Below are 50775 nucleotides of genomic sequence, written 5' to 3' on the forward strand. Positions count from 1 at the left end.
ATCCCGCCCCCCCGGCGGCCGGCGGCGGCGTGCCGCCGGGAGCGGCCGGTGACGGGTTCGCAGGTCACCGGCCGCTCGGCAGGGCGGGGCGGCAGGGCGGGTTGGCATGGCGGGTTGGCAGGGCGGGGCGGCAGGGCGGGCCGGTCAGTGACCGGCCGGGACCAGGGGCAGGTCCAGACGGCCCGCCAGCTCGTCGAGGGTGGCGCCGAAGGTCTCGCGGACCGCGACGCCCTCCGGGGTGATGTCGAAGACCGCTAGGTCGGTGTAGACGCGGTCGACGCAGCCCAGCCCGGTCAGCGGGTAGGTGCACCGGGGAACCAGCTTGGGCGCGCCCGTCTTGGTGAACAGCGTCATCATGACGAACACCTTCTTGGCCCCGATCGCCAGGTCCATGGCCCCGCCGACGGCGGGGATGGCGTCGGGTTCGCCGGTGTGCCAGTTGGCGAGGTCGCCGGCCGCGGACACCTGGAAGGCGCCCAGCACGCACACGTCCAGGTGGCCGCCGCGCATCATGGCGAAGGAGTCGGCGTGGTGGAAGTACGCCGCTCCGGGCAGCTCGGTGACGGGGATCTTGCCCGCGTTGGTGAGGTCGGGGTCGATCTCGTCGCCATGCGCGGCGGGCCCCATGTTGAGCATGCCGTTCTCGGTGTGGAGCACCACCCCGGAGTCGGCCGGCAGGTGGTCGGCGACGAGGGTGGGCTGGCCGATGCCGAGGTTGACGAAGGCGCCCCGGGGGATGTCGCGGGCTATGAGTGCGGCGATGTCGTGCTTGCCCAGCGGGCCGCGCACCTCAGTGGACTGTGCGTTCGTGCTCATGCGGTCGTCTCCTGCACCACGCGGTCGACATAGATGCTCGGCGTCACCACGGTCTCCGGGTCGATCGTGCCGGTCTCGACGATCTCGCGGACCTGCGCGATGACGGTGGTCGCGGCGGTCGCCATGACCGGCCCGAAGTTGCGGGCGGTCTTGCGGTAGACGAGGTTGCCCATCCGGTCGGCCCGGTGCGCGCCGATCAGCGCCACATCGCCCTTGATCGGGTACTCCAGGACGTAGGTGCGGCCGTCGATGACCCGGGTCTCCTTGCCCTCGGCCAGCAGGGTGCCGACGCCGGTGGGGCAGAAGAAGGCGCCGATGCCGGCCCCGGCGGCGCGGATCCGCTCGGCGAGGTTGCCCTGCGGCACGACCTCCAGCTCGATCTCGCCTGCCCGGTACAGGCCGTCGAAGACCCACGAGTCGGCCTGGCGCGGGAAGGAGCAGACCACCTTGCGGACCCGGCCCTTCGCCAGCAGCGCGGCGAGTCCGGTGTCGCCGTTGCCGGCGTTGTTGGACACCACGGTCAGGTCCTTGGCGCCCTGGCGGATGAGCGCGTCGATCAGTTCGACGGGCATGCCGGCCATGCCGAAGCCCCCGACGAGGACCGTGGAGCCGTCCTCGATCCCGGCCACCGCCTCGTCGGCGTGATCACACAGTTGTACGGTCATCGGTTCTGCTCCGTGACGTTCTCCAGGACGACGGCGAGTGCCTGGCCGACGCCGATGCAGATGGCCGCGACACCCCACCGCTCGCCGGACTCCCGCAGCCGGTGGGCCAGCGTGCCCAGGAGCCGGCCGCCGGAGGCGCCCAGCGGGTGGCCGAGCGCGATGGCGCCGCCCTTGGCGTTGACCGTCTCCGGGTCGATCTTCCAGGCGTCCACGCAGGCCAGCGACTGGACGGCGAACGCCTCGTTGAGCTCGACCGCGGAGACGTCGGACCAGGAGATGCCGGCGTTTTTCAGGGCCCGGTTCGCCGCCTCCACGGGTGCGAAGCCGAACTCCTGCGGGTCCAGTGCGAAGACGCCGCGGCCGGCGATGCGGGCCAGCGGGTCGGCGCCGATGCGGTCCGCGGCGGCCCCGGAGCCCAGCAGCACGGCGGATGCGCCGTCGCTCAGCGGGGAGGCGTTGCCCGCCGTGATCACGCCGTCGGTGCGGAACACCGGCTTCAGCGCGGCGAGCTTGTCGACGCCGGACCCGGGCCGGATGCCCTCGTCCCGGCTGAGCGTGCCGCCCTTGGCGTCGGTGGCGACCGGCGCCACCAGGTCGTCGTAGAAGCCGGCGTTCCAGGCGGCGTCGGCGAGGTCGTGGGACCGTGCGGCGAACTCGTCCTGGCGCTCCCGGGGGATGCCGAACCGGTCGGCCAGCTGCTCGTTGGCCTCGCCCAGCGAGACCGTCCACTCCTTCGGCATGCGCTGGTTGACCAGCCGCCAGCCCAGCGTCGTGGACACCGCGGTCACGTCCCCGGCGGGGAACGCGCGCTCGGGCTTGGGCAGCACCCACGGGGCACGGGTCATCGACTCCACGCCGCCGGTGAGGACGATGCCGGCGTCGCCGGTCTCGATGGCGCGGGAGGCGATGATCGCCGCGTCCAGGGAGGAGCCGCACAGCCGGTTGACGGTCGTGGCGGGCACGGAGGTCGGCAGCCCGGCCAGCAGGACGGCCATCCGGCCGACGTTGCGGTTGTCCTCGCCGGCGCCGTTGGCGTTGCCCCAGACGACGTCGTCGATCTCGCCCGGATCCAGCGCCGGCGTCTTGGCCAGCACCGAGGTGACGGCGTGGGCCGCGAGGTCGTCCGGCCGGATGCCGGCGAGGGCTCCCGAGAACCGTCCGAAGGGTGTTCTTGACGCTGCGTACAGGTAACTGTCGGTCACGCCTTCACGGTAGGCGCCCTCCTTCATCAGGTCCAAGACCTAGTAGTGAGTCATTGATAAGCAGGCGCTATAAAATGGCGCCATGGAACTGCGTCAGGTCCGCTACTTCCTCGCCCTCGCGGAGGAATGCCACTTCGGCCGCGCGGCGGCCCGTCTGCACGTCGCGCAGCCGGCCCTCTCCCAGCAGATCAAGCAGCTGGAGCGCGAGCTGGGGACCGCCCTGTTCACCCGGTCCACCCGGCACGTGGAGCTCACCGAGGCCGGCCGGCACCTGACCGGTTACGCGCGTACCATGGTCGCCGAGGAGGAGCGGGCGCGCGTCCACATGGCGGAGCTGGCCACCGGCCGCGCCGGGCGGGTGTCCGTCGGCTTCATCGGCACCGCCACCTACGACGTGCTGCCCCGCGTCGCCCGCACCGTGCGTGCCCGGCTGCCCGGTATCACCCTGGACCTGCACGGGGAACTGCTCACCCCGCAGCTCGTGGACGGCCTGCTCACCGGCGCCTACGACCTCGCGGTGTCCCGCGCCGGCACGGCCGAGGCCGAACGGGTCGACGTCACCCCGCTGCGGACCGAGCCGCTGGTGGCCGTACTGCCGGCGCACCATCCGCTGGCCGCCGACCCGCGGATCTCGCTGCGGGCGCTGGCCGGCGAGACGTTCGTCATCCACCCCTCGCAGCCGCGGTCCGCGATGTACGACCGTGTCCTGTCCGCCTGCGGCCGGGCGGGTTTCCAGCCCGCGTCGCTCGTCGAGGTCGGCGAGACGGCCACCCTCGTCGTCCTGGTGGCCGCCGGACACGGCGTGGCCCTGGTGCCCCAGTCGGTGCAGAGCCTGCGGCTCGACGGCGTGACCTACGTACCGCTGACCGAGACGGAGTCCGTCGATCTCGTCCTGGCCCGCCGGGCGGAACGCAACTCCCCGGCGACGCAGCAGGTCGCCGCGGTGATCGAGGAGTGCGTCCGCGGCTGAGCGACGCCCGCCGCGACCCCGCGACGCGCAGCGGATGCGTCAGTCCTCCCGGCCGGAGCCCGTGACCTTTCGGGGGCAGCGACTGAGCACCGGACCGACGGGCCGGTGCGGACGCCGTCGGACGTCACCTCGGTGTCCGGGACGGTCAGCGTCCTGTGGGCGGAGCCGCCCGCGCTCGCGGCGTCCTCGAGCGCGGGCGGCCTGCCTGCCTCAGGACCCGCCGCGCTCGCGCGGGATCTTCTGGCCCGCCTCGATCGCCACCGTAAGCCGGTTCTCCGCGGGCGGCAGCGGGCAGGTGGCCAGGTCCGTGTACGCGCACGGGAGGTTCACCGCGCGGTTGAAGTCCAGGACGACCGTGCCGTCGGCGGCGGGCGGCTCCACGGTCAGGGAGCGGTTGGCGGCGTAGGTGGTGACCCCGGAGGTCGCGTCGGTGAACAGCACCATCAGCCGGCCCTCGCCGGGTCCCGGGAACGCGGTCAGGGACAGCTGCCGTCCGTCCAGCGTGAACTCGATCCTGCCCGGGGCGTCGTACACGTGCTCGAGCCCCTCGACCGCGGCGCCCACGGTGGTCGGGCGCGGCTCGTCGAAGGGAAGGTAACGGCCCGTCACGACCCAGCGCGGGTGCGGCGGGTAGGCCGGGGTGCCGCTGAAGCCGGCGCGCAGCGGCGCGTCCGGGTGCCGGGGGCGCACGATGTCGTTGCCCCCGCGCTTGGCGACCTCGATCACGGTGTCCCCCCACAGGGCGTTCACGCCACCGCGTTCGGGAAGCACGCCGAAGCGGTGCTCACCGCGCACCGGGGAGCCCTCGACGATCAGTTCCTCGCCCTCGTCGAGGGTCACGACGACGCCGTCGCGCCCCGTGTGCCAGGCGCCGGGGGCGTCGGGGAAGCGCTGCGGCCGTTCGTCGAGCCAGTGCAGTCCGGTGACCGCCAGGAAGCCGTGCGGGTCGGCGAGCCGCTCCTCGTGCGCGCGGTACCAGCCGAGCCAGTCCTCGGTGAAGGCCTGGAGGTCCGCGGTGGTGACGTCAGTGGTCATGAGGGTTCCTTCGTTCCGCGAGGTCCGGTCGAGGTCCGACCTCGCACGGCTGTACCGGTATGGGCGGGCGGCGGGCCCGGCGTGTTCACTCACCGGCCGGTCCGCCGAGCAGTGCCACGTGCGTCGCCGGTCCGCCTTGTCGGATGCGTCGAGCGCTGCGCCTGCTGTCATGCCAGTCAGAACCGTCCGCGTCCGAACCCGCATTCCGGTTCGTGTGTGACAGCTTCTTGTCAGTCATGTGTACGGGACGAAGGAGTGCCTCCCGCGCGACACGGGCGCCGGACAGACGGAAGGGCTACCGCTCTCCCGCCCGGCCCGGCGTCGCACTGCCGTGGATCCCGGCGCACATCCGCCCGCTCGCCCACACGCACAGCCGCCCGGCCGGGGGCCGCCGACCCAGGGGATGACGTCCCCTGGCTGCCTCGCCCGGCGTCGCGCATCGTGGAGGCATGACTACGAACCACCCCACCCACTCACCGGCGACGGCCGCACGGGTCGCCGTCGTCACCGGCGGATCACGCGGCATCGGACGGGCCGTCGCGCACCGGCTCGCCGGCGACGGCCTGGCCGTCGTGGTGAACTACGCCGCCGACGCGGCCGCCGCCGAGGAGACGGTGGCGGCGATCACCGCGGCCGGCGGACGGGCCATCTCCGTGCGGGCGGACGTGGCGGACGAGAAGGAGGTCGCCGCGCTGTTCGACCGGGCGGAGGAGGAGTACGGCGGCGTGGACGTCGTCGTGAACTCCGCCGGCCGGCTCGCTCTGTCGCCGATCGCCGACCTCGACCTGGCCGCGTTCGACGCCCTGCACCGCACCAACGTCCGCGGCGCGTTCGTCGTCGCCCAGCAGGCCGCCCGGCGACTGCGTGCGGGCGGCTCGTTCGTGGGGTTCTCGACCTCCGTGGTCGGCACCCAGTTCCCCGGCTACGGCGCCTACGTGGCCGGCAAGGGCGCCGTCGAGGCGATGACGCTGATCCTCGCCCGCGAGCTGCGCGGACGCGACGTCACCGTGAACACGGTCGCCCCCGGGCCCACGGCCACGGATCTGTTCCTCGCCGACAAGACCCCCGAGCAGATCGACCGGCTCGCCAGGACCCCGCCCCTGGAACGGCTGGGCACCCCGGAGGACATCGCCCGCGTGGTCGCCTTCCTCACCGGCCCCGAAGGGCACTGGATCAACGGCCAGATCCTGCGGGCCAACGGGGGCCTGGTCTGACGGCTCGCCGGCCGCCCCGTTCAGTCGTTTGCCCCGCTCCGAGTGCACTGCTCCCACCCGTCGCTTTGACTGGCCGCGACGACGGGAGGAAGACTCCGATGGAGCGAGAGCAGGACCTGGACCGAACGGCGCCCACCTCGTCGGCGGCCGTCCGGGAAGCCGTCACCCGTGGCGCGGACGCGCCGGCCACCCCCGCGGTACCCGGCCCGGCCGCACTCGGTGCGCAAGGCCGCTGGTGGCGGTGGCCGGCCGCGGCCGCGGCGGTGTTCACCCTCGCCCAGCTGCTCCTCGTGCCGCCCCGCCTCGGCCTGGGCTGGGACGAGGTCATCTACGTCAGCCAGGTCGGCCACCACGCTCCGACCACCGCCTTCAGCGCGCCCCGCGCCCGTGGCGTCTCGGTGCTGGTGTGGCCGGTGGCGACCCTCACCTCGTCGACCGTCGCGCTGCGCGTCTACCTTGCGGCCGTCTCCGGACTCGCCCTGTTCCTGGCCCTGCGGGCCTGGCGCGGACGGCGTCCCCCGGCGGTGCTGGCACTGGCGGGACTGCTCTTCTCGAGCCTGTGGGTCACCGTCTTCTACGGGCCGCAGGCCATGCCGAACCTGTGGGTCGCGCTCGCCGCCCTCGCGGCGGTCGGCTGCTTCCTGCGCGCCGCGGACGACCCGCACGCGCGCGCACCCCTGTGGGGGCTCGCCGGCTGCGCCGCCGTGACGGCTCTGATGCGGCCCACGGACGCCGTCTGGACGGCGCTGCCCCTGCTGGCCGCGCCCGTCCTGGTACGCCGCTGGCGGCGCCCGGCGCTGTTCGCCGCGGTGCTGCTGGGGCTCGCCGCCGGGGCGGCCGAGTGGGTCGCCGAGGCGTACGTGCGCTTCGGCGGCCTGGCCGAGCGGCTGCACCAGGGCAGCGAGTTCCAGGGCGGCCTGGGCTGGCACATCGCCGTCGGCGACCAGCTCCGCTCACTCGCCGGGATCAGCCTGTGCCGCCCCTGCCAGGCCCCCTGGCCGAGCCCCGTCGTCTACCTGTGGTGGCTGGCGCTTCCGGTCGCCGCGGCCGGCGGGGTGACGCTCGCCCTGAGATCCCGCAGCAGGCGCCGCCGCGCCGACACGCTGCTGGTCACGGCCTGCGCGGTGACCTCCGCGGTCCCGTACCTGTTCTTCATCGACTACGCGGCGCCCCGCTTCCTGCTGCCCGCCTACGCGCTGTTCGCCCTGCCGGTCGCGGACTGCCTGGCGTGGGCGGCGTTCGCGGCGGCCGGCCCCCGGTGGCGACGGGCGACCGCCTCCCTGGTCGCCCTCGGGTTCCTGGGGCACCTGGCCGTCCAGTACGCCGTCCTCCACCACATCGTCGTCCGCACCGACGCCAACCACCGGGACTGGAAGCGCATCGCCGACGGCCTGCGCCAGCTCGGCGTCCGGCCGCCGTGCCTGGTGAACGGCCCCGCGACGATCCCCATCGCCTACTACGGCGGCTGCCTGTCCATCGCCACCACGGGACCCAACGTCAACATCACCACGGCCGGGATCGCGACTGCCGCCCGCGACCACAACGTCGCCGCCCTCGTCGCCCCGGGCGGCCGCCCGCCCGCCTTCGCCAGGTCCTGGCCCTCCCGCCCGCTGCCCGCCCCCGGCTCCCTCGCCGGCTACCGGGTCTATCTCGCGCCGCGCCCGTAGGGAGCCGACGTCCGGCCGGGCACGGCCCGGCACCCCCTCGCCGAGGTTGTTTCATACCTTACTGTGATGGTTTGTCGTAATCTGGCTACGGCACTCGGATCTCCCCGCACGTGACCCCGCCCCCTCCGAGGCGGCCGTCACCGCGGGAGACACGCCGGCCGGCCGGCGCATCGGGACCCGGCCCGGCAGCCCGGCAGCCGGGCGGAACAGAGGGCGGTCGATGACGACGATCGGCGTGGAAGAAGAGTTTCTGCTGCTCGACCCGGTCACGGGCCTGCCGGTGCCACAGGCGGACAAGGTCCGCGTCGCGGCGGGCCTGGGACACCTCGTGGCCGACCAGGAGGTGCAGTACGAGCTGCTCCAGGCGCAGGTCGAGGTGGCCACGCCGGTGTGCGGCGCCCTGGAGGAGATCGGAGGCCACCTGCTGCGGCTGCGGCACGCCGTGGGAGTGGCCGCGGAGGAGCACGGCTGCCGGATCGCGGCCTGCGGGACACCGCCCGTGCGGCACGGTCGTCCGGTGGCCGTCACCGACCAGGCACGGTACCGGGCCATGGTCACGCAGGCGCCGCAGCTGGTGGCGGAGCAGCTGGTCAACGGCATGCACGTGCACGTCGCCGTCCCCGGACGCGAGGAGGGCGTGCAGGTGCTGAACCGCCTCCGGGTCTGGCTGCCGACACTGACGGCCATGTCGGCGAACTCCCCGCTGTGGGACAGCCACGACACCGGCTTCGCGAGCTGGCGCACGGTGATCTTCAGCCGCTGGCCGGTCAGCGGCGTCCCCCCGCACTTCCACGACGTCGCCGACTACGACCACCGCGTGCAGCGCCTCCTGGAGAGCGGACTGATCTCCGACACCGGTCAGCTGTACTGGCAGGCCCGCCTCTCGGACCGGTACCCCACCCTCGAGGTGCGGTGTCCGGACGTCCAGCTCCGGGTGGACGACGCGGTGATGCTCGCGGGGATCGTCCGCGCCCTGGTGGACACGGCCCTGACGGAGGTGGCCGCCGGAGCACCCGCCCTCGAGTGCGCCCCCGAACTGCTGCAGGCGAGCATGTGGCACGCCGCCCGCCACGGCCTGGGCGGCACCCTGGTCGACCCGATCGGCCGGCCCCGCCGGGCCGGAGACGTACTGTACGAGCTCCTGCGGTACGTCGCTCCAGCGCTCGACATGTCCGGCGACACCCGGCAGGTGACCTCCCTGACCCACCGGCTGCTGCAGGACGGCACCGGCGCCGACCGGCAGCGCGCCGCCCTCGCCGAGGGCGGCCTGCGCGCGGTCACCGACCTGATCAGCGCCCAGAGCAGCATGACCTGACGAGGCGGCCCCCGGCCGGTCCGGCGTGCTCACCGCCCCCCGGACCGCGGTGCGGGCAGCCGGGTGACGGACGGCGGGGCGGGCACGGCGGCCGGGACGCGTTCCAGGACGCCGCCCGCGAAGACGTCGTACAGCGGCAGGGTCTCCAGGTGCACATACCCGATGTGGCAGTCGCAGGAGGCCAGCGGGCACGGCCGGGGGCGCAGGGCGGCGCGGTAGGAGCCGTCGTAGAGGTTGCCCAGTTCGTCGCGGACGAAGTGGCAGCGGCGTACGGTGCCGGCGCCGTCCACCGAGACGACGGTGTCGCCGGTGCGGCAGGGCAGCCCGGCACTGGCGTGCGGCCGGCGACTGTAGGGGAACAGCGGGTCGAGCGCGGTCCACTCGTCGGCCTCGGCGTCGCGGTAGGTGTGCCCCTCGGCCGCGTTGATCCACAGGTAGACGTGGCCGGGCAGATCGGCGCGCAGCCTGCGGGCCGCCTCCAGGTGCTCGGGCAGCCCCACGACGCCGACGCTGAAACGGACACCGAGCCCGGCGAGTTCGCGGCACTTGGCGAGGAAGCGGTCGTAGGGCGTCTGCCCCGGGTGGTAGGTGCACCACAGGGCGAGGGTGGCGAGGTCGGCCTCGGCGAGCCAGCCGGTGCGGCAGCTGAGGTTGGTCTGGATGGCGACCCGGCGGATGTGCGGCAGGTGGGACAGCTCGGTGAGGGTGCGCCGGTACCAGGAACGCACCAGGCCCTCGCCCCACGGGGTGAACAGCAGGGAGAGACGGTCGTCGCGCTGGGTGCCCGCCCACCGCGCGAAGCGTTCCAGGGCGGCGCGGTCGGCGCGGAGCTGGTCCGTGGAGTCGCGCCGCTTGGCGAACGGGCAGTAGGGGCAGTCGTAGTCGCAGGAGGCGAGCGGGCCCCGGTACAGGACGGTCAGGTCCATGGCGGGTCGGTCACTTCCTGTCGTAGGCGGCCATGGCGGCCCGGACGGCCGGGGAGAACAGTTCCGGGCCGATGGCGTCGGAGTGGGCGAGGCCCTCCGGGGTCAGGCGCAGACGGGCGGGACCGGTGTCGGCCAGCCAGCCGCGGTCGGCGAGGCGCTGGAGTTCGGCGCCGAAGTCGTCGGCGGGGGCGCCGCCGAAGCGGGCGCGGTAGTCGGCGGCCGCCAGGCCCTCGGCCTGCAGGAGGGACTGCAGGAGGTGGCGGCGGCGCGCCTCGTGGGCGTCGACGCGGTAGCCGATCTCCGCACGGGCGAAGTCCGTCGTGGCGACGTAGGAGTCGATGATGCCGCGGATCTCGTGCATGCCGACCGCGTAGTCGAAGGAGTAGTGCAGCGTGCTGGTGTACGAGCGGGCGCCGCAGCCCAGGCCGATCATGCCGTCGGTCTGGCAGGCGTAGTCGTCGGCGCCCTGCTGCGGGGCGTCGGCCCGGCGGAACATCCGCATGGATTGCTGGGTGTAGCCGTGAGCGAGGAGGTGGTCGCGGCCCGCGCGGTACAGCCGCAGCCGTTGCTCGTCCCAGGCCGGGTCGGGTCCGGGAGCGGTGCGGTGCCGTCCCAGGCCGGTCAGCGGGCGGACGTACAGCGGGTACAGATAGAGCTCCTCGGGCCGCCAGGCCAGGGCCGCGTCCAGGGACTGCCGCCAGGTCCGCTCGGTCTGGCCGTCGATGCCGTAGATGAGGTCGATGTTGAGCACCGGGACGGAGGTGTCCCGGATGCGGGCGAGCGCGGCCTCGACGTCGGAGCGGCGCTGCGGGCGTACGGCGGAACGCGCCTCGGAGTCGACGAAGCTCTGCACGCCCAGGCTGAGGCGCGTGGTGCCGCGGTCCGCGAGGACGGCGAGCCGGTCGGCGGTGGCCGTGGCGGGCGAGGCCTCGACGGACAGGGGGACGGCGCGCAGGTCGGCGCCCATCCGCTGCTCGGCGATGTCGCAGAGGCGCTCCAGCTCGGCCGCGGTGAGGAAGGTGGGGGTGCCGCCGCCGAAGGCAGCGGTGGCGAACCGGACGTCGCCGGGGCCGCCGAGGGCCTCGCGCACGGCGTCGGCCTGCCGTGCCAGCGCGTCCAGGTAGGCGCCGGTCAGGCCGTCGGGGGCGCCGATGCGGGTGAAGAGGTTGCAGAAGCCGCAGCGGACCTCGCAGAACGGTATGTGCAGGTAGAGGGAGAGGGCGCTCTTGTCCTCCGCCGCCCACAGGGACCGCAGCGGCGGACGGTCCGGCAGCGCGCGGTAGGCGGTCTTGTGCGGGTAGGCGTACACGTAGTGCTGGTACGGGCTGGTGAGCTGTGCGGTGGTCATCGGACGGCCTCGGCGGGGTCGAGGAAGAAGTGGGCGTACGGCACGGTCCACACGGACTCGTGGCCGAGGCGGTGGCCGGTGAAGCCGTCGTCGCCGTAGGCGGTGCCGTGGTCGGAGCAGACGATCGCGAAGCACCGGCGGCGGGAGCTCGCGGCGGCGAAGAGGCGGCCGATGTGCCGGTCGACGTACTCCAGCGCGGCGGCGTGCGTCTCGCGGGTGTCACCGGCCTCGCGGGTCGCGCCGGGCAGGTGGAACCAGTTCGGCTGGTGCAGGGCGGAGACGTTCACGAAGAGGAACAGCCGCTGCTCGGCGGGCAGTCGGGCGACGACCTGCTCGGCGCGGGCGATCTGGTGCTCGAAGGAGTGGGGCGAGGTGACGCCGAACTCCGTCTCCCAGTGGGACTCCTGGAACAGGCCCGGCAGGACCGAGCCGAGCGGGCCCTGCTTGTTGAAGAAGCCCACGCCCCCGATGCACACGGTGTGGTAGCCCGCCTCCGCCAGCCCGGAGACCAGGTCCGGGGTGTCGTGGACGAAGGTGCCGGCGGCGGTGGTCTCGCTGCCGGCGAAGCGCGCCGCGAACAGCCGGGGATGCGGTCCGGGCGTCGCCGGGGTCGGCAGGAATCCGGCGAACATCGCCTGGTGGGAGGCGTAGGTGAAGCTGCCCGGCGCGTGCCGCTTCTCCCAGGCGCCGCCGGGGAGACGGCGGGCGAGATGCGGGATGCGTCCCTCGGCCGCCAGCTCGGCGGCCACGTCGTAGCGGAGCGTGTCGAGCGTGACGAGGAGGATGTCGTGGCGGCCGACGACCTCGTTCATGTCGGGCTCATCGGGTACGGGCACGCGGTGTTCCTGTTCTGTGCGGGTGGAGCGGGTCGTGCGGGTGGACCGGGTCGTACGGGTCGAGCGGGCCGGAGTGTGGTCGGGACGGGCCGGGCGGCGGGTCGTGCGGGTCGGTCCGGGCGTGCGCGCGCAGGGCGGCCGTCACCTGCGCGGCGTAGGTGTCCAGGCCTTCGGCGCCGCTGCCGGGCAGGCCGGTCAGCCGGGGCAGCAGGTCCCCGAAGGCGTTGACCTCGCCGACGAACGCCCTGCGCCAGCCGACCGCCGGCAGCAGGTCCACGCCGACGCACAGGGTGCGCGGGAAGCAGGCCGCGGCCCGCTCGCACACCCCCAGCACGTCGGCCCAGCGGGCGCCCGCCGCCTCGACGGCCTGCCGGGCCGCGTCCAGGTCGCCGCGGCTGCCGCCGAGGTGGAGGTTGGTCAGCGGGGTGCGGCTGGTGCGGACCACGGCGTGGGTGGCCCGGCCGGCCACCACGACCACCCGCAGGTCGGCGACGCGACCGTGCAACGAGGCCTTCGGCAGCCAGCGTTCGAGGTGCAGCCCGTCGGGCGCGAGCGCGTCGACGATGCCGGCGATGTCCGCCTCGCGCTCGTAGCGGCGCACCTTCAGGGAGTTGTGCAGCCGGCCGTCGGCGGCGATCTCCACGGAGGTGGTGGCCCTGATCCGGCCGCCGCCGCCCGCCTCGACGGCGAGCACCCCGGACGCGGACGACCCGTGGGCGGGCTTGACGAACAGCCGGGGCATGCGGTGCTCACGCATCAGCGCGCGTACGTCGTCCCAGCCGCGCACCCGGGCGCCGTCCGGACCGGACGTGGGCGAGGCCGGGACGGGAACCCCGGCCGCGCGCAGTACGCCGTGGCAGCGGCGCTTGTCGAACAGCACGGCGAGGTCGTCGACGTCGTCCAGGCGGATGCCGCCGCGCAGCGTGCGCAGCGCGGCGGTGAACCCGGCGTACCAGCGTGCCGAGCCCTCCACCCGGGTGGCGTCCGAGGCGCCCCTGAGCAGCCGGTCGACCTCGGCGTTCTCGCCGGGGGAGTCGATGCGGACGATCTCGTCGGCGGCGAAGTCCGCCCCCTGGTCGCGCAGGACGCCCGCCCAGGGCACGACGCGCGGGCCGGGCAGACCGGCCGCGCGCACCGCGTCGGCGAACAGGGCCACCCGGCGGTTCTCGGGGTTGCCGACCACGGCGAAGCGCGGCCGGGGGCCGGGCCGCGTGCTCACTCGCCCACGGCGACGTAGCGCCAGACCGTGCCGTCGTCCTCGGTGTCCTCGTCGGCGTCGCCGCGGGAGAGATCGACCTCCACGCCCGCCGGTTCCAGCGTCTTGAGGACGCGGTCCACGAAGGACTCGCTCAGGTAGTGGTGGTGGAGGTCCAGCTTCTTCAGGTGGGTGAGCGGCTGACCCCCGAGCAGCGCGCCGGCTCCCTCGTCGGTCAGCACGCCCATGGACAGGTCCAGCACCTCCAACTGCGCGACGACGGGGGCGGAGGCGAGGGCCGCGGCCACGGCGTCCTGCATCTCGCTGTTGCGCAGGGCCAGATGACGCAGCCGCGGCAACCGGGCGCCGGACAGGATGGGCTCCAGGTCGGAGACCTCGCTGTCGCCGCCGTAGTCGGGGGTGCCCAGCCACAGGTCGAGGTGGACCAGCGCGGGCAGGTCGCAGGCGCCGATCCCGCGCACCACATGGCCGGGCAAACCGCCCGCCTGCACGACGAGTTCGCGCAGTCCCTCGTGGCGCACGCCGTCGAGCCGCAGGTTCGACCCGCCGCGCACCCCGAACATCTCCAGCGCGGGGAAGCCGGTCAGCAGCGGGGTGACGTCGGTCTGGGTGATCCAGGAGATCTCGCACTCCTCCATCACGATGTCGCCGAAGAACAGCGCACGCAGCGCGGGGAAGCGGTCCCGCGCGGCCACCAGCGCCGACACGACGGCGGTAGGGGCGCTGTCGTAGGCCTCCTGCCAGCCGCCCACGATCAGGGCCTGCACCCGGGTGGTGTCGACGGCGGCGCAGAAACGCGCGAAGGCGTCGGTCCACGGCTCGTCTGCGTCGTACACGTCGCTGGTGATCCGCCAGGCGACGGCGTCCGCGTCGGGCAGGTTCCCGGCCTCCGCGTCGGGGCCCGGGAACGTATGAGCGGGCAGCCGGTACAACGCGTCGAGATGGCTGTTGATGGTCATGCGGCTGCTCCTGGGACGAGGAATGGGTGTGGCTGGTGATGTCGGCAGTTCTACCAACAGGCACTGACAACGCCCTTCGCCGGGGCGGGATCCGGGGCGTTGTCAGTGCCGGCCCCTACGGTCTTGGTCATGAGGCCGGTGCGCTGTGCACCCGGCGGTGAGGGGAGAGCCATGTACCGGCAGGGAGACGTGCTGATCGTGCCCGTGACGGAGGAAGCGGTCCCGGCGCACGTGGCACACGCGCCCAGGGAACAGCGGGACGGGCGGGGCCGACTGGTGCTGGCGCTGGGCGAGGTCACCGGGCACGCCCACGCGGTCGTCGGGCCGGGCGAGCTGGTGCGTGAGCCGGGCCCCCTCGGGCCGCTGCTGCTGCACCTGCCCCAGGGCGGCCGGGTGGTGCACGAGGAACACGCGGCGATCCCGCTGCCGAAGGGCTGGTACCGGGTGATCAGGCAGCGGGAGTACGTGCCCGGGTCCGTCCGGATCGTCGCCGACTGAACGGCGAGTGAGGGAGGGCGAGATGACGGACCGAAACTTCGTGGAGGGGTACATGGACATGACGGGCACCGACGGGACGGACATCGACCAGGCGGCGGCGCGGGACACCGCCGCCGAAGGTCTCGACGCGTGGCGGGCGTGCGCGTGGGCGACCGGCCCCGCCGACCGGGCGGCCGCCGAGGAGGGCGTCCGGCGGGCGTACCGGCGGGCGGGGCTCGCGGAGCCGGAGCAGGTGGTGTGGGCCGGCTCCCCGCGCGCGGCCATAGCGCTGATACGGCAGCTCGCCGACCGCGGACCCAGTGTGCGCGAGGCGGTGCGCACCGCACCCTGGGCGCTGGAGAGACGCCGGCTGCACGCCGAGCTCGGAGCGGCGGGCTGGTCGGCGCACTGGGCGGCGACAGGCGGACGGCTGTGGGCGTCCGTGCAGGCCCTCGTCGACCGGATCACCGCCGGGCTGCTCGAGGAACTCGTGGGCCGCGACACCGGCAAGGAGGCCGCGGAGGTCCGGCTGCTCCTCCTGGACGCCGTCCTGGGCCAGCACGACGCGCCATGGCTCGCCGCGTTCCCCGCCGACGCCGGCCCGCTCGGCGCGCTGGCCGAGGTGAGCCGCGGCGCCGGCTGGTGGTGGCCGTACGAACGCGTGGCGGTGGTGTCCGAACGGCCCGTGGCCCTGCACCGCGACGAGGCCGGCCGGCTCGACTGCGGAACCGGACCGGCACTCGCCTACCCCGACGGTTTCGCCCTGCACGCCTGGCGCGGCATGCCCGTCCCGCCCGCCTTCGTCGCCGAACTGCCCTCCCTGACACCGGAACGCATCCGCTCCGAGGAGAACGCGGAGCTGCGCCGGGTGATGCTGGAGTACTACGGGTACGACCGCTACCTCGCGGACTCGGGCGCCCGGCCGGTGCACCAGGACGAGACGGGCACCCTGTGGCGGATCGACTTGGCCGACGACGAGCCCGTGGTGATGGTCGAGGTGCTCAACTCTACGCCGGAACCGGACGGCACCCGGCGCACCTACTGGCTCCGGGTGCCCCCCTCCACCCGGACCGCCAAGGCGGGCGTCGCCTGGACCTTCGGCGTGCCGGCCGCCGAGTACGCGCCGGTGCGGGAGACCTGACCCGGGCCGGCGGCGGAGCCGGGCCGCAGAGGCGCCGCCGTCGTACCCCGGACAATGCCGTCGCGGGCCTGACCCGGTGTTTTACAGTGACCTCACTTGACCTGTTCCGGCGACCCAGTGACCTGTGGGGGACACGCGAACCATGCCGACCGAAACGTTGGAGTTCCAGGTAGAGGCCCGTCAGCTGCTCCAGCTGATGATCCACTCGGTCTACTCGAACAAGGACGTCTTCCTGCGGGAGCTCGTCTCCAACGCCTCCGACGCGCTCGACAAACTGCGCCTGGCCGCACTGCGCGACGACAGCCTCGAGGCCGACACGTCCGACCTGCACATCGACATCGAGATCGACGAGGACGCCCGCACGCTCACCGTGCGGGACAACGGCATCGGGATGTCGTACGACGAGGTCGGCAAGCTGATCGGCACCATCGCCAACTCCGGCACGGCCGCCTTCCTCAAGGAGCTGAAGGAGGCGCAGGACGCGGCCGGGGCCGAGGGGCTCATCGGCCAGTTCGGCGTCGGCTTCTACTCCGGCTTCATGGTGGCCGACGAGATGACCCTGGTGACCCGGCGGGCGGGGGAGAGCGGCGGCACCCGCTGGTCGTCGCGCGGCGAGGGGACGTACACCCTGGAGACGGTCGCCGACGCGCCGCAGGGGACCGCCGTCACGCTCCACCTCAAGCCCGCCGACCCCGAGAACAACCTGCACGACTACACCTCCGCCTGGAAGATCAGGGAGATCGTCAAGCGGTACTCCGACTTCATCACCTGGCCGGTCCGGCTGGTGCCCAAGCCGGGCGACGGCGAGGACACGCCCGAGCCCGAGACGCTGAACTCGATGAAGGCCCTGTGGGCGCGCCCGCGCGAGGAGGTCTCCGACGACGAGTACCACGTCCTGTACAAGCACGTCAGCCACGACTGGCGCGACCCCCTGGAGACCGTCCGCCTCCAGGCCGAGGGCACCTTCGAGTACCAGGCCCTGCTGTTCCTGCCGGAGCACGCCCCCGCCGACCTGTTCACCCGGGACTTCCGGCGCGGCCTCCAGCTGTACGTCAAGCGCGTGCTGATCATGGACGACTGCGAGGCGCTGCTGCCGCCCTACCTCCGCTTCGTCAAGGGCGTCGTCGACGCGCAGGACCTCTCGCTCAACGTCTCCCGCGAGATCCTCCAGCAGGACCGGCACATCCGGATGATCCAGCGCCGGCTGACCAAGAAGGTCCTCTCCTCGGTCAAGGAGATGCGGGCCAAGGACCCGGACAAGTACGCCGTGTTCTGGCGGGAGTTCGGCGCCGTGCTGAAGGAGGGCCTGCTCAGCGACCCCGACAACCGGGACGCCCTGCTCGCCGTCGCGTCCTTCGCCAGCACGCGCTCCGAGGACGAGCCGACCACGCTGCAGAGTTACGTGGAGCGGATGAAGGACGGCCAGGACGACATCTACTACATGACCGGCGAGTCCCGGCAGAGTATCGAGAACTCGCCGCACATGGAGGCGTTCCAGGCCCGCGGCATCGAGGTCCTGCTGCTCACTGACCCCGTGGACGAGGTGTGGGTGGACGCCGTCGGCGAGTTCGAGGGCAAGCGGCTGCGGTCCGTCGCCAAGGGCGAGACCGGCCTGGACGCCGTGTCGGACGACCAGGCCGACGACGGCGAGAAGGAGAAGCGGGCCGAGGAGTACGCCGGTCTGCTCGGCTGGATGAAGGAGCAGCTGGCGGAGGACCTGAAGGACGTCCGCCTGTCGACCCGGCTCACCGTCTCCCCGGCCTGCGTCGTCTCCGACACCCACGACCTCACCCCGGCGCTGGAGAACATGTACCGGGCGATGGGCCAGGAGGTCCCGACCACCAAGCGCATCCTCGAACTCAACCCCGGCCACCCGCTCGTGCGGAACCTGAACAAGGCCTACCAGGAACGCGAGGACCGCTCCGGACTCGTCGAGACGGCCGCCTTGCTGCGCGACCTGGCGGTGCTCGCGGAGGGCGGCCAGCCGAAGGAGCCGGCACGGTTCGTGAAGGCGGTGGCGGAGCGGTTGGAGCGGACGCTGTAGCTCCTCCGGGCGGGGTCCCCGGCTTGCGGAGCCTCACGCGGGCGAGCCCGTCCCACACCTCCCGGACGCCGGCCCCGGTGTCCGGGAGGCGGGGCCGTCCGGGTCAGTCGCCCGCGCGCAGGAAGCGCCGCTGGTGCACACGGGCGCGGCGTACTGCGTCGGCGCCGGGCGCCATGAGCCGCCGGTCCCGGCGGACCAGCACCGCCGTACCGCTCGCGACGATCATGACGGCGACGACGAGAGGCGCGAGGAAGAAGACCATCGACTGCTCCTGTGGACCGGGCCGGTGCGGGGTGTGCCGGGGGCCCCGAGTTCCGTTCTTGTAGCCGGTGCCGGGCACTGTTGCCAGCACCCGGCACCGCAATCTCCCCCTGTTTCCGCCGACCACCATCTTCGACCTGGCATGCTCACAGCGCATTGCCGTGTTCCGGCAATCTTGACGGCTCGTTGATGCCGGACGCCGACTCTGCTCTCCGCCGGGATCGCGGTGCCGGGACGGCGAGGGCGGCCTGCGATGATCCCCTGCAGCGACGCTTCAGGCGCCGCGGCACGTCCGTCAGGCATGCCCGGCCGGTGCCGGACATTCGCGGGCGGCGCGTGACGGACATGCGTCAAGAACACAGGAGGAACCGGTGACAGGGCGGGAGATCCCGGACGAGTACGTGGAGGGCTACGACCGGACGGTGGCCGACGCGTCCGCGACGGGACGCCGCCTCACGCGGGACGAACTGGAGGCGCTGCGCACGCGGGGAGAGGCCGCCGCCGAGGCGGGCATCGGGCTGCGGGCGCTCGTCCGCCGGCACCTGTCCGTGACCCGTGAGCGGTGGTCCGCCCTGTCCGCCGCGGACGGGCACGCGGTGCTCGCCGCCGTCGAGCAGGCGATCGACGCCCTGGCCGAGGGGCACGAGAGGGCTCAGCGGCTCGCCGTGCGGCAGGAGGAGGCCATGCGCCGGGAGTTCGTCGACGACCTGCTCTACGGCCGCAGCGACCTGGGCCGCCTGGCCGAACGCGCCGAACGCTTCGGGCTGCTCCTCGCGCGCGCCCACGCCGTCGGCGTCGCCCAGGGCGGGGAGCCGGTGGAGGACACGCACCCGGCCACCCGGCAGGTCGAGAGTGCCGTGACCGGCCGGTTCGGCGAACGGCGCATCCTGCTCACCACGAAGGACGGACGGCTGGTCTGCATCGCCCCCGGGGACCAGGACGACGTCCTGACCTTCTTCGCCGAACAGGCCCTCGCGGCCACCGGGGGCGGCCGGGTCGCCATCGGGCGCGCCCACCCGGGTGCCGGAGGAGTCGTGCACTCCTACGAAGAGGCGCTCAACGCCCTGGAGTTGGCCGACCGGCTGCACCTGCGGGAACCGGTGCTGCGCCATGCCGACCTCCTCGTCTACCCGGTGCTGACCCGTGACCGGCAGGCCATGGTCGACCTCGTCGACAACACCCTCGGCCCGCTGCGCACGGCACGCGGCGGCGCCGGACCGCTCGTCGACACGCTGACCGCCTACTTCGACGCGGGCTGCGTCGCGGCGGAGGCGGCCCGCCGTCTCAACCTGAGCGTGCGCGCCCTCACCTACCGCCTGGCCCGCATCCACAAGCTCACCGGCGCCGACCCGGCCGACCCCGTGCACCGCTACACCCTCCAGACGGCGGTGATCGGCGCCCGGCTCCTGGGCTGGCCGGACGACGACAGGTGACGACCCCGGCACACGCCCGGCGACGACGTGCACGGCGAGCGTCACGAAAGGTGTGGAGGAGTCGCGGGCGGGTACACGCAGCGAGCGGCAGGGGAGTGCGGCGCAACGCCTGGGGAGGTCGGCGCCGCTTCCCCTGCTCCGTGCGCACACGGTGAAGGCGGGGCGGCCTCTCTCACCGGAGGATGCGCGTGACCATCGCGTCGATCAGGGCGTCGAGCCGGTGCTGTGCGAGGAGTTCCGGGACGGTCAGGTCACGACGATCAGCCCCAGCATCGCCAGGTAGAGCATGACCAACCCCGGCGCGGTCGCCGGGCAGGCCGCTGCCCAGGTGGAACGGGAGCCGGGGCGTCCGCTCTCCCGGCGAGCGCCGCGTCGCCCCTGTCATCCGGAGTGGAAGCGCACCTCCGGGTAGCGGGCCGACGGTCCGTCCCACAGGCCTTCGTCGTCACGGCCGCGCAACCAGCGGTCGAAGAAGGCGGCGAGGTAGGCGCGTTCGGCGGTGATCGCGCGCATCGGTGCGATCGTGCCGATGTTCTCGACGACGGTCGTCCGCGGGAGGCCGAGCCGATCGGCGATCTGCGGGATGAGCGCCTCGGCGTCGGTGTACGTCGCGTGTTCCGCGCCACGCAGGGTCAGGCACCGGCGCCAGCCGTGGCTGTTCCGTCACAGCGAATCCCAGGAGGGCACCGTGCCGAGGTCGTTGCCGTCCTTGCCGATCAGCAGGAAAGGGCGGTCGAGGCCGTCGGCCGCGACGGTCGAAAGACCGCCGGGGGTGCTGTCGTCCTGGACGTAGGCGAGAACGCCGTCGAGGTCGGCCGCTGCCGCGATGCGCGGGTCGTCGTGCATCGCCTGCAAGGCGGTGAAGCCGCCTGCCGACTGGCCGAACATGCCGATCCGGTCGAGGTCCAGCGTGCCGCGCAGATCCCGCGGGAGCGCACTCGGCAGTTCGTCGAGGAGGAAGCGGGTGTCGGCCACCCGTACGGCCAATGTCTTCCGCAGGAGCGCCGTGATGCGGTCCTGGTCCGGGTACGCCTTGCCGAACTCGGCCGGCAGGACGGTCTTCTCGACGCGGCCGCGAGGGAACTGAACGGCAGCGGCGTCGTAGGTGTGGTCGAGTGTCACCACGACATGGCCCCGCGATGCGAGGTCGTCGCACAGCGTGCTGCCCAGGGAGCGCGGGTCCCCGGCCCCGGGGGAGTAGCAGACGACCGGGTACGGGCCCCTCTCCCGGTCGGCCGGGGCCCCTTCATGGGCGTGGGTGCGCGTGGCCGCCCAGTCGACCTCGTCGCTCGGCACATCGGTGAAGTTGTTCAAGGCGGCGAATCCGGCGGCCTCCCCGGCCGGCATCTGGGGCGCGTTCGGGTACGCGCCCGTGTCGCGGGCCGGGCAACGGACGCTGACCATGAGTTCCCGGTACGGCTGCGACGTGATCCAGGGATCCGGACGTGAGGCGTCGACGAGGTGCAGGGACACCGTCCCCACGGGGTGCGGCCCGCTGAGTGCGGGCAGCTTCAGCCGTACGAGCCCGGCGAGCCCGCCCCTGCGCGGCGCGGCGGAAGCGGTACGCACGGAGGCGGCGGACAGGGTCACGGCAAGGGCCGACAGCAGGACGGCACGGCGAGTCTGCAAGGTGAGGTCTCCTCGTCCTTACGCGTTCGGTGACTCCCCTCACCTTCGTGGAGCGACTCCGCCGCCACCATCCGGCGGGCCCGCCGACGCGCAGGGGGTCAGCCGTACCCCCTGCCGGGACGCGAGACGTGGCCCGAGGCAGCCAGGCGGTGCCTGACTGCCTCGGGCAGGGGGCGGCCGGCGCCCGGGAGGACCTCGCGGTTACCGGACGACCCGGATGTGGAACGTCTCGGTCTCGGTCGGGGACTGGCCCTGCCGGTGCTTGATGAACTTCAGGTCCACCTCGCCCGCGGTGGGCGCCCGGAAGGAGAAGACACGGACGCCGGGTGATCCGGGGCGGTCGGGGAAGCGGATCGCCGTCTCGTCGAACACCTTCTCCATCTCGACGGACGTCGAGTAGTCCCAGAAGTAGCCCGTGCTGCCGTTCTCCTCGAGCGCCACCGTGATCTGCCCTTCGGGCGGCACGGGGAAGTGCCCGTCGTTGTCCCTCTCGCTCAGCACCAGTGATTCGCGGACTGTCGTGGGTGCGGCCATGTTGCTCACCTCGTCGTTCGCGCTGTGTGTTTTCCCCCGAGCGGATGTCCCCGGGTGTGCCACCCGGCGTTGCTCCCACCATGCGCGCACCCGCCCCTCCGGCCGCAACGGAAGATACGCCGAAAGGGTGTATCGCGACTGTGTTGTGAGTACCGCGGGCGGCGGCGTCGGAAGGCCCGGTCAGCCGTCCAGGGCGACGCCCGCGCCGCCGAGTGCGGGCACCGTGATCTCGTGCCGTCCGACGGCTGGTCCGGAGCGCCTCGTGAGCCCGGACCCCGCCGAAGCCCTCGCCCTCTTCGCCCAAGTCCAGCCATCCTGACCGCCGAACGCGAGAACCGACGGCTCGCCTTCTTTGCCCGGCGGCGGTTTGACGGCGTGTTGCCGGGAAACACGTCCGGCGAACCGACAGCAAGGAGACATTCTGCTATGGGCATTATCGCGTGGATAGTCATCGGCCTGCTCGCGGGCGCCATCGCCAAGGCGCTCATGCCGGGCAAGGACCCGGGCGGAATCATCATCACCATGCTCATCGGTATCGCCGGAGGGCTGCTCGGCGGATTCCTCGGCAAGGTGATCTTCGGCGTCGACTCGATCGACGGCTTCTTCGACCTGTCGACCTGGATCGCGGCCATCGTCGGCTCCGTCATCCTGCTCGCGCTGTACCGGCTGTTCACCGGCCGCGGGCACGGTCGCGGACGTCATCACGTCCACGCGTAACAGGTGTGGGCCGCCGGGTCGGCCCGGCTGAACGCACAACAGGAGAAGGCGCATTCGACGAGCGCCCCCGCCCGACGGACGGGGGCGCTCGTGCCGCTCCCGCTCAGACGCGGAAGAGCGTACCGATGTACTCCGTCAGCAGCCGCTCCTTCAGCCGCGACGGCAGTGCGTCCAGCAGCATCAGCACCGGTGCCGTCCGTGACGGCAGTCCCCGCCCGCCGCCCAGGCCCGCGAACGCCAGGACGCCCGCCACCTCTTCGGGGGTGAGCGCGTCGGGGTCGAGCGTGGCGGCGAGTTCCGCCAGCGCCGGGTCGACGGTCACCGGTTCACTCGCGCGCGCCGCCGCGACCGACTCGGCCAGATCCGCGAGCAGGGTCTCGACCTGGTCGCCCGTCGCCGGGGTCAGCGTCAGGTGCAGGTTCGGGGGCAGGCCGTCGTGGGAGAGCTGCGGCTGGAGGTACCAGCCGCGTTCGCGCATCTCGTCGGCCACCCGCAGCGTCCGCCCCAGATCGCCGGCGCCGTCGGCGCCGGTCACCGTGAACGCGACCAGGCTGCCCGCCGGTTCGCCCAGCACCCGGACCCCGTCCGTGGCACGCAGTCCGGCCAGCACCAGGTCGGCCGCCCGCGCCACCTGCCGGGCCAGCTCGGTGTAGCCGTCGTGGCCGAGGTGGTGCAGGACCGCCCACGCCTGGGCCAGCAGCCCGCCCGACTTGGTGCCCTGCACGGTCGGATTCACCACCGGGTAGCCGGGCCAGTCCGCGTGCGCGAAGTACTGGTGGCGCCGCAGCTCGGCGTCCCGGTACAGGACCACGGACGCCCCTTTGTCGGCGTAACCGTACTTGTGCAGGTCCACCGAGACCGAGGTCACTCCGGGCACCGAGAGACCGAACGGTTCGACCGTACGGCCCATGCGGGACAGGAACGGCAGGAACCAGCCGCCGATGCACGCGTCGACGTGGCACAGCACGCCCCGCGCCGCGGCGGCCGCCGCGATCTCGGTCACCGGATCCATCACCCCGTGCGCGTACGACGGCGCCGACGCGACCACCAGGACGGTACGGTCGGTCAACGCGTCCGCGACGGCCGCCGCGTCGGCACGGAACGTCACCGGATCGACGGGCACCACCACCGTCTCCAGGCCCAGATAATGGGCGGCCTTGTGAAAGGCCGCGTGCGCGGTGGACGGCAGCACCAGCTGAGGCCGGGTCACCCCGCGGACGGCACGCGCGTGATCGCGGGCCGTCTTCACGGCCAGCAGGATGGACTCGGTGCCGCCGCTGGTGAAACTGCCCTGCGCGCCCGGCGCCCCCAGCACCGAGTTCACCGCGCCGACCACGTCGTTCTCCAGCCGGGCCACGCTCGGAAAGACCGTGGGGTCAAGGCCGTTGACCGTGGCGAAGACGCCGTACGCGGCGGCGGCCAGCTCGTCGGCCTCCGGCAGCCCGGCGTCGTAGACGTAGGCGAACGTCCGGCCGCCCCGGGTCGGGGCGTCGCCCGCGCGCAGTTCGCGCAGCTCGGCCAGCAGCGCCTCGGCCGGACGGCCGGCGGGCAGCGCGGAGGCGGTCTGCGCCGGGGTCCGCCCGGGCGGCTGCTCGGTGGTCTGCTCGGTGGTCTGCCCAGCGGTCGGCGCGGCGGGCTGCGGGGCGGTCTGCGGGGCGGTCCGCGCGGCGGGATCGGCTGCGGGCTCAGGGGGCACGGCGTCTCTCTTCCTGGGTGCGGGCGGGGTCGGGGCTGAGTGACTCCGTGACGGCGGCGACGGCCGCGGGGCCCGCGGACGGCGTGGCGTCGCCCGGCTCGCCCCGAGGCACCTCGCGGGCGAGCCGGGCGGACTCCTGCCCGTAGCGGCGCAACAGCCAGAGCGCGGCCAGGGAGAGCAGCGCCGGCAGCAGGCTCATCCCGGAGGCGATGCCGGTGAGGGCCGCGGCGGGCTGCGCCACCTCCTCGTCGGCGTCGGAGGAACGGAACCCCGTGGCCGCCAGGACGAGAGCGAACACCGCGGGTCCGGTGGCCATCGCGAGCGTCTCCGCCGCCGTCCACACTCCGGTGAACGTCGCCGCACGGCGCCGCCCGGTCCGCACGGCGTCCGCCGACTGCGTCTGCGCCAGCAGCGTCAACGGCAGCAGCTGGAGACCCGCGTAGGCCACCCCCACCAGGGCCACGGCCACGTACCCGACGGCGAGGTGCGTGTACCGCGTCGCGAACAGCAGCACGGCGGCGGCGGTGAACAGCACCGAGGCGCACCACTGGGCGTAGTCGGCGCCCCGGGCGCGGGCGAGCCGGTTCCACAGCGGCGTCACCAGGATCAGCGGGCCGATCATGCAGGCGAACAACGGCGTGACGGCGCTCGCCGAGCCGAGGACGTAGGTGGCGAAGTACTGGGCCCCGGCGAGCATCACGCCCACCGCGAGCGCCTGGACCGTCCACATCCCGGCCAGGGCCGCGAAGGCGCGGTTGTCCCGGGCCGCCGCGAGCTGCGCGCGCAGCGACCCCTCCGCCGCGCTGCGCGCGACGACCGGCGCGTGCCGGGTGGCGCGCCAGGCCCCGAGCATCCCCGCCGCCAGGAAACCGGCGACCAGCCCGCCCATCGCCCGGTAGCCGGCCGGGGTGTCCCCGTCGGCGTGGGCGACGGCGGGCGCCAGCGCCCCGGACAGCAGGATGGCCACGCCGAGGAAGCCGACCCGCCAGCCCAGCACGCGGCCGCGTTCGCCGGGATCCTCCGTCATCTCGGCCGGCATCGTCACGTACGGCACCTGGAACACGGCGTACGCGGTCGCCGCGAGCAGGAACAGCACGGACACGTACCCGGCGGCGACCGTGCCGTGCAGCGGGGGAGCGGCGAAGATCAGCGCGAACAGCGGCGGCAGGGTCAGGGCGCCCGCCAGCAGGAAGGGACGGCGCGAGCCGCTGTGGGCGCGGCTGCGGTCGGCGGCGGCGCCGACCAGCGGGTTGATCAGGACGTCCCACGCCTTGGGCAGGAAGACCGCGGCCCCGGCGACCGCCGCCGGCACGGCCAGCACGTCGGTCAGGTAGTACAGCAGGATCAGTCCGGGGACGGTGCCGAAGGCGCCGGTGGCCAGGGAGCCCAGGCCGTACCCGATCCGCACGGTGCGCGGCAGCGCCGTCCCGGCGCCGGCGGGCGAGTGGCTCCCGGCGCCGGACCGCGCCGCGGGACGGCCCGGACCGCGCGGGTCGGGGGCGGGGCTCTGCTGCATCGGCATCCAGGACGGTCGTCGTGGCGGGCGTGGGGTCGCGCAGAGCATGGGGCAGCGGAAGCGCGCTCGGCAAGAGCCGGGCCGCCCCTTTCACCGGCGGGTGCGGCCCAGCTGCGCCATGATCTCGGCCAGTTGTCCGCGCGCCCACTCGTACGGCCCGGGGTCGGTGTGGCCCCGGTAGACGGTCTCGATCACCATGACGAGCATCAGGTGCAGGCAGTACAGGCGGCGGCGCACGTTCTCGGTCTCGGTCAGCGGGGGATGCCCGTAGCCGCGCATGAAGTGTGTGGGGTCGCCGAAGCCGGCCAGCTGGGTGCCGGCGAACCCGACCTCGATGAGCGGGTCGCCGAAGAAGGCCCGCTCATGGTCGATGAGGCAGGCGATCCTCCCGTCGCGGACCATGACGTTGCCGTCCCACAGGTCCCACTCCACCAGCCGCGGCTCGCTCACCTCGTCCAGGCTCGCGGCGTGCTCGGCCAGCACCTCGCGCACGGTGTCGTAGTCCCAGCCCAGATCGACCCGGCGGCGTTCGCCGTCAGCCAGCACGTCCTCGACGATGCCGGTGAACACCCGGCGCCAGGAGGCGTCCCCCGGGCCGGCCAGCGGTCCGAACGCCGTACCGCGGACGGAGTTGATCTCACGGTTGGCCGCGCCCACCTGCTCCTTGTAGGCGGCCAGTTCCCCGGCCGCCAGTTCCGGGCCGACGACAGCGAGGTTGTCGCCGTCGACGAACGGCATGAAGAACCAGTCCGCGCCGCACAGTTCGCGGCTCAGGTCGGCGAAGTCGACGCGGGGGACCGGCACGGACGTGTGCTCGGCGAGCAGGTCCAGCATCGCCAGCTCGATCCCCATCGCGCCGCGCTCGTAGGTCAGCACCTCCACCTCGGGCGGAGGCGCGATCTTCAGGACGGCCTGGTAGCCGTCCCGCAGCCGTACGCGGTAGGCGACGTTGAACAAGCCGTGGCCCAGCTCGCTCACCCACCCCTCGCCCACGGGCGTACGGTCCGGGCCGTAGGCCCGTTCGACCATGGCCCGCAGGACCTCCGGCGACTGCCGGTTCTTCGTGATGCTCTCCACGCCCACTCCCCGCCTCCACACCCGACACCGCCCGGCCACTGCCCCCCGGGCTCACACGCCTGCCGGGCGACGGTTCGCCCGGCAGCGCGGAAAACGAAATCACGATCTTCCCCGGTTCGGCCAGTGCTCGTCGGGTCGGTGTCCTTCAGCCCAAGGGGCCCGCCCGCTCAGGGGGTTGGTCTTCGCGGGTCGCGAGGCGGGGCACGCGCGGACCGGTTCATCGCCGCCACGCGCGCGAAGGCCGGGATCAGCGTCCTGACGGCCGGGGATGTGCGGAGCCGGCCGACACCCGCTCCTCGATGGCGCGTCGGACGCGGACGGTGAGTGCGTCCAGCCGCTCGGAGGCCGTCGCGCGCGGCGCGGCCGGCGCCCGGACGCGGCGGGCCGCCGACGGCAGTTCACCCAGGTCCGCAGCGAATCTGCGCCGGCTCTCGTCGAGCGTGGACCGGTGGCCGGTGCGTCGCCCGTCCCGCATCACCGTCTCCAGCAGCGGTCTGCCGTCGTCGGGTGGCCGCTCGTCGGCCAGAGCGATCACGTCGGTGTACCCGGGGCGGCGGAACACCTGCTTCGGGGCCGGTGCCGTCACCTTGGCCGAGGAGAGCTTCATCACCGGCCGGCCGTCGTACTCCACCATCTTGTAGGCGGAGTCCAGGAAGGGCGCGTCGGCCGAGACCCCGACACGGGTGCCGACGGCGTAGACGTCGATCGGCGCGCCGCGGCGGACCAGGTCGTCCACGGCGTACTCGTCGAGGCCGCCGCTGGCGGTGATCCGTACGTCGGGCAGGCCCTCGCCGTCGAGGACGGCCCGTGCGCACACCGCCAGCGCCCCGAGGTCGCCGCTGTCCAGTCGTACGGCCGAGCCCGGGCCGCGGTCCAGGTCCCGCAGGACGCGCGCCGCGACGCGCACGCCCTCCTCGGTGTCGTAGGTGTCCACCAGGAAGGTCACCGGACCGGGGTGGCAGCGTGCGAAGGCGCGGAATGCGTCCTCCTCCGTGGCGAACGCCTCCACGAAGGAGTGCGCCATGGTGCCGACCGCGGGCATGCCCACGGCGGTCGCCGCGGCCACGTTGCTCGTCCCGGCGAAGCCGACCAGCCCGCCGAGACGGGCCGCCTGGAACCCGGACTGCGGCCCGTGGGTGCGCCGCAGCGAGAAGTCCACGACCGGATGCCCGGCCGCGGCGAGCACGCAGCGCGCGGCCTTCGAGGCGATCGTGGTCTGGTGGCTGAGCTGGTTGAGCACGTACGTCTCGGCCAGTTGCGCCTGCGGAAGCGGCGCCGTCACCTCCAGCAGGGGCTCTCCGGCGAGCACGATCCGCCCCTCCGGCACCGCCCGCACGCTGCCGGTGAACTCCAGGCCGAGCAGCGGCTCCAGATCCCGTGGCGGCCGGTGCAGCGCGGAGGCGAAGGCGTCGACGTCCTCGGGGCCGACCCGCAGGCCGGACAGGTAGTCCAGGGCCGACTCCAGCCCCGCGGCGACCAGGAAGCCCCGTTCGGGAGGCAGCTCGCGGACGAAGAGGCTGAAGGTCGCCGGGCCGGTCATGCCCTCCCGCAGATAGGACATGGCCATCGTCACTTCGTACAGGTCGGTGGTGGTCGCATCGGACATGGTCGGCACCTCCTCGGCCTTCGCCCGGCCGCGCCGTCCGTCACCGGCTGAAGCACGCGGACCACAGGGGCTCCACCAGATCTCTCTCGGCGTCCCCGCGCGCATGCCTTCTCGGTCTCTTCCGGCGTCCCCGCACGCGTGCCTTCTCCGGTCCGGCACCACAGGAGCAGGCCCGCCCACCGAAGCCGGCCTCCGGCCGTTCCCCGACCGCTCTGTCCCACCATCGAACGGCGGAGCGGGCCGGTACAGGGCCGAAGGTCCCCGCGGGGGCCGGCGTCCGGCCTCGCCGGGCCGGACGCCGGCCCGGCCCCGTGACCGATCCCTCCGGCCGAGGTGCAGCCGGGGCCGGGCTCGGCGACTCTGGAGACCGGGGGCAGTGGCGGGAGGAGCGCCCATGCACTGGGAAACGATCCACAAGGACACCGCACCGGTCGTCGCTCCCCGTCTCACCGACTACGACCGGACACGCTCCGCGTTCACCTGGTCGCAGGCGCGCACCGCACTGGCCGGGCTGCCCGGCGGCGGCCTCAACATGGCCCACGAGGCGGTCGACCGGCACGCGGGCTCGGACCTGGCGGACAAGGCCGCGCTGCGGTGCGTCGCCCGGGACGACTCCGTCACGACCGTCACCTACGCGGAACTGGCCCGCCGTACGGCCCGCTTCGCGAACGTCCTGCGCTCCCTCGGCATCGGCCACGGGGACCGGGTGTTCACCCTGCTCGGCCGCTGCCCCGAGCTCTACACCGCGGTGCTGGGCACCCTGAAGAACACCAGCGTGCTGTGCCCGCTCTTCTCCGCCTTCGGCCCCGACCCGGTGGAACAGCGCCTCAGGCTCGGTGACGCGCGGGTCCTGGTCACCACCGCGGCCCTCTACCGGCGCAAGGTCGCCGAGCGCCGGGCATCGCTCCCCCGGCTCGAGCACGTCCTGATCACCGGCCCCGGCGCGGAGGACCTGCCCGGCGCCACGTCCTTCGACGACGTGCTGTCCGCCGCCCCGGACACCTTCACCGTCCCGCCGACCTCGCCCGACGACATGGCCCTGCTGCACTTCACGAGCGGCACCACCGGCACCCCCAAGGGCGCGGTCCACGTCCACGAGGCCGTCGTAGCCCACTACGCCACCGCCGCGTACGCGCTCGATCTGCGCCCCGAGGACGTGTACTGGTGCACCGCCGACCCCGGCTGGGTCACCGGCATGTCGTACGGGATCATCGCCCCGCTCGCCCACGGCGTGACGGTGGTCGTGGACGAGGGAGACTACGACGCCCGGCGCTGGTACCGGATCCTCGGCCAGGAACGGGTCACCGTCTGGTACACGGCCCCCACCGCGCTGCGCATGCTGATGCGCGCCACCCCCCGCCAGGGCCCGTACGACCTGCCGCGCTCCTACGACCTGTCGGCCCTGCGCTTCATCGCCTCCGTCGGCGAGCCGCTCAACCCGGAGGCCGTCGTGTGGGGCCGCGACGTGCTGGGCCTGCCGGTGCACGACAACTGGTGGCAGACGGAGACCGGCTGCATCATGATCGCGAACTACGCGGCGTGCGAGATACGGCCCGGCTCGATGGGACGGCCGCTGCCCGGCGTAGACGCGACCGTGCTGGAGCAGGGAGAGGACGGCCGGGCGCTGGTCGTCGACGGCAGGGTCAGGCAGGTGCGCAGCCCGGACGTCGAGGGCGAGCTGGCGCTGCGTCCGGGCTGGCCGTCGATGTTCCGCGGCTACCTGCACGACAAGGAGCGCTACGACGCCGCGTTCGCCGACGGCTGGTACCTGACCGGTGACCTGGTGCGCCGGGACGCGGACGGGTGGTACTGGTTCGTGGGGCGGGCCGACGACGTCATCAAGTCGGCGGGGCACCTGATCGGCCCGTTCGAGGTGGAGAGCGCGCTGATGGAACACCCGTCGGTGGCCGAGGCCGGGGTGATCGGACGGCCGGACCCGGTCGCCGGGAACGTCGTCAAGGCGTTCGTGTCGCTGTGCCCCGGTGTCGAGCCGACCCCGGACCTGGAGCGGGACCTGCTCGCCTTCGGCCGCCGCAAGCTGGGCCCCGCGGTGGCTCCCCGGGAGATCGCGTTCGACCAGAACCTGCCCAAGACCCGCAGCGGGAAGGTGATGCGCCGTCTGCTGCGGGCCCGGGAACTCGGGCTGCCCACCGGCGACCTGTCGACCTTGGAGGCACCCTCATGAGTGTGGCCCGCACCCGTACGCGGACGGACCCGGCACACCCGAAGCCCGCCGCGCAATCCGGCGCGTCCGCCGCGAAATCCGCCGGGAAAACCGCTGAGAAGTCCGCCGCGGACGCCGGGAAGTCCGCCGCGGACAAGGAGAAGACGAGCACCGAGCACCGCAGGGACCTGCTGGAGGCGATGCTGCGCATCCGGCGCTTCGAGGAACGCTGCGTGGAGCTCTACAGCGCCGCGAAGATCCGCGGTTTCGTCCACCTCTACATCGGTGAGGAGGCCGTGGCCGTCGGCGTCAACGAGGCGCTGACCCCCGAGGACGCGGTCGTCTCCACCTACCGGGAACACGGTCACGCCCTCGCCCGCGGTATCACCGCCGAGGCCCTCATGGCGGAGATGTACGGCCGGACGACCGGCTGCAGCGGCGGCCGGGGCGGATCGATGCACCTGTTCGACGCGAGCCGCCGCTTCTACGGCGGCAGCGCGATCGTCGCCGGCGGGCTTCCGCTCGCCGCGGGACTCGCGCTCGCCGACCGCATGCGGGGACGGGCCCACGTCACCTGCTGCTTCTTCGGCGACGGCGCCTTCGCCGAGGGCGCGTTCCACGAGACGGCGAACCTGGCGGCCCTGTGGAAGCTGCCGCTGCTGCTCGTCTGCGAGAACAACCTCTACGCCATGGGCACCGCGCTGGCCCGGGAGCACGCGCAGACCGACCTGGCGATGCGCGCCGCCTCCTACGGCATGCCCGCCTGGGCCGTGAACGGCATGGACGTCGAGGCCGTCGAGCAGGCCGCCCGCCGGGCCGTGGAGGGCATCCGGGCCGGCACCGGGCCGCACTTCCTGGAGCTGCGCACCTACCGCTTCCGCGCCCACTCGATGTACGACCCGGACCGCTACCGCGCCAAGGCGGAGGTCGAGCGGTGGAAGGAGCGGGACCCGATCGGCCTGCTCACGGACCGCATGCGGGAGAGCGGTGAGCCGGCCGGTGAGCCCGGCGACGAGGAACTCGCCCGGATGGAACAGCGGATCGCCGCCGAGATCGACGACGCCGTGGAAGCGGCCGAACAAGCACCCGAGGAACCGGTGGAGAACCTGCTCCGCCACGTCACCAGCGCCCCGGCGGGGACGGCGGGCTGACCATGGATGCCGGCGGAACGCGGGAGGCGAAGACGACCTATCGGGAGGCGCTGCGCGAGGCGCTCCGGGAGGCCCTGCGCACCGACGACCGGGTCTTCCTCATGGGCGAGGACGTGGGGCGGTACGGCGGTTGCTTCGGCGTCAGCCTCGGCCTGCTGGAGGAGTTCGGGCCCGAACGCGTCCGCGACACCCCGCTGTCGGAGGCCGCTTTCGTGGGCGCCGGCATCGGCGCCGCGCTGGCCGGGATGCGGCCCATCGTCGAGATCATGACCGTCAACTTCAGCCTGCTCGCCCTCGACCAGATCCTCAACAACGCCGCCACCCTGCTGCACATGTCGGGCGGCCAGTTGCCCGTGCCCCTGGTCATCCGCATGACCACGGGCGCCGGACGGCAGCTCGCCGCACAGCACTCGCACAGCCTGGAGGGCTGGTACGCGCACATCCCCGGCATCCGCGTCCTCGCCCCCGCCACCCTGGAGGACGCCCGCCACATGCTGGCCCCGGCGCTCGCCGACCCCGACCCCGTACTGATCTTCGAACACGGCAGCCTCTACAACGCCTCCGGCGAACTCCTCCCGCCCACCGCCCCGGTCGACCTCGACCATGCCGCCGTCCGCCGCCCCGGCACCGACGTCTCCCTGATCACCTACGGCGGTTCACTGCCCAAGACCCTCGCGGCGGCGGACGAACTGGCCGCCGAGGGCGTCAGCGCCGAAGTGATCGACCTGCGCACGCTCCGCCCCCTCGACGACGCGGCCCTCACCGCTTCGGTGGCCCGTACCCACCGTGCGGTGGTCGTCGACGAGGCGTGGCGGACGGGAAGCCTCGCCGCCGAGGTGTCGGCCCGCATCGCGGAAACGGCGTTCTACGAACTGGACGCGCCCGTCGAGCGGGTGTGCAGCGCCGAGGTGCCCATGCCGTACGCCCGGCGGCTGGAGGAGGCCGCCCTGCCGCAGACCGCCGACATCGTCGCGGCGGCCCACCGGACGGTGGACTGATCATGGCCGAGTTCACCATGCCCTCCCTCGGCGCGGACATGGACGAGGGCACGCTCCTGGAATGGCTGGTGTCACCCGGCGACCCGGTCCACCGGGGCGACCCGGTCGCGGTCGTCGAGACCGCCAAGTCGACCATCGAGGTGGAGTGCTTCGAGACCGGGACCATGACGGAAGTGCTCGTCGAGCCCGGCACGACGGTGCCGGTGGGCACACCGCTCGCGCTGATCGGGCCGACGGCGGAGAAGGCCGCGGAACCGGAGGGAGCGGGACGGCCGCACAAGCCCGGACGGCCGCACAAGCCCGGGAAACCGGCGAAGGCCGGGAAACGCCAGGCCCCGGCGGAAGCCGGGACGGCGGAGGAGCGGCGACCGGCCCGTCACGCGCCGAAGAAGGCCGCGCCCGCTGAGCCCGCCGTGCCTCCGTCCCCGCCACCGGGGTCCGCCGCGCCGGTTCCGGTGCCGATGCCGGAACCGATGCCGGTTCCGCCCGCCGATCGGCTGCCCGGCCACTTCGAGGCCGGCCCCCTGGTCCGGCATCTCGCGGAACACGGCGACGTCGACCTGGAGACCCTGCACGGCTCCGGCCCGGGAGGGCGCGTCACCCGGACCGACGTCGAGCGGGCGGCGGCCGCCCGGGCCGCTCCCGGGCCACCGCGCGTCCGGGCCACCCCGTTCGCCCGGCGGCTCGCCGCCGAACTGGGCGTCGACCTGGCCACGGTGACGGGGACGGGCAGCGGGTCCGCCGTGCGGGCCGCGGACGTACGCCGAGCGGCCCCCGGCCCGGCGGCCCCCGCCCCGGCAGTCACGGCCCCGGTGGGCGCCGAGACCGTACGCCCTGCCGCGCGGCCTGCCGAAGAGCGGGCGGCGGGCATGCGCCGGGCGATCGCCGTCCTGATGAGCCGCGCCAACCGGGACATCCCCCACTACTACCTCTCCACGACCGTGGACCTGGCCGCCGCGATGGACTGGCTGCGCGAGCGCAACCGGCGCCGCCCGGTCGGCGAACGGCTGCTCCCCGCGGCTCTGCTGCTCAAGGCGGCGGCCCTGGCGGCCCGGGAGGTGCCCGAGCTCAACGGCTTCTGGACCGACGACCACTTCACCCCGGGCGAGGACGTCCACCTCGGCGTGGCCGTGTCCCTGCGCGGCGGCGGACTCGTGGCCCCCGCGCTGCACCACGCCGACACCCTGGCACTCCCGGAGCTGATGACCGCACTGAGGGACCTGGTCGCCCGGGCCCGTACCGGCCGGCTGCGCGGTTCCGAGGTGTCCGACGCCACGATCACCGTCACCAACCTCGGCGATCAGGGCGTCGAGACGGTCTTCGGCGTGATCTACCCGCCGCAGGTGGCCCTGGTCGGCTTCGGGCGGGTGGTCGACCGGCCGTGCGCCGTCGACGGGCTGCTGGGGGTGCGGCCCGTGGTCACGGTGACCCTCTCGGCCGACCACCGCGCGACGGACGGTGCCATCGGCGCCCACTACCTCACGTCGGTCACCCACCTCCTGCAGAACCCGGAGCAGCTGTGACATGAACCGAACCGATGCACTGGACATGGTCAGGGAATCGATCTCCCGCGTCATCCCCGGCGCCGACGTCGCCGCCCTGGGCCCCGACGACGCGTTCCGCGAGGTGCTGGAGATGGACTCGCTGGACTTCCTGAATTTCGTCGAGGTCCTCAGCGAGCGGTCCGGCGTGCGCATCGAGGACGAGGACACGCCGCGGCTCAGCACACTGTCCGGCAGCGCCGACTTCCTCGTCGCCCACACGGAGTGACGGGCGGCGCCGGACAGGCCCTAAGAGCGCTGCGTGTGGGGAACGGTGATGACCGGGCAGCGCGCGTGGTGCAGTACGCCGTGGCTGACGGAGCCCAGCAGCATGCCGGTGAAGCCGCCGTGCCCCCGGGTGCCCACGACCAGGCCGAGGGCGTGCTCGGCCGCCTTGGCCAGGACCTGCACCGGGTGGCCGTGCACGACCTCGTGGCGCAGTTCCACCTCGGGATGGGCGGCGGTGCGCCCGGCCACCGTCTCCGACAGCAGCCGGCGGCACTCCTCGACGGCCGCGTCCTCGTCCAGCACGCCGAGCCGGGGCGGGTGCCACACGTACAGGGCCCGCAGGACGGCGCCGCGCAGCGCGGCCTCCTCGAAGGCGAGGTCGACGGCGGCCGCGGACTGCGGGCTGCCGTCCACTCCGACCACGAAGTACGGCGGCTGCTGAGTGACGTGCTCCGCCTCGGGCACGACCACCACGGGGCAGGGGGCCTGGGAGATGAGCGGCAGGGCGACCGCGGTGGAGGCGAACAGCTCGTGAAGAGCGCTCAGGTGCCAGGAACCGAGCACGACCATGGTGGCGTGCTGGGCCTGCTCGCGCAGCACCCACGCGGGATGTCCCTCCGCCAGCAGCCCGGTCACCCGTAGTTGCGGATGCCGGGACTCGGCGAAGGCCACCGCCTCGTGCAGCGCGCGATCCCCCGTCGCGTGCAGGGCCGTGTTCCACTCTTCCCAGGACGGCAGCCCGCCGGCCGGCCGGTACCCGGGGGTCGGCACGTTCTGCGCGAGGACCAGCAGCAGGGGCAGGTGCCGTCGGGCCGCCTCGTCGGCGGCCCAGGCGAGCGCGACGCGTCTGCCGGGATCGGGGTCGAGGCCGGCCACGATCGGTTCACGTCCTGGTGCGTGCGTCATTCGGACTCCCGGTGGTCCGGCGCTCCGGGGCGGCTACAGGCCCTGGGAGAGCAGGAGTTCGTGGGCGAACCGGGCGCCGCGTGCGGCATCCTCGGGCGCCGCTTCCTCGGAGGGCACGTTCTCCAGGCCACGGGCGAGTACCCGTACGGCCTCGGCCAGGGTCGCGACCTGTGCTTCCAGTCGGCTCAGCCGGGCTTCCGGTCCGAGCGGGGCGTTGGGTTCTCCGGGCTGGTGCTGAGTCATTCGCTCTTCCTTTCGAGGTGGTGACGGACCGGGCCGCCGCTCGGCGGGGGCGATCACGGCCGGCCAGCCACGCGTGCCGGCCTCTCCCGGTCGCGGCGAGGTGCCGCTCGACGGCGGGCGACCCTCGTCGCTCAGCCCGTGCGTGCGCGGGGTGCGGGCAGGCACCGCCGCTCCGGCCGCCCCGGCAGCGCATGCCCTGCCGGTCACCGCTCATAGCCAGTAAACAACGGTCGGCCGATGCCCGCAGCGAACGGGACCGCCTCCCGGACGGGGTTCAGCTGCGCAGGCCGCGCGCGGGAAGGATGACCCGCGCCGACGACTTCAGTGTCTCCTCGTCGTTGGCGAAGGCCGCCAGGGCCTGGTAGTCACCCGGTTCCCCGCCGGCCCACGGGCGCGTGGTGAAGACCAGACAGGCGACCCCCTGCTCCTCGGCCGCGGTCAGCCACCCCTCCGGCGGGACGAACTGCACGGTGATGTGCGGCATGGTGAAGACGGCGGACCCGGGCACCACGAGCAGGCTGACCGGCAGGTCCGATCGCCGGGTCGCGTCGAAGACGTCGCCGCCCACGGTGAGCCCGGCGCTCAGCAGAAGCTGCTCGACGGCTGCCGACGAGTGCTCGCGGTCCCCGAGAGAACAGGCGAGGAGGTAGGGCAGGTCCCCTCGGTCGGTGGGCCGGTTCCAGGCCATGATGACGATCTTGCCGAGATCTGAGGTGCGCAGGGACGGCGTCTCACGCGGGATTGTGGTCACGGCGGGAATCTATCGACGCGCCGGCTCCGCCCGGCCCGGCTCTCACCCCAATGGCCGACCCCCGCGCGGCCGGGTCACACGAACGAGAGGTCGACGCCGTTGACGGACCCGCTGACGGACCCGCTGACGGGCGTGCCTCGCCACATACTCGTCGAGAGGCTGCGACACGCCCCAGGCGCGGTGCATCACGCGTGTGCCTGATCGGCACGTACGCCCTCGCGCGGGCGGCGTCACCGCCCGCGCCCAGGCCCTCCAGGCCCTCCAGGCCCTCCAGGCACTCCAAGCACTGACGAGCCGCGGCCGGGTCGCCGGCCGGCCTGCACGGTCGCAAGGGCGGCATCGGAACCCAGGACCACCGGAGCCGCCGCTCGACCACCCGCACGGGTGGCGGTCGGCGCCGGCGCGTCCCCCGCCTGGCCCCGCGAGCGGCCCGGAGATGCCCGCTGGGGGTATGTACCTCCCCGACGTCGACGACGCTCGCCACCCAGGAGCAACTCAGGAGTCCTGTCATGCCGACCCCCCGCACCGGACACCCAGGTGCCGCGACCCGCCGCAGAACCCGTATCCGGCCCGCGCTGAGCGGCGCCGTCTGCCTGCTCGCCCTCGCCGGCGCCGCGCTGAGCACGGCCCCGCGATCCACCGCCGCCCCCCGCACCGACACACCCGGCACCGGCACACCCGGCACCGGCACCGGCAGACCCGCCCGCACACCAGGCACCGACGCGTCCCGGCAGTCATGGCGGGTGGACCTGTCGGCGCTCGGCGCCGACGGCTTCAACGTCCGCTACAGCGGCGGCGCGCTGGGCGTGAGCGACCGTTCCCTCAGTCCCGCGTCGCTGGGCCGGGACCGCGGATACGCCTCCGCCGTACTGCGGGCGCACCATCTCGACCGGCCGGTGAACCGGGTGACGGTGGACCTGGACGCCGCCGTGCCGGCCGGCGCGAGCGTGGTGGTCGACGTCCGCGGCCGGGACGCCGACGGCGTCTGGTCCGAATGGCGGCAGGCGACCGCGGGCACCCCGGCCCGACTGCCCCGCCCGGTCGGCGACGTGCAGGCCCGGCTGACGCTGTGGAGCGACAAGGCCGGTGCCGCGCCCGTCGTCCGCCGCCTGACGCTGACCGGGGACGACACCGGCGCCTCGCCCGCCGAGCCCGCGGCCTCCGCCTTCTCGGCCCGCGTCTACGCCACCCGCGAGGGACTGGTCGGCCGCACCACCGCCAACGGACACGTCATCACCAGCGACGACCACTTCGTCGCCCTGCCCTCACGGCGCGCCCTGTCGCCCAAGGGCAGCGGCCAGTACTCGGTGCAGGTGTGCGGGCCGGCGCGCTGCGAGACGGCGCCCGTGTGGGACGTCGGCCCCTGGAACACGCACGACGACCACTGGAACCCCTCCACGCAGCGCGAGCAGTGGAGCGACCTCCCCCGCGGCCTGCCCGAGGCGCAGGCGGCGCACCAGGACGGCTACAACGACGGAGAGGACGAGTTCGGCCGCCAGGTCGTCAACCCGGCCGGCATCGACCTGGCCGACGGCACCTTCTACAACGTCGGCCTGAACGACAACGGCTGGGTGACCGTCACCTACCTGTGGACCGAGGACGGCGGCACCAAGTCCTTCCCGGCCTGGGGCACGGACGTCCCGATCCCGGAGGCCACGTCGCTCACCCCGGCCGCTCTGCCCCGTACCTGCGCGGTCCTGCCCGCGTGTCACAGACCGGCGGGCCGTGTCGTCCAGGAGAGGAAGGCAGAGACGTTCACCTCGGGAAGGCGATGATCACGCGGGTCTTCGTGGCAGGCGGGACCGGGGTCCTGGGGCGGCGGCTGGTGCCGCAGCTCCTGGTACGAGGCCACCGGGTGACGGCCACCACCACGACCGCGGACAGGCTGGGCCTGCTGCGGGGGCTGGGCGCGGACGCGGTGGTGATGGACGGGCTGGACGCGGCGTCGGTGGGGAAGGCGGTGGCCGACGCCCGGCCGGAGGTGATCGTGCACCAGATGACCGCGATCTCCCGGACGCACGCCGGAAAGCCCGACGTCAAGCACCCGGACCGGTGGTTCGCCCTCACCAACCGGCTGCGCAGGGAGGGCACCGACCACCTGCCGGCAGCGGCCGGGGCGACCGGGGTGTCCCACGTCGTCGCGCAGGGCTGCGCGCCCTGGAACGGCAACCGTGAGGGCGGGTGGGCGAAGGCCGAGGAGGACCCGCTGGACGTGCTGGAGGGCACGGCGGCCCAGGCCGGCCTGGAGACGCTGCGGTACGCCGAGGAAGCGGTCCTGCGAGCCGGCGGCGCGTTCCTGCGCTACGGCGCGTTCCACGGTCCGGGCGGCGTCGACGACCAGGTCGAACTGCTCCGCAAGCGGCAGTAACCGCTCATCGGGCGGGGCACCGGCTACAGCTCGTGGCTGCCCCACCTGGCGGCGTGCGCGGGGGCGTAGCGGCCGATGCGGGTCCCGGTGCGGCTGGCCCGGCTGCTGGCCGGCGACCAGGAGGTGGTGATGATGACCGAGGGCCGCGGCTTCTCCAAGGCCAAGGCCAAGCGCGAACTCGGCCGGCAGCCGCGTCATCCGTCGTGGCGGACGGGCTTCGAGGCGGAGCCGGCCCGGCCTGCGGCGCCGGCCTGACGGGCGGGCCTCGGGAACCGTGAGCCCGCCCGACGAGGACCTCAGGGCCGTGCCGCTCCGGCGCGCAGGCCGTCCATGACGAGGTCGAGGAGGCGGGCGGCGCGTGGCCGCCAGTCCTCGGAGGGGGTGATCTGCCACAGCCCGGCGATGGCCAGGAGGAAGTCGTCCGACGTCACGCCGGGGCGGATGGTGCCGGCTTCCTCGTTGGCGCGCAGAAGGAGCTCGGCTGCCTCGGTGACGGGGGTGGGAGCCGGTTTGGCGGGGCCTCCCGGGGTGCTGGTGGCGAGGCGGATCGCGTCGGCCAGGCCGGCCTTGGCCATGGCGAATTCGGCCAGCCGGTCCATCCAGGTGCGCAGCGCCTGCTGCGGCGGCAGCGCCTGGAGCAGCGGGGCCGCGCTGTCGGCGACCTGCCGCATCTCGTGGCGGTAGAGCTCCAGGACGAGGGTCTCGCGGTTGGGGAAGTTGCGGTAGAACGTCCCCTGTCCGACGCCGGCCTTCCTGGCGATCGCGCTGAGGGGTACGTCCGGGCGTCGCGTCAGTTCGGCCAGGGCGACATCGAGGATGCGCTCGCGGTTGCGCTGCGCGTCCGAGCGCAGGGGTGCGTCCTTGTGGTGCTGCACTCGTCACTCCTAGGGCCTGTCCGGCGGATCATGCCGCAGACGCGGGCTGCAAGGCGCCGTTGGTTCCCTCCGGCCTGATCCGCCGGACAGGCCCTGGCGGGCCCGTGACCCAACCCGGTCCTTGCTAACCGGACAGCTGTCCGTTACGTTTCTGTCGAGCGGACGGTTGTCCGGTTGGGCTCACCATAGCCGTGGCCGCGACCGTACGGCAGTCCGCGCGCACCGCCGCGCACCGGTGCGCATCACCCGCGGCGGAGACCAACTTCAGCTTCAGCGCCCCATCGCACCCACGACGCACCTCCCGGCAGCCACCGCGACCCGCCGCCGGTCCCGTCCGGCCCGACTGCGCGCACGTCACCCCGCGTCACCCGAGTCGTCACGCAGTCACCACACCTCAGCACGCATCTGCACCCAGCGAAAGAAGTCGCTCATGGCCTTATCGACGTCCAGCGTCATCACCCTGCACGTCAACGGCGAGAAGTACACGCTGCCCGTCGACCACCGCACCACCCTCCTCGACGCGCTGCGCGAGCGTCTCGATCTGACCGGCACCAAGAAGGGCTGCGACCAGGGCCAGTGCGGTGCCTGCACGGTTCTGGTCGACGGCCGCCGGACCGTGGCCTGCCTGCAGTTCGCGGTCGCCGCCGAGGGCCGGGACATCACCACCATCGAGGGTGTGGCGGACGGTGATCGGCTCCACCCGGTACAGCAGGCCTTCCTCGACCTGGACGGCTACCAGTGCGGCTACTGCACACCCGGGCAGATCTGCTCGGCGATCGGCGTCCTCGCGGAACACGCCGCCGGGTGGCCGAGCGCCGCCACGGGCGACGTACGGCCCGAGGCGGGGCCACCCCCGCTGAACGCGGAGGAGATCCGCGAGCGGATGAGCGGCAACCTGTGCCGGTGCGCCGCCTACGCATCGATCGTCGACGCCGTCGCACGGGCCGCCGAGGCGCGGACCACGGCACGGCCGGACGCCGAGGAGGCCGCAGCATGAGGGAGTTCGCCTACCACAAGGCATCTGACGTGCCGGACGCCGTCGCCCTGCTCGACGCCGATCCGCAAGCGCGCTTCCTGGCCGGCGGGACCAACCTGGTCGACCTGATGAAGAGCGGCGTCGAGCGGCCCGCCCGGCTGGTGGACGTACGGCAACTGCCCCTGGACCGCGTCGAGTCGACACCGGAGGGCGGACTGCGCATCGGCGCGACGGTCACGAACGGCGACCTCGCCGCCCATCCGGAAGTCCGAAGCCGGTACCCGATGCTGGCGCAGGCGGTCCTCGCCGGCGCCTCCGGTCAGCTGCGCAACATGGCCACCGTCGGCGGCAACCTCCTGCAGCGCACGCGCTGCGCCTACTTCACCGACCTCACCAAGCCGTGCAACAAGCGCGCCCCCGGCAGCGGCTGCCCCGCCGTCCAGGGCGAACACCACAACCACGCCATTCTGGGCGCCTCCAGCCACTGCGTGTCCGTGCACCCCTCGGACATGGCCGTCGCCCTGGCCGCTCTCGACGCGGTGGTGCACTACGAAACCGCCGACGGGCCGGGGGAGTTGCCGATCGGCTGGTTCTACCTGCCCGTCGCGCGGACCCCGCACCGCGAAACAGCCCTGCCCGCCGGCGCGCTGATCACCCACGTCAGCCTGCCGCCGGTACCGGCCGCCGCCCGCTCCCGCTACCGCAAGGTGCGCGAGCGGGCCTCCTACGCCTTCGCCACCGGCTCGATCGCCGCGGCGCTCGACGTCCGCGACGGTGTCGTGCACGAGGTGCGCCTGGCCTTCGGCGCGGTCGCCTCCCGCCCCTGGCGGGCCCGCGCCGCCGAACGCGTCCTGACCGGAGCGAGCGCCGGCGCCGAGACCTTTGCGGCCGCCGCGGACGCCGAACTCGCGGCAGCCCGGCCGCTGCCGCACAACGGATACAAGGTGACCCTGATGCGCAACCTGACGGTGGCCGTGCTGAGCGAACTCCTCGAGGCGGACGCCACCCGATGACCACCACCGAAACCACCACCGAAACCACAGCCGGCCCCACCACTGCCGGCCCCACCACCGCCGGCCCCACCACCGCGGCGGTCCGCGCCGTCGGTACCGCGCACGTCCGCGTGGAAGGCCGCGACAAAGTCACCGGGGCGGCCCGCTACGCGGGGGAGGTCCCCTTCGCCGGCCTCGCCCACGGCTGGCTGGCGCTGTCCACCGTCGCGCGCGGCCGCATCCGGGCCATCGACACCGACGCCGTCCTCGCCATGCCGGGCGTCCTCGCCGTCCTTCACCACGGCAACGCCCCGCGCCTGGAGACCGACTACGTCGGCCTGCTGGGCACCCGGCCCGACCCGACCTGTGCCGTCTTCCAGCACGACCGGGTGCCCCACCTGGGCTGGCCGGTCGCGCTGGTGGTCGCCGAGACCCCCGAGCAGGCGCGCGAGGCGGCCGAGGCGCTCGTCGTCGACTACGAACCCCAGCCCCACGACGTCGACTTCACCGCCGGGCACCCGGACGCCTACCCGCTGGACGGCCACCTGCCCGCCGTCACCGACAAGGGCGACCTGGAGGCCGAACTCGCAGCGTCCGCGGTCGTGCTGGACGCCGAGTACACCACGCCGGAAGAACACCACAACCCCATGGAGCCCCATGCCGCCACCGCCCGCTGGGACGACGGCGTCCTGGAGCTGATCGACTCCAACCAGAGCGCCACCTGGGTCGTCAGCGAACTCGCGAACCTCTTCTCCCTCGACCCGGCGTCGCTGCGGGTGTGCTCGGAACACGTCGGCGGCGGCTTCGGCAGCAAGGGCGTACGCGCCCACCAGGTGGCCGCCGTCATGGCCGCCACCGCCCTCCAGCGCCCGGTACGCGTCGTCCTGACGCGCCGTCAGATGTTCACGCTGGTCGGCCACCGCAGCCCCACCGTCCAGCGGATCAGGCTTGGCGCCGACGCCGACGGACGCCTGCGCGCCCTCGACCACCGCTCCCTCAGCCGGACGTCGACCGTGTACGAGTTCGTCGAACCGAGCGCGGGAGTCGCGCGGGTGATGTACGACGCCGACGCCCACCACACGGAGAACCGGGTCGTCCGGCTCGACGTCCCCAGCCCGACGTGGATGCGCGCACCCGGCGAGGCGCCGGGGTCCTTCGCCCTGGAGGCCGCGCTCGACGAACTCGCCGAGAAATGCGGCGTCGACCCCATCGAGCTGCGCCTGCGCAACGAACCGGACCGGGGCCCGGTCTCCGGCCTGCCGTTCGCCGGCCGCAACCTGCGCGCCTGCTTCGAGGAGGGCGCACGCCGCTTCGGCTGGGCCGGACGCGATCCGCGGCCAGGCAGGCGGCGCGACGGACGCTGGCTGCTCGGCACCGGCACTGCCGCCGCGTCCTTCCCGGCCGGCGCCGGCCCGTCGACCGCGACGATCACCGCCGAGGCCGACGGCCGTTTCACCGTGCGCATCGGCGCGGCCGACATCGGCACCGGAGCCCGCACCGCCCTCACCCTGGTCGCCGCGGACGCCCTCGACGTCCCGCCCGACCGCGTCCGGGTACGGATCGGCGACAGCGCCTTCGGCCCCGCGATGATCGCCGGCGGTTCCATGGGCACCCGCTCCTGGGCCTGGGCCGTCACCGCGGCGGCCCGTGACCTGCGCGAACGGCTGGTCCCGGGCATGGAGATCCCCGCGCAGGGCATCACCGTACGGTCCGACACCACCGAAGCCGTCGCCGCGCTGGCCCAGAAGGAACGCCATTCCTTCGGCGCGCAGTTCGCCGAGGTGGCCGTCGACCCGGCGACCGGTGAGGTCCGCGTGCGGCGGATGCTCGGCATCTTCGCGGCCGGCCGCATCGTCAACCCCCTGACCGCGCGCGGCCAGCTCACCGGCGGCATGATCTGGGGCATCTCCATGGCCCTGCACGAAGAAGCGGCGCGCGACGCGTTCTTCGGCGGCCCGGTCGGCGCCGACCTGGCGGGCTACCACGTGGCCACGCACGCCGACATCCCGCCCATCGAGGCGGACTGGGTGGACGACCCCGACCCCGACGACCCCGTCGGCATCAAGGGCATCGGCGAGATCGGCATCGTCGGTGCCGCGGCCGCCGTCGCCAACGCCGTCTGGCATGCGACCGGGGTACGCCACCGCAGCCTGCCCATCCGCCCCGACCGCGTCCTGACGGCGGGCCGCGGTGCTTGATCTCGTACCGGAGCTGAACCGCTGGCTGGCGGAGGACCGCAGGGCCGCCGTCGCCACCGTCGTGAACGTCGGCGGCAGCGCGCCGCGCGGGCCCGGCGCCGCCCTCGCCGTCGACGCCGAGGGCAGCGTCATCGGCTCGGTGTCCGGCGGCTGCGTCGAGGCCGCGGTCTACGACCTGTGCGCGCAGGCACTGGACAGCGGCGACAGCGTGCTCGAGCGGTTCGGCTACAACGACGAGGACGCCTTCGCCGTGGGGCTGACCTGCGGGGGAGTCCTCGACATCCTGGTCACGCCGCTGCCCGGGGACGGGCCCCGCCGGGAGCTGCTGCACACGGCCCTGGACCTCGCGGCGAAGGGTGAGCCGGTGGCCCTGGCGCGTGTCGTGCGAGGGCCGGCGGCACTCCTCGGCGCCGCCGTGCTCGTGCACGCCGACGGCTCCTTCGACGGCGGGCTCGGCGGCCACCCGGAACTGGACCGCACGGCGGCGGCCGAGGCCCTCGCCGCGCTCGACGCGGGCCGCACCGGCACCGTCGAACTGTCGGAGGACGGCTCGTACTGCCCCGGTGGCCTCACCCTGCTCGTCGAATCGAGCCTGCCGCCGCCCCGGATGATCGTCTTCGGCGCGGTCGACTTCGCCGCGGCGCTGGTCGGAATGGGCAAGTTCCTCGGCTATCACGTCACCGTGTGCGACGCGCGCCCCGTCTTCACCACCCGGGAGCGCTTCCCCGAGGCCGACGACGTCGTCGTGGAATGGCCGCACCGCTACCTGCGGCACACCACGACCGACGCGCGCACCGTGCTGTGCGTGCTCACCCATGACGCCAAGTTCGACATCCCGCTGCTCGAGACCGCGCTGCGGCTGCCGGTCGCGTTCGTGGGCGCGATGGGCTCCCGCCGTACCCACGACGACCGGAACCGGCGGCTGCGTGAAGCCGGCCTGTCGGAGGCCGAACTGGCCCGCCTCAGCTCGCCCATCGGCCTCGACCTGGGAGGGCGCACTCCCGAGGAGACCGCCCTGTCGATCGCGGCGGAGATCGTCGCGACCCGGCGCGGCGGGACCGGCGTCCCCCTCACCGGCTCCGGCCGCCCGATCCACCACAGCCGCGTCCCGTGAGGGTCGTTCACCGCAGGATCCGGGCGGCGCGGGCGGCCGACAGCCAGGCGGGGAACTCGCCCAGCAGCCGGTCGTACAGCAGCCGGTCGCCGACGGCGCGGGGGTCCTTGCCCGCGTGGAAGAAACCGGCGTTGTCGACGACGCGCCGCGCGGGGACGGCCAGTTCGTCGAGACGCCGGAGGAAGGCGAACTCGTTGTCGTCCGGATCCCCGAAACCGACGAACTGCCAGAACATCGGCAGCCGGGCGGCCTTGCACAGGTAGCGTTCGGCGGCGAACCTGCTCGTGGGCCCGCCGTCGGTCTGGAAGACGACCAGGGCCGGGCAACGGCTGTCCGCCGCCAGGTAGTGGTCGACGACGGCGTCCATCGCCCAGTGGTAGTTCGTCCGTCCCATGTGGCCCAGCGTCCGGTGGAGTTCGTCGATCCGGCCCTGGTGGCCGCCGATTTCGAGGTCGGCGACACCGTCGATGTCGGTGGAGAAGAACACGACGGGAACGCGGCCGTCGTCGTCGAAGTGCGCGGCCAGCGTCAGCACCTGCTCCGCCAGGTGCTGCGCCGTCCCGTCCTTGTAGTACCGGTTCATGGACCTCGAGCGGTCCAGGACGAGGTAGACCGCGGCCCGTGCCCCGGACAGACCGTGCTCGCGCACGCTGTCGCCGGCCGTCTTGTACAGGTTCACCAGGTCAGGCGCCGCGTCCCGCACCTTGGACAGGCTGATCGCGGCGCCGTGTTCCTTGCTGTTCACGGTGAGGGGTTCCTTCCGGCCGGGTCTCGGGCCTTGCCGGCCTCGTCCGGGGCGCGGGCTCGGCCGACAGGTCCGCTGTCGCGGGACAGGGCGTCATCATGCACCATGGCGCGCGGCCGCCGGCCCGCACGGTCAGGGGGCCGAGCCGGTGCGGAGTCAGCCGGGGCTGAAGCGGCAGCCGATGCCGGGTTCGGTGATGAGGTGGCGGGGCCTGGGGCTCAGCAGCCAACGCCGCGGCCAGGCGGACCCCGGAATCTTGGCGCCTTCTCAACGCCCCTGGCAGCGGTCTTCACGCGGTCTGACGCGGACGCTCCTGCGCGTACTCTCGCGGCGGACGTCCGCTCGGCTCCCCGCCGGTGCGGCACGGGCTACATTCTCCGGTGTGCGCGATACGGAAACGGTGAGCCGGCCGGGCGGGCTGGCGGTCGGGCGATGACTCTCGCCGCGTCCGGACGCGGCGCCGAGTCCACACATGTTCGCGGCCCCGCACGGCGCCGCGCAGGACGAGCGATGCACCGGGACGGGCGATGAACCAGGCGGCCGAGGCGCGGTCCGTGCCGGGCCGGCGGATGTGGCCGCTGTACGCGGCCGGGTTCACCACGGCCTTCGGCGCGCACGGCGTCGCCGCGAGCCTGGGCGGCGCCGCCGCGGGCGCGGTGACCTCGCTGCTGGTCCTGGGCGGGCTGCTCGCCCTCTACGACGGCGCCGAGGTCGTCCTCAAGCCGGTGTTCGGCACCCTCGCCGACCGGATCGGCGCCCGCCCGGTGCTGCTCGGCGGACTGGTCGCCTTCGCCGCCGCGTCGGCGCTCTACGCCGTCGCCGGCAGCCCCGGCTGGCTGTGGGCCGCCCGCCTCGGTCAGGGGGCCGCGGCCTCCGCGTTCTCGCCGTCCGCTTCCGCGCTGGTCGCCCGGCTCAACCCGGCGGCCAGGCACGGCCGGGCGTTCGGCGGTTACGGCTTCTACAAGTCGGTCGGCTACACATCGGGCCCACTGCTCGGCGGGGTCCTGGTGTGGGCCGGCGGGCTGCGGCTGCTGTTCGCCGTCCTGGCGGTGCTCGGCGCGGCGGTCGCCGCATGGGCCGCGATCGCCGTCCCCGCCGTACCCCCGCTGCCCAAGGCCCGGCAGACGGTGCTGGACCTGGCCCGGCGGCTGGCCGAGCCGGCGTTCCTCGTCCCGACCTCCGCACTGGCCGCGGCGACCGCGGCCCTGTCGGTCGGGGTGGGATTCCTGCCGGTGTCCGGCCGGGCGGCCGGTCTCGGCACGGTGGCGACCGGTGTCGCCGTGTCGGTGCTGGCCGCCTGTGCGGCGGTCGTCCAGCCGAGGGCGGGGCGCGCCCTCGACGAGGGCCGCCTCACCGCCGGGACCGGCATGACGGCGGGCCTGCTGCTGACGGCCGCCGGCCTGGGCTGTGCGATGCTGCCCGGCCTGGCCGGCATCCTGTCCGCGGCCCTGCTGATCGGCGTCGGCACCGGTCTGATCACCCCGCTCGGCTTCGCGGCACTGGCCGCCTCGACCCCGCGGGAACGCCTCGGCCAGACCATGGGCGCGGCCGAACTCGGCCGCGAAATCGGTGACGCGGGCGGCCCGCTGCTGGTGGCGGCCGTCGCCTCGCCGACCACGCTCACCCACGGCTTCGCGGCCCTCGGCGCCCTGCTCGCGCTCGCCCCGGCCGTCGCCCTCGCCCGCCGTCGTCCCGCGGCGGATGCGTGAGGCCCTGGGCAGGGCCGCGGCCGGTGCGGCCGAGGGGCTTCACGATTTCCTGGCGGGCCCTGTGCGCAGCGCGTCCAGGCGGCGCCGGTACTCGTCCTCGTCGATCTCCCCGCGGGCCAGCCGTTCCCTGAGGATGTCCTCCGGGGACGGCGGGGCCGGAGTGCGGGTGTGCTCCTGCGGGCTGTTCAGGGTGCGGAAGAGGAGCACCGCGACCGTGATGATGAGCACCCAGAACAGGATCATGCCGGCCGACATCGCGAACCAGCCCCAGCCGCTGACATCGTGGCCGTACCAGAACATCATCGCCACTCACCTGCTTCGGCTTCGTCACGTGGCCGGGCACGGCGAGCGCACCCGATGACTGCTTGCCTTCACCTCCATCATCCCGCTGCCCGCCGCGGCGGACCGGGGCCGGACGGCTCCGGATCGGCGGGCCGACCAGCCCCTACCGGGCAGGGGTATCCGGCAGCGAGGCGGCGGCGGTACGCAGTCCGCGGCGGCGGCCGCCGGCTCTCCGCGGCCCCCCAGGCCCCGCTCTACCCCTCGGGGGTATATTGGCGGCGCCCCACCGTTTCGCCCCACCGTTTCATCCGAGCACACGGACGGAAGCCATGGCGACAGCCGACCACCGACGTGGCGCCGCTCGCGACGCCACGCCGCGGTGGACACCCGCTGTCGTCGTCGCGCTGCTGGCGGCGCTCGCTGTTCTCGTGCACCACGACACGGCGGCCACGATCACGCACGTGCCGTCCGGCCGGGCCGCGACCCCGATGCACCACACGGCCGCGCCGGCCGGGTCCGCCCCCGTGAGCAGTCACGTCATGCCCACCGGGGTCACGGCTCGGGCGGCCCGGGCCGCTGTCCACGACGACGCCGGAGCGTGCTCCGGCACGGCGATGCGGCACTGCTCCGCCGCCGGCGTCGACAGCGTGAAGCTCGTGCCGCCCGGCCGGCCCGCCCCCGACTGCGCTCCGGCCCACCACGCCGGTGCGGCCGCGCTCCGCGACGTACCGGGCACCGTGGGCCGGGCACCACCCGATCTCCGCGTCCTCTCTCGATTCCTGCTGTAGGCCGCGCGCCCGCGGCTGCGCGCTCACCTGAGCGCCCAGCCCTGCCGGCACGCATGCCGAACCCGAGCGATATCGAGAAAAGGGACAACCTCTGTGAACAGCATCAACCGCCGCTCCGTCCTGCTGGCCGGACTCGGCGTCGCAGGCACGGCCGCGCTCGCCGCCTGCAGCGGCTCAGCCGACACGCCCGCACTGGTCAGCCCGCACGGCTCGGCCGTCGCCGCCGCCGAGGACAACCGCACCCGGACCGGCAGGACACGCGAGGTGACCCTGACCGCGGCCCGGGCCACCGTCGGCCTGGGCGCCGGGATCCGGGCCAGGACGTGGACCTTCAGCGGCCGTGTCCCGGGCGAGGAACTGCGTGTCACGGCCGGTGACACGCTGGCCGCCATGCTGTCCAACCAGCTGCCGGACCAGGCGACCACCTCCCTCCACTGGCACGGCATCAGCCTGCGCAACGACATGGACGGCGTACCGCCGGTCACCCAGGCGGCTGTCCGGGCCGGACGCAACTTCACCTACCGGTTCACCGCGGACACCCCCGGCACCTATTTCTTCCACCCGCACGTCGGCGTCCAGCTCGACAGGGGCCTGTACGCGCCGCTCATCGTGGAGGACCCGAGGGAGCCGCTGTCCTACGACGAGGAGTGGGCCGTCGTCCTCGACGACTGGCTCGACGGTGTCACCGGCACCCCGGACGACGTCTTCGCCGAGCTCGGACACGGCATGGGCGGGATGCACACAGGTGACGACTCCGGCCACGACATGGGCGACATGAGCGACATGGGCAGCATGGACATGAGCGGCACGAGCGGCTCGCCGTCCGCTTCGTCCGCCGGCGGAGGGACGGGCACCGGGTTCATGCTGATGGGCGCTCAGAGCCGACTGCTCGGGGGCGACGCCGGTGACGTGCGGTACCCCTACCACCTGGTCAACGGCCGCGTTCCGGCCGACCCGGCGGTCTTCCGCAGCAAGCCCGGCAAGCGCATCCGGCTGCGCCTGATCAACGCCGGCGGCGACACCGCCTACCGCGTCGCCCTCGGCGGCCACAAGCTGACCGTCACCCACACCGACGGTTTCCCCGTCCGGCACCGGCAGGCCGACGCCCTGCTGATCGGCATGGGCGAGCGCTACGACGTCCTCGTCACCCTGGGCGACGGGGTCTTTCCCCTCGTCGCGCTGGCGGAGGGCAAGAACGCCACCGGCATGGCCCTGATCCGCACCGGCACCGGCAGCGGGCCGAAGCCGACCGTGCGCCCGAGGGAGCTGGACGGTACGGTCATGGTCGCCTCGCGGCTGCGGGCGGCGGACGACGTCCGGCTGGACTCGAAGAAGACCGACCGGGTCCACCGCATCGAGCTGACCGGCAGCATGATGGCGTACGACTGGGCCGTCAACGGCAGGCGCTTCGACATGAACCACCCGACGGCGCATCCGATCATCGTCGAGCAGGGGCAGCGGGTCCGGCTCGACTTCGTCAACACGACCACCATGTGGCACCCGATGCACCTGCACGGCCACACCTGTCAACTCGGCGGCGGCGGTCCGCGCAAGGACACCACGATCGTCCTGCCGAAGCAGACCGTGTCGGTGTTCTTCGACGCGGACAACCCGGGCCAGTGGATGCTGCACTGCCACAACGCCTACCACGGAGAGGCGGGCATGATGGCGTTGGTTGCCTACGAGGCCTGACCCCCCGCGCGACCTGAGGTCGTCCGTCCCCGCAGCGGGCCCCCACCCGGTGGTGGAGGGCCCGCTGCGCCCCGGGACCCGGTACATGACGGCACGACGCCCGGTCACCCGGCGGCGGCCAGGCGGCGTCGGAGCTCCTCCTCCGAGACGTCCTCCATGTGGGTCAGGAACACCCACACGTGACCGGACGGGTCCTTGAGGATGACGGTCCGGTCGCCGTGGAACATGTCCTTCGGCGGCTGGAGGATCTCGGCGCCGGCGGCTTCCGCGCGCTCCGCCAGGCTGTCCACGTCGTGCACGAAGACATGCAGCGTGACGGACGTACCACCGCCGAGCGCGGCCGGGGCGGCGAAGGAGGCGGCCTCCGCCTCCTCGACCCTGGCGTCCCCCAGCATCAGCGTCGACCGGCCGATGGCGATCTCGGCGTGCAGGATCCCGCCGCCCGGAGCGTCGATCCTGAAGTCCTCACGGGCGCCGAACGCCCGCTGGTAGAAGTCGATCGCCGCGGCGGCGTCATCGACCATGATGTGCGGTATCACGGCATAGCGGTAGCGGTCGGGGATCTCGATGCGCGCTGTCTGCTCGGCCACGGCGAACCTCCTCGAATGGGCACCGCCGGTCGGCTCCCGCGGCCCTGGAAGGAACCTAGAAGCTCAAGTTCGGTCGAGGTCAAGCGTCGATGCGCCGCGCACACGCGCCACAGCGGCCGGTTGCGGGGGCGGGGGGGGGCGGCGCCCGCCCCCCCCCCCCCCCC

The 50775-nt window shown here is 73.7% G+C and carries 48 protein-coding genes; 24 read left to right on the top strand and 24 right to left on the bottom strand.

Translation table 11 applies throughout. The features are described 5' to 3' along the window. Positions 1 to 144: 144 nt before the first annotated feature. The 3 genes from AB0G63_RS31215 to AB0G63_RS31225 are packed head-to-tail and all read right to left on the bottom strand — an operon-like array spanning position 145 to position 2683. Positions 145 to 816, bottom strand: coding sequence for a 3-oxoacid CoA-transferase subunit B (locus AB0G63_RS31215; RefSeq protein WP_360757079.1), 672 nt, complete (start codon positions 814 to 816; stop codon positions 145 to 147). Then, positions 813 to 1481 (bottom strand): 3-oxoacid CoA-transferase subunit A, encoded by a 669-nt coding sequence (locus AB0G63_RS31220; protein ID WP_360757082.1) that lies wholly within the window; start codon positions 1479 to 1481, stop codon positions 813 to 815. The genes AB0G63_RS31215 and AB0G63_RS31220 overlap by 4 nt, the downstream gene beginning before the upstream one ends. Continuing rightward, a complete protein-coding gene (locus tag AB0G63_RS31225; protein WP_360757085.1) occupies positions 1478 to 2683 on the bottom strand; it encodes a thiolase family protein in 1206 nt (401 codons plus the stop codon). Before AB0G63_RS31225 ends, AB0G63_RS31220 begins: the two co-directional genes overlap by 4 nt. Positions 2684 to 2765: 82 nt before the next feature. Here AB0G63_RS31225 and AB0G63_RS31230 point away from each other — a divergent pair, with 82 nt between their 5' ends. Further along, positions 2766 to 3653 (top strand): LysR substrate-binding domain-containing protein, encoded by an 888-nt coding sequence (locus AB0G63_RS31230; RefSeq protein WP_360757088.1) that lies wholly within the window; start codon positions 2766 to 2768, stop codon positions 3651 to 3653. Between the two features lie 210 nt (positions 3654 to 3863). On the opposite strand, the gene AB0G63_RS31235 is transcribed toward AB0G63_RS31230, so the two are convergent. Then, on the bottom strand, positions 3864 to 4688 hold the full coding sequence (locus AB0G63_RS31235; RefSeq protein WP_360757090.1) for a DUF1684 domain-containing protein: 825 nt from the start codon (positions 4686 to 4688) through the stop codon (positions 3864 to 3866). Positions 4689 to 5137: 449 nt separating this feature from the next. On the opposite strand from AB0G63_RS31235, the gene AB0G63_RS31240 reads away from it, so the two are divergent. The 3 genes from AB0G63_RS31240 to AB0G63_RS31250 all read left to right on the top strand — a co-directional run bounded on the left by AB0G63_RS31240 (position 5138) and on the right by AB0G63_RS31250 (position 8884). After that, positions 5138 to 5902 (top strand): SDR family oxidoreductase, encoded by a 765-nt coding sequence (locus AB0G63_RS31240; RefSeq protein WP_360757093.1) that lies wholly within the window; start codon positions 5138 to 5140, stop codon positions 5900 to 5902. A 98-nt stretch (positions 5903 to 6000) separates the two neighbouring features. Beyond that, positions 6001 to 7569 carry a hypothetical protein gene (locus tag AB0G63_RS31245; RefSeq protein WP_360757096.1) on the top strand — a complete coding sequence of 523 codons (1569 nt, stop codon included), beginning with the start codon at positions 6001 to 6003 and terminating at the stop codon, positions 7567 to 7569. Positions 7570 to 7789: 220 nt separating this feature from the next. After that, positions 7790 to 8884 carry a glutamate--cysteine ligase gene (locus AB0G63_RS31250; RefSeq protein ID WP_360757099.1) on the top strand — a complete coding sequence of 365 codons (1095 nt, stop codon included), beginning with the start codon at positions 7790 to 7792 and terminating at the stop codon, positions 8882 to 8884. 29 nt (positions 8885 to 8913) lie between these two features. Here AB0G63_RS31250 and AB0G63_RS31255 read toward each other — a convergent pair whose 3' ends face one another. Genes AB0G63_RS31255 through AB0G63_RS31275 form a run of 5 tightly spaced genes read right to left on the bottom strand, consistent with a single transcriptional unit; the run spans position 8914 to position 14169 of the window. Then, positions 8914 to 9810, bottom strand: a complete 897-nt coding sequence (locus AB0G63_RS31255; protein ID WP_360757101.1) for an STM4011 family radical SAM protein — start codon at positions 9808 to 9810, stop codon at positions 8914 to 8916. Between the two features lie 10 nt (positions 9811 to 9820). After that, a complete protein-coding gene (locus tag AB0G63_RS31260) occupies positions 9821 to 11158 on the bottom strand; it encodes an STM4012 family radical SAM protein (protein WP_360757103.1) in 1338 nt (445 codons plus the stop codon). Next, a complete protein-coding gene (locus AB0G63_RS31265) occupies positions 11155 to 11970 on the bottom strand; it encodes an STM4013/SEN3800 family hydrolase (RefSeq protein ID WP_360757191.1) in 816 nt (271 codons plus the stop codon). Before AB0G63_RS31265 ends, AB0G63_RS31260 begins: the two co-directional genes overlap by 4 nt. 7 nt (positions 11971 to 11977) lie before the next feature. Further along, a complete protein-coding gene (locus tag AB0G63_RS31270) occupies positions 11978 to 13213 on the bottom strand; it encodes an STM4014 family protein (RefSeq protein WP_360757105.1) in 1236 nt (411 codons plus the stop codon). Then, positions 13210 to 14169: an STM4015 family protein gene (locus AB0G63_RS31275; RefSeq protein WP_360757108.1), complete on the bottom strand. Its 960-nt coding sequence runs from the start codon at positions 14167 to 14169 to the stop codon at positions 13210 to 13212. The genes AB0G63_RS31270 and AB0G63_RS31275 overlap by 4 nt, the downstream gene beginning before the upstream one ends. Positions 14170 to 14340: 171 nt before the next feature. Between AB0G63_RS31275 and AB0G63_RS31280 the strand changes: the two genes are divergently transcribed. From AB0G63_RS31280 to htpG, 3 genes are all read left to right on the top strand, one after another. Next, entirely contained in the window at positions 14341 to 14667 is a 327-nt protein-coding gene (locus tag AB0G63_RS31280) for a hypothetical protein (protein WP_360757111.1), read from the top strand. Positions 14668 to 14719: 52 nt separating this feature from the next. Further along, a complete protein-coding gene (locus AB0G63_RS31285; protein ID WP_360757194.1) occupies positions 14720 to 15787 on the top strand; it encodes a DUF6745 domain-containing protein in 1068 nt (355 codons plus the stop codon). A gap of 142 nt (positions 15788 to 15929) precedes the next feature. Beyond that, the gene (gene htpG / locus AB0G63_RS31290) at positions 15930 to 17831 is read left to right on the top strand and encodes a molecular chaperone HtpG (protein ID WP_360757114.1); all 1902 of its coding nucleotides are present in this window, start codon (positions 15930 to 15932) and stop codon (positions 17829 to 17831) included. Positions 17832 to 17934: 103 nt separating this feature from the next. Here the strand turns inward: htpG and AB0G63_RS31295 are convergent, their stop codons facing one another. Then, positions 17935 to 18183: a hypothetical protein gene (locus AB0G63_RS31295; protein ID WP_360757117.1), complete on the bottom strand. Its 249-nt coding sequence runs from the start codon at positions 18181 to 18183 to the stop codon at positions 17935 to 17937. A 280-nt stretch (positions 18184 to 18463) separates the two neighbouring features. Here AB0G63_RS31295 and AB0G63_RS31300 point away from each other — a divergent pair, with 280 nt between their 5' ends. After that, complete coding sequence (locus tag AB0G63_RS31300; RefSeq protein ID WP_360757119.1) at positions 18464 to 19525, top strand: helix-turn-helix domain-containing protein; 1062 nt, start codon at positions 18464 to 18466, stop codon at positions 19523 to 19525. Positions 19526 to 19906: 381 nt separating this feature from the next. Here AB0G63_RS31300 and AB0G63_RS31305 read toward each other — a convergent pair whose 3' ends face one another. The 3 genes from AB0G63_RS31305 to AB0G63_RS31315 form a co-directional block, all read right to left on the bottom strand. Beyond that, positions 19907 to 20038, bottom strand: coding sequence for a hypothetical protein (locus tag AB0G63_RS31305; protein ID WP_360757122.1), 132 nt, complete (start codon positions 20036 to 20038; stop codon positions 19907 to 19909). 150 nt (positions 20039 to 20188) lie between these two features. Beyond that, positions 20189 to 21154, bottom strand: coding sequence for a hydrolase (locus AB0G63_RS31310; RefSeq protein ID WP_360757124.1), 966 nt, complete (start codon positions 21152 to 21154; stop codon positions 20189 to 20191). Positions 21155 to 21355: 201 nt separating this feature from the next. After that, entirely contained in the window at positions 21356 to 21688 is a 333-nt protein-coding gene (locus AB0G63_RS31315) for a protease inhibitor I42 family protein (RefSeq protein ID WP_360757126.1), read from the bottom strand. A 426-nt stretch (positions 21689 to 22114) separates the two neighbouring features. Here AB0G63_RS31315 and AB0G63_RS31320 point away from each other — a divergent pair, with 426 nt between their 5' ends. Beyond that, the gene (locus AB0G63_RS31320) at positions 22115 to 22405 is read left to right on the top strand and encodes a GlsB/YeaQ/YmgE family stress response membrane protein (RefSeq protein WP_324789514.1); all 291 of its coding nucleotides are present in this window, start codon (positions 22115 to 22117) and stop codon (positions 22403 to 22405) included. A 103-nt stretch (positions 22406 to 22508) separates the two neighbouring features. On the opposite strand, the gene AB0G63_RS31325 is transcribed toward AB0G63_RS31320, so the two are convergent. The 4 genes from AB0G63_RS31325 to AB0G63_RS31340 form a co-directional block, all read right to left on the bottom strand. Continuing rightward, complete coding sequence (locus tag AB0G63_RS31325; RefSeq protein WP_360757196.1) at positions 22509 to 23957, bottom strand: aminotransferase class V-fold PLP-dependent enzyme; 1449 nt, start codon at positions 23955 to 23957, stop codon at positions 22509 to 22511. 133 nt (positions 23958 to 24090) lie between these two features. Next, positions 24091 to 25617 (bottom strand): MFS transporter, encoded by a 1527-nt coding sequence (locus AB0G63_RS31330; protein WP_360757130.1) that lies wholly within the window; start codon positions 25615 to 25617, stop codon positions 24091 to 24093. 90 nt (positions 25618 to 25707) lie between these two features. Next, complete coding sequence (locus AB0G63_RS31335; RefSeq protein ID WP_360757132.1) at positions 25708 to 26694, bottom strand: aminoglycoside phosphotransferase family protein; 987 nt, start codon at positions 26692 to 26694, stop codon at positions 25708 to 25710. A gap of 247 nt (positions 26695 to 26941) precedes the next feature. Then, positions 26942 to 28300 carry a nicotinate phosphoribosyltransferase gene (locus tag AB0G63_RS31340; protein WP_360757135.1) on the bottom strand — a complete coding sequence of 453 codons (1359 nt, stop codon included), beginning with the start codon at positions 28298 to 28300 and terminating at the stop codon, positions 26942 to 26944. Positions 28301 to 28694: 394 nt separating this feature from the next. Between AB0G63_RS31340 and acsA the strand changes: the two genes are divergently transcribed. Genes acsA through AB0G63_RS31365 form a run of 5 tightly spaced genes read left to right on the top strand, consistent with a single transcriptional unit; the run spans position 28695 to position 34383 of the window. Beyond that, the gene (gene acsA, locus AB0G63_RS31345; protein WP_360757138.1) at positions 28695 to 30485 is read left to right on the top strand and encodes an acetate--CoA ligase; all 1791 of its coding nucleotides are present in this window, start codon (positions 28695 to 28697) and stop codon (positions 30483 to 30485) included. After that, complete coding sequence (gene pdhA / locus AB0G63_RS31350) at positions 30482 to 31615, top strand: pyruvate dehydrogenase (acetyl-transferring) E1 component subunit alpha (protein ID WP_360757141.1); 1134 nt, start codon at positions 30482 to 30484, stop codon at positions 31613 to 31615. The genes acsA and pdhA overlap by 4 nt, the downstream gene beginning before the upstream one ends. A 2-nt stretch (positions 31616 to 31617) precedes the next feature. After that, positions 31618 to 32613 (top strand): alpha-ketoacid dehydrogenase subunit beta, encoded by a 996-nt coding sequence (locus tag AB0G63_RS31355; RefSeq protein ID WP_360757144.1) that lies wholly within the window; start codon positions 31618 to 31620, stop codon positions 32611 to 32613. A gap of 2 nt (positions 32614 to 32615) precedes the next feature. Further along, on the top strand, positions 32616 to 34136 hold the full coding sequence (locus AB0G63_RS31360) for a 2-oxo acid dehydrogenase subunit E2 (protein ID WP_360757146.1): 1521 nt from the start codon (positions 32616 to 32618) through the stop codon (positions 34134 to 34136). Position 34137: 1 nt separating this feature from the next. Continuing rightward, positions 34138 to 34383, top strand: a complete 246-nt coding sequence (locus tag AB0G63_RS31365) for a phosphopantetheine-binding protein (RefSeq protein ID WP_360757148.1) — start codon at positions 34138 to 34140, stop codon at positions 34381 to 34383. A gap of 20 nt (positions 34384 to 34403) precedes the next feature. Here the strand turns inward: AB0G63_RS31365 and AB0G63_RS31370 are convergent, their stop codons facing one another. From AB0G63_RS31370 to AB0G63_RS31380, 3 genes are all read right to left on the bottom strand, one after another. Then, positions 34404 to 35288 (bottom strand): universal stress protein, encoded by an 885-nt coding sequence (locus tag AB0G63_RS31370; protein ID WP_360757151.1) that lies wholly within the window; start codon positions 35286 to 35288, stop codon positions 34404 to 34406. Between the two features lie 33 nt (positions 35289 to 35321). After that, a complete protein-coding gene (locus tag AB0G63_RS31375; RefSeq protein WP_360757154.1) occupies positions 35322 to 35531 on the bottom strand; it encodes a hypothetical protein in 210 nt (69 codons plus the stop codon). 274 nt (positions 35532 to 35805) lie between these two features. Beyond that, entirely contained in the window at positions 35806 to 36282 is a 477-nt protein-coding gene (locus AB0G63_RS31380) for a DUF5949 family protein (RefSeq protein WP_360757157.1), read from the bottom strand. A 509-nt stretch (positions 36283 to 36791) separates the two neighbouring features. Here AB0G63_RS31380 and AB0G63_RS31385 point away from each other — a divergent pair. The 3 genes from AB0G63_RS31385 to AB0G63_RS31395 all read left to right on the top strand — a co-directional run bounded on the left by AB0G63_RS31385 (position 36792) and on the right by AB0G63_RS31395 (position 38905). Beyond that, entirely contained in the window at positions 36792 to 38057 is a 1266-nt protein-coding gene (locus AB0G63_RS31385) for a hypothetical protein (protein WP_360757160.1), read from the top strand. Next, positions 38054 to 38650, top strand: a complete 597-nt coding sequence (locus AB0G63_RS31390; protein ID WP_360757163.1) for an NAD(P)H-binding protein — start codon at positions 38054 to 38056, stop codon at positions 38648 to 38650. Before AB0G63_RS31385 ends, AB0G63_RS31390 begins: the two co-directional genes overlap by 4 nt. Positions 38651 to 38725: 75 nt before the next feature. Beyond that, on the top strand, positions 38726 to 38905 hold the full coding sequence (locus AB0G63_RS31395; protein ID WP_360757165.1) for a hypothetical protein: 180 nt from the start codon (positions 38726 to 38728) through the stop codon (positions 38903 to 38905). Between the two features lie 41 nt (positions 38906 to 38946). Here the strand turns inward: AB0G63_RS31395 and AB0G63_RS31400 are convergent, their stop codons facing one another. Next, positions 38947 to 39525 carry a TetR/AcrR family transcriptional regulator gene (locus AB0G63_RS31400; RefSeq protein ID WP_360757167.1) on the bottom strand — a complete coding sequence of 193 codons (579 nt, stop codon included), beginning with the start codon at positions 39523 to 39525 and terminating at the stop codon, positions 38947 to 38949. A gap of 430 nt (positions 39526 to 39955) precedes the next feature. Between AB0G63_RS31400 and AB0G63_RS31405 the strand changes: the two genes are divergently transcribed. From AB0G63_RS31405 to AB0G63_RS31420, 4 genes are read left to right on the top strand one after another with little or no spacing between them, the layout of a single operon-like run. After that, positions 39956 to 40522, top strand: a complete 567-nt coding sequence (locus tag AB0G63_RS31405; protein ID WP_360757169.1) for a 2Fe-2S iron-sulfur cluster-binding protein — start codon at positions 39956 to 39958, stop codon at positions 40520 to 40522. After that, positions 40519 to 41514 carry a xanthine dehydrogenase family protein subunit M gene (locus AB0G63_RS31410; RefSeq protein WP_360757172.1) on the top strand — a complete coding sequence of 332 codons (996 nt, stop codon included), beginning with the start codon at positions 40519 to 40521 and terminating at the stop codon, positions 41512 to 41514. The genes AB0G63_RS31405 and AB0G63_RS31410 overlap by 4 nt, the downstream gene beginning before the upstream one ends. After that, positions 41511 to 43691 carry a xanthine dehydrogenase family protein molybdopterin-binding subunit gene (locus AB0G63_RS31415; RefSeq protein ID WP_360757175.1) on the top strand — a complete coding sequence of 727 codons (2181 nt, stop codon included), beginning with the start codon at positions 41511 to 41513 and terminating at the stop codon, positions 43689 to 43691. The genes AB0G63_RS31410 and AB0G63_RS31415 overlap by 4 nt, the downstream gene beginning before the upstream one ends. Then, positions 43684 to 44805, top strand: coding sequence for an XdhC/CoxI family protein (locus tag AB0G63_RS31420; RefSeq protein ID WP_360757178.1), 1122 nt, complete (start codon positions 43684 to 43686; stop codon positions 44803 to 44805). The genes AB0G63_RS31415 and AB0G63_RS31420 overlap by 8 nt, the downstream gene beginning before the upstream one ends. Positions 44806 to 44812: 7 nt before the next feature. On the opposite strand, the gene AB0G63_RS31425 is transcribed toward AB0G63_RS31420, so the two are convergent. Beyond that, positions 44813 to 45550 carry a VWA domain-containing protein gene (locus AB0G63_RS31425; protein WP_360757180.1) on the bottom strand — a complete coding sequence of 246 codons (738 nt, stop codon included), beginning with the start codon at positions 45548 to 45550 and terminating at the stop codon, positions 44813 to 44815. Between the two features lie 569 nt (positions 45551 to 46119). On the opposite strand from AB0G63_RS31425, the gene AB0G63_RS31430 reads away from it, so the two are divergent. After that, positions 46120 to 47259: an MFS transporter gene (locus AB0G63_RS31430; RefSeq protein ID WP_360757199.1), complete on the top strand. Its 1140-nt coding sequence runs from the start codon at positions 46120 to 46122 to the stop codon at positions 47257 to 47259. A 39-nt stretch (positions 47260 to 47298) separates the two neighbouring features. Here the strand turns inward: AB0G63_RS31430 and AB0G63_RS31435 are convergent, their stop codons facing one another. Next, a complete protein-coding gene (locus AB0G63_RS31435; protein ID WP_360757183.1) occupies positions 47299 to 47562 on the bottom strand; it encodes an SHOCT domain-containing protein in 264 nt (87 codons plus the stop codon). 308 nt (positions 47563 to 47870) lie between these two features. Here AB0G63_RS31435 and AB0G63_RS31440 point away from each other — a divergent pair, with 308 nt between their 5' ends. Beyond that, positions 47871 to 48329 (top strand): hypothetical protein, encoded by a 459-nt coding sequence (locus AB0G63_RS31440; protein WP_360757185.1) that lies wholly within the window; start codon positions 47871 to 47873, stop codon positions 48327 to 48329. A gap of 93 nt (positions 48330 to 48422) precedes the next feature. Then, entirely contained in the window at positions 48423 to 50021 is a 1599-nt protein-coding gene (locus AB0G63_RS31445) for a multicopper oxidase family protein (RefSeq protein WP_360757187.1), read from the top strand. 104 nt (positions 50022 to 50125) lie between these two features. Here AB0G63_RS31445 and AB0G63_RS31450 read toward each other — a convergent pair whose 3' ends face one another. Continuing rightward, complete coding sequence (locus tag AB0G63_RS31450) at positions 50126 to 50611, bottom strand: VOC family protein (RefSeq protein ID WP_360757189.1); 486 nt, start codon at positions 50609 to 50611, stop codon at positions 50126 to 50128. Positions 50612 to 50775 lie beyond the last annotated feature (164 nt).

The organism is Streptomyces sp. NPDC020996 (assembly GCF_040641355.1).
Taxonomy (GTDB): Bacteria; Actinomycetota; Actinomycetes; order Streptomycetales; family Streptomycetaceae; genus Streptomyces.

Bases quoted from the DNA above. Each gene is read 5' to 3' on its own strand.
- AB0G63_RS31430 (WP_360757199.1), top strand. From the start codon at position 46,120: ATGTGGCCGCTGTACGCGGCCGGGTTCACCACGGCCTTCGGCGCGCAC.
- pdhA (WP_360757141.1), top strand. From the start codon at position 30,482: ATGAGTGTGGCCCGCACCCGTACGCGGACGGACCCGGCACACCCGAAG.
- AB0G63_RS31435 (WP_360757183.1), bottom strand. From the start codon at position 47,562: ATGATGTTCTGGTACGGCCACGATGTCAGCGGCTGGGGCTGGTTCGCG.
- AB0G63_RS31255 (WP_360757101.1), bottom strand. From the start codon at position 9,810: ATGGACCTGACCGTCCTGTACCGGGGCCCGCTCGCCTCCTGCGACTAC.
- AB0G63_RS31390 (WP_360757163.1), top strand. From the start codon at position 38,054: ATGATCACGCGGGTCTTCGTGGCAGGCGGGACCGGGGTCCTGGGGCGG.
- AB0G63_RS31230 (WP_360757088.1), top strand. From the start codon at position 2,766: ATGGAACTGCGTCAGGTCCGCTACTTCCTCGCCCTCGCGGAGGAATGC.
- AB0G63_RS31385 (WP_360757160.1), top strand. From the start codon at position 36,792: ATGCCGACCCCCCGCACCGGACACCCAGGTGCCGCGACCCGCCGCAGA.
- AB0G63_RS31415 (WP_360757175.1), top strand. From the start codon at position 41,511: ATGACCACCACCGAAACCACCACCGAAACCACAGCCGGCCCCACCACT.
- AB0G63_RS31315 (WP_360757126.1), bottom strand. From the start codon at position 21,688: ATGGCCGCACCCACGACAGTCCGCGAATCACTGGTGCTGAGCGAGAGG.
- AB0G63_RS31235 (WP_360757090.1), bottom strand. From the start codon at position 4,688: ATGACCACTGACGTCACCACCGCGGACCTCCAGGCCTTCACCGAGGAC.
- htpG (WP_360757114.1), top strand. From the start codon at position 15,930: ATGCCGACCGAAACGTTGGAGTTCCAGGTAGAGGCCCGTCAGCTGCTC.
- AB0G63_RS31360 (WP_360757146.1), top strand. From the start codon at position 32,616: ATGGCCGAGTTCACCATGCCCTCCCTCGGCGCGGACATGGACGAGGGC.
- AB0G63_RS31330 (WP_360757130.1), bottom strand. From the start codon at position 25,617: ATGCAGCAGAGCCCCGCCCCCGACCCGCGCGGTCCGGGCCGTCCCGCG.
- AB0G63_RS31220 (WP_360757082.1), bottom strand. From the start codon at position 1,481: ATGACCGTACAACTGTGTGATCACGCCGACGAGGCGGTGGCCGGGATC.
- AB0G63_RS31320 (WP_324789514.1), top strand. From the start codon at position 22,115: ATGGGCATTATCGCGTGGATAGTCATCGGCCTGCTCGCGGGCGCCATC.
- AB0G63_RS31395 (WP_360757165.1), top strand. From the start codon at position 38,726: ATGCGGGTCCCGGTGCGGCTGGCCCGGCTGCTGGCCGGCGACCAGGAG.
- AB0G63_RS31305 (WP_360757122.1), bottom strand. From the start codon at position 20,038: ATGCGCGCGATCACCGCCGAACGCGCCTACCTCGCCGCCTTCTTCGAC.
- AB0G63_RS31275 (WP_360757108.1), bottom strand. From the start codon at position 14,169: ATGACCATCAACAGCCATCTCGACGCGTTGTACCGGCTGCCCGCTCAT.
- AB0G63_RS31410 (WP_360757172.1), top strand. From the start codon at position 40,519: ATGAGGGAGTTCGCCTACCACAAGGCATCTGACGTGCCGGACGCCGTC.
- AB0G63_RS31440 (WP_360757185.1), top strand. From the start codon at position 47,871: ATGGCGACAGCCGACCACCGACGTGGCGCCGCTCGCGACGCCACGCCG.
- AB0G63_RS31265 (WP_360757191.1), bottom strand. From the start codon at position 11,970: ATGAACGAGGTCGTCGGCCGCCACGACATCCTCCTCGTCACGCTCGAC.
- AB0G63_RS31260 (WP_360757103.1), bottom strand. From the start codon at position 11,158: ATGACCACCGCACAGCTCACCAGCCCGTACCAGCACTACGTGTACGCC.
- acsA (WP_360757138.1), top strand. From the start codon at position 28,695: ATGCACTGGGAAACGATCCACAAGGACACCGCACCGGTCGTCGCTCCC.
- AB0G63_RS31245 (WP_360757096.1), top strand. From the start codon at position 6,001: ATGGAGCGAGAGCAGGACCTGGACCGAACGGCGCCCACCTCGTCGGCG.
- AB0G63_RS31370 (WP_360757151.1), bottom strand. From the start codon at position 35,288: ATGACGCACGCACCAGGACGTGAACCGATCGTGGCCGGCCTCGACCCC.
- AB0G63_RS31215 (WP_360757079.1), bottom strand. From the start codon at position 816: ATGAGCACGAACGCACAGTCCACTGAGGTGCGCGGCCCGCTGGGCAAG.
- AB0G63_RS31405 (WP_360757169.1), top strand. From the start codon at position 39,956: ATGGCCTTATCGACGTCCAGCGTCATCACCCTGCACGTCAACGGCGAG.
- AB0G63_RS31285 (WP_360757194.1), top strand. From the start codon at position 14,720: ATGGACATGACGGGCACCGACGGGACGGACATCGACCAGGCGGCGGCG.
- AB0G63_RS31280 (WP_360757111.1), top strand. From the start codon at position 14,341: ATGTACCGGCAGGGAGACGTGCTGATCGTGCCCGTGACGGAGGAAGCG.
- AB0G63_RS31250 (WP_360757099.1), top strand. From the start codon at position 7,790: ATGACGACGATCGGCGTGGAAGAAGAGTTTCTGCTGCTCGACCCGGTC.
- AB0G63_RS31340 (WP_360757135.1), bottom strand. From the start codon at position 28,300: ATGTCCGATGCGACCACCACCGACCTGTACGAAGTGACGATGGCCATG.
- AB0G63_RS31365 (WP_360757148.1), top strand. From the start codon at position 34,138: ATGAACCGAACCGATGCACTGGACATGGTCAGGGAATCGATCTCCCGC.
- AB0G63_RS31375 (WP_360757154.1), bottom strand. From the start codon at position 35,531: ATGACTCAGCACCAGCCCGGAGAACCCAACGCCCCGCTCGGACCGGAA.
- AB0G63_RS31355 (WP_360757144.1), top strand. From the start codon at position 31,618: ATGGATGCCGGCGGAACGCGGGAGGCGAAGACGACCTATCGGGAGGCG.
- AB0G63_RS31240 (WP_360757093.1), top strand. From the start codon at position 5,138: ATGACTACGAACCACCCCACCCACTCACCGGCGACGGCCGCACGGGTC.